This window comes from Synechococcus sp. H70.2, assembly GCF_047462275.1.
Classification (GTDB): domain Bacteria; phylum Cyanobacteriota; class Cyanobacteriia; order Thermostichales; family Thermostichaceae; genus Thermostichus.
The window spans coordinates 1-57,352 of sequence record NZ_JANSIU010000004.1 but is presented as its reverse complement, the minus strand read 5'-3'; the positions used below and the strand labels follow the sequence as shown (position 1 = coordinate 57,352).

The 57,352-nt window shown below is 59.2% G+C and carries 47 protein-coding genes, 1 tRNA gene and 3 pseudogenes (1 of these 51 cut by a window edge); 24 read left to right on the top strand and 27 right to left on the bottom strand.

Annotated features, from left to right (window positions below; all coding sequences use genetic code 11):
* The 3 genes from NW822_RS05280 to fbp all read right to left on the bottom strand — a co-directional run.
* On the bottom strand, positions 1-105 hold the 5' end (the start) of the coding sequence (locus tag NW822_RS05280) for a tetratricopeptide repeat protein (protein WP_414362704.1). 810 nt of this gene lie to the left of the window's left edge; the window shows 105 of its 915 coding nt (coding positions 1-105); the start codon lies at positions 103-105; its stop codon lies beyond the left edge, outside the window.
* Between the two features lie 160 nt (positions 106-265).
* The gene (gene zwf, locus NW822_RS05275) at positions 266-1,819 is read right to left on the bottom strand and encodes a glucose-6-phosphate dehydrogenase (protein ID WP_414362705.1); all 1,554 of its coding nucleotides are present in this window, start codon (positions 1,817-1,819) and stop codon (positions 266-268) included.
* Positions 1,820-1,848: 29 nt separating this feature from the next.
* Positions 1,849-2,832 carry a class 1 fructose-bisphosphatase gene (fbp, locus tag NW822_RS05270; RefSeq protein WP_414403857.1) on the bottom strand — a complete coding sequence of 328 codons (984 nt, stop codon included), beginning with the start codon at positions 2,830-2,832 and terminating at the stop codon, positions 1,849-1,851.
* 315 nt (positions 2,833-3,147) lie between these two features.
* Here fbp and ilvD point away from each other — a divergent pair, with 315 nt between their 5' ends.
* Positions 3,148-4,827, top strand: a complete 1,680-nt coding sequence (gene ilvD, locus NW822_RS05265) for a dihydroxy-acid dehydratase (protein WP_414403757.1) — start codon at positions 3,148-3,150, stop codon at positions 4,825-4,827.
* Positions 4,828-5,016: 189 nt separating this feature from the next.
* Here ilvD and NW822_RS05260 read toward each other — a convergent pair whose 3' ends face one another.
* Positions 5,017-6,399 carry a DUF2079 domain-containing protein gene (locus NW822_RS05260; RefSeq protein WP_414403756.1) on the bottom strand — a complete coding sequence of 461 codons (1,383 nt, stop codon included), beginning with the start codon at positions 6,397-6,399 and terminating at the stop codon, positions 5,017-5,019.
* 368 nt (positions 6,400-6,767) lie between these two features.
* Between NW822_RS05260 and NW822_RS05255 the strand changes: the two genes are divergently transcribed.
* From NW822_RS05255 to NW822_RS05240, 4 genes are all read left to right on the top strand, one after another.
* The gene (locus NW822_RS05255) at positions 6,768-8,492 is read left to right on the top strand and encodes an electron transfer flavoprotein (RefSeq protein ID WP_414403755.1); all 1,725 of its coding nucleotides are present in this window, start codon (positions 6,768-6,770) and stop codon (positions 8,490-8,492) included.
* A 169-nt stretch (positions 8,493-8,661) separates the two neighbouring features.
* On the top strand, positions 8,662-10,047 hold the full coding sequence (locus NW822_RS05250; RefSeq protein ID WP_414403754.1) for a sugar transferase: 1,386 nt from the start codon (positions 8,662-8,664) through the stop codon (positions 10,045-10,047).
* Between the two features lie 9 nt (positions 10,048-10,056).
* Entirely contained in the window at positions 10,057-10,833 is a 777-nt protein-coding gene (purC, locus tag NW822_RS05245) for a phosphoribosylaminoimidazolesuccinocarboxamide synthase (RefSeq protein ID WP_414403753.1), read from the top strand.
* Positions 10,834-10,840: 7 nt separating this feature from the next.
* A complete protein-coding gene (locus NW822_RS05240) occupies positions 10,841-12,265 on the top strand; it encodes a DUF2157 domain-containing protein (protein ID WP_414403752.1) in 1,425 nt (474 codons plus the stop codon).
* Between the two features lie 963 nt (positions 12,266-13,228).
* On the opposite strand, the gene hemC is transcribed toward NW822_RS05240, so the two are convergent.
* The gene (gene hemC / locus NW822_RS05235; protein ID WP_414403856.1) at positions 13,229-14,194 is read right to left on the bottom strand and encodes a hydroxymethylbilane synthase; all 966 of its coding nucleotides are present in this window, start codon (positions 14,192-14,194) and stop codon (positions 13,229-13,231) included.
* A gap of 262 nt (positions 14,195-14,456) precedes the next feature.
* Between hemC and NW822_RS05230 the strand changes: the two genes are divergently transcribed.
* The 6 genes from NW822_RS05230 (at position 14,457) to NW822_RS05205 (ending at position 20,274) form a co-directional block, all read left to right on the top strand.
* Positions 14,457-14,918, top strand: coding sequence for a YlqD family protein (locus tag NW822_RS05230; protein WP_414362750.1), 462 nt, complete (start codon positions 14,457-14,459; stop codon positions 14,916-14,918).
* Positions 14,919-15,033: 115 nt separating this feature from the next.
* The gene (locus NW822_RS05225) at positions 15,034-16,506 is read left to right on the top strand and encodes a glycosyltransferase (RefSeq protein WP_414403751.1); all 1,473 of its coding nucleotides are present in this window, start codon (positions 15,034-15,036) and stop codon (positions 16,504-16,506) included.
* 64 nt (positions 16,507-16,570) lie between these two features.
* Positions 16,571-17,563, top strand: a complete 993-nt coding sequence (ilvC, locus tag NW822_RS05220; protein ID WP_414362749.1) for a ketol-acid reductoisomerase — start codon at positions 16,571-16,573, stop codon at positions 17,561-17,563.
* 25 nt (positions 17,564-17,588) lie between these two features.
* Positions 17,589-18,890 (top strand): serine--tRNA ligase, encoded by a 1,302-nt coding sequence (serS, locus tag NW822_RS05215; protein WP_414403750.1) that lies wholly within the window; start codon positions 17,589-17,591, stop codon positions 18,888-18,890.
* Between the two features lie 80 nt (positions 18,891-18,970).
* Complete coding sequence (locus NW822_RS05210) at positions 18,971-19,405, top strand: BlaI/MecI/CopY family transcriptional regulator (protein WP_414362747.1); 435 nt, start codon at positions 18,971-18,973, stop codon at positions 19,403-19,405.
* Positions 19,402-20,274, top strand: a complete 873-nt coding sequence (locus NW822_RS05205) for a M56 family metallopeptidase (protein WP_414403749.1) — start codon at positions 19,402-19,404, stop codon at positions 20,272-20,274. The genes NW822_RS05210 and NW822_RS05205 overlap by 4 nt, the downstream gene beginning before the upstream one ends.
* Here the strand turns inward: NW822_RS05205 and NW822_RS05200 are convergent.
* Positions 20,255-22,426 carry a tetratricopeptide repeat protein gene (locus NW822_RS05200; RefSeq protein ID WP_414403748.1) on the bottom strand — a complete coding sequence of 724 codons (2,172 nt, stop codon included), beginning with the start codon at positions 22,424-22,426 and terminating at the stop codon, positions 20,255-20,257. The two genes, NW822_RS05205 and NW822_RS05200, sit on opposite strands and share 20 nt — an antisense overlap.
* Before the next feature lie 250 nt (positions 22,427-22,676).
* On the opposite strand from NW822_RS05200, the gene NW822_RS05195 reads away from it, so the two are divergent.
* A complete protein-coding gene (locus NW822_RS05195; protein ID WP_414403747.1) occupies positions 22,677-23,141 on the top strand; it encodes a thioesterase family protein in 465 nt (154 codons plus the stop codon).
* A gap of 276 nt (positions 23,142-23,417) precedes the next feature.
* The gene (ilvB, locus tag NW822_RS05190; protein WP_414362743.1) at positions 23,418-25,214 is read left to right on the top strand and encodes a biosynthetic-type acetolactate synthase large subunit; all 1,797 of its coding nucleotides are present in this window, start codon (positions 23,418-23,420) and stop codon (positions 25,212-25,214) included.
* 386 nt (positions 25,215-25,600) lie between these two features.
* On the opposite strand, the gene NW822_RS05185 is transcribed toward ilvB, so the two are convergent.
* The 6 genes and pseudogenes from NW822_RS05185 to tatA all read right to left on the bottom strand — a co-directional run bounded on the left by NW822_RS05185 (position 25,601) and on the right by tatA (position 31,391).
* Positions 25,601-27,208 (bottom strand): glycoside hydrolase family 57 protein, encoded by a 1,608-nt coding sequence (locus tag NW822_RS05185; RefSeq protein WP_414403746.1) that lies wholly within the window; start codon positions 27,206-27,208, stop codon positions 25,601-25,603.
* Positions 27,209-27,351: 143 nt separating this feature from the next.
* Positions 27,352-28,827: a glycogen synthase GlgA gene (glgA, locus tag NW822_RS05180; RefSeq protein WP_414403745.1), complete on the bottom strand. Its 1,476-nt coding sequence runs from the start codon at positions 28,825-28,827 to the stop codon at positions 27,352-27,354.
* Positions 28,828-28,972: 145 nt separating this feature from the next.
* Complete coding sequence (locus NW822_RS05175; protein ID WP_414362740.1) at positions 28,973-29,362, bottom strand: DUF2996 domain-containing protein; 390 nt, start codon at positions 29,360-29,362, stop codon at positions 28,973-28,975.
* Positions 29,363-29,403: 41 nt separating this feature from the next.
* Complete coding sequence (locus NW822_RS05170) at positions 29,404-29,769, bottom strand: NAD(P)H-quinone oxidoreductase subunit M (protein WP_414362739.1); 366 nt, start codon at positions 29,767-29,769, stop codon at positions 29,404-29,406.
* 163 nt (positions 29,770-29,932) lie between these two features.
* A pseudogene (locus NW822_RS05165) lies at positions 29,933-30,823 on the bottom strand (bestrophin family protein).
* 313 nt (positions 30,824-31,136) lie between these two features.
* The gene (gene tatA / locus NW822_RS05160; protein WP_414362738.1) at positions 31,137-31,391 is read right to left on the bottom strand and encodes a twin-arginine translocase TatA/TatE family subunit; all 255 of its coding nucleotides are present in this window, start codon (positions 31,389-31,391) and stop codon (positions 31,137-31,139) included.
* Positions 31,392-31,592: 201 nt separating this feature from the next.
* Here tatA and glgB point away from each other — a divergent pair, with 201 nt between their 5' ends.
* Positions 31,593-33,884: a 1,4-alpha-glucan branching protein GlgB gene (gene glgB / locus NW822_RS05155; protein WP_414403744.1), complete on the top strand. Its 2,292-nt coding sequence runs from the start codon at positions 31,593-31,595 to the stop codon at positions 33,882-33,884.
* A gap of 39 nt (positions 33,885-33,923) precedes the next feature.
* On the opposite strand, the gene NW822_RS05150 is transcribed toward glgB, so the two are convergent.
* Entirely contained in the window at positions 33,924-34,211 is a 288-nt protein-coding gene (locus tag NW822_RS05150; protein WP_414362753.1) for a zinc ribbon domain-containing protein, read from the bottom strand.
* A 30-nt stretch (positions 34,212-34,241) separates the two neighbouring features.
* Positions 34,242-34,672, bottom strand: a pseudogene (locus NW822_RS05145) (transposase); the annotation flags it as partial.
* A 278-nt stretch (positions 34,673-34,950) separates the two neighbouring features.
* Between NW822_RS05145 and NW822_RS05140 the strand changes: the two are divergent.
* The 3 genes from NW822_RS05140 (at position 34,951) to NW822_RS05130 (ending at position 38,342) form a co-directional block, all read left to right on the top strand.
* Positions 34,951-36,429 (top strand): NADH-quinone oxidoreductase subunit M, encoded by a 1,479-nt coding sequence (locus NW822_RS05140; protein WP_414403743.1) that lies wholly within the window; start codon positions 34,951-34,953, stop codon positions 36,427-36,429.
* A gap of 56 nt (positions 36,430-36,485) precedes the next feature.
* Entirely contained in the window at positions 36,486-37,796 is a 1,311-nt protein-coding gene (locus NW822_RS05135) for a CO2 hydration protein (RefSeq protein ID WP_414362735.1), read from the top strand.
* 69 nt (positions 37,797-37,865) lie between these two features.
* Positions 37,866-38,342: a fasciclin domain-containing protein gene (locus NW822_RS05130; protein WP_414403742.1), complete on the top strand. Its 477-nt coding sequence runs from the start codon at positions 37,866-37,868 to the stop codon at positions 38,340-38,342.
* Here NW822_RS05130 and NW822_RS05125 read toward each other — a convergent pair.
* The 5 genes from NW822_RS05125 to NW822_RS05105 all read right to left on the bottom strand — a co-directional run bounded on the left by NW822_RS05125 (position 38,329) and on the right by NW822_RS05105 (position 42,111).
* Positions 38,329-39,462 carry a histidine kinase gene (locus NW822_RS05125; protein ID WP_414403741.1) on the bottom strand — a complete coding sequence of 378 codons (1,134 nt, stop codon included), beginning with the start codon at positions 39,460-39,462 and terminating at the stop codon, positions 38,329-38,331. The genes NW822_RS05130 and NW822_RS05125 overlap by 14 nt on opposite strands.
* A 93-nt stretch (positions 39,463-39,555) precedes the next feature.
* Positions 39,556-39,711, bottom strand: coding sequence for a DUF3285 domain-containing protein (locus tag NW822_RS05120; RefSeq protein ID WP_414403740.1), 156 nt, complete (start codon positions 39,709-39,711; stop codon positions 39,556-39,558).
* Positions 39,712-39,792: 81 nt separating this feature from the next.
* Positions 39,793-40,365: a leucyl/phenylalanyl-tRNA--protein transferase gene (gene aat / locus NW822_RS05115; RefSeq protein WP_414403739.1), complete on the bottom strand. Its 573-nt coding sequence runs from the start codon at positions 40,363-40,365 to the stop codon at positions 39,793-39,795.
* A gap of 9 nt (positions 40,366-40,374) precedes the next feature.
* Positions 40,375-40,851, bottom strand: coding sequence for a hypothetical protein (locus NW822_RS05110; RefSeq protein WP_414403738.1), 477 nt, complete (start codon positions 40,849-40,851; stop codon positions 40,375-40,377).
* Positions 40,852-40,929: 78 nt separating this feature from the next.
* Entirely contained in the window at positions 40,930-42,111 is a 1,182-nt protein-coding gene (locus tag NW822_RS05105) for a metallophosphoesterase family protein (protein WP_414403737.1), read from the bottom strand.
* Between the two features lie 104 nt (positions 42,112-42,215).
* Here NW822_RS05105 and NW822_RS05100 point away from each other — a divergent pair, with 104 nt between their 5' ends.
* Positions 42,216-42,656 carry a Fur family transcriptional regulator gene (locus tag NW822_RS05100; protein WP_414362728.1) on the top strand — a complete coding sequence of 147 codons (441 nt, stop codon included), beginning with the start codon at positions 42,216-42,218 and terminating at the stop codon, positions 42,654-42,656.
* A gap of 7 nt (positions 42,657-42,663) precedes the next feature.
* Here NW822_RS05100 and NW822_RS05095 read toward each other — a convergent pair whose 3' ends face one another.
* The 3 genes from NW822_RS05095 to NW822_RS05085 form a co-directional block, all read right to left on the bottom strand.
* Positions 42,664-44,769: a thioredoxin domain-containing protein gene (locus NW822_RS05095; protein WP_414403736.1), complete on the bottom strand. Its 2,106-nt coding sequence runs from the start codon at positions 44,767-44,769 to the stop codon at positions 42,664-42,666.
* Positions 44,770-44,876: 107 nt separating this feature from the next.
* Positions 44,877-45,380: a GNAT family N-acetyltransferase gene (locus NW822_RS05090; protein WP_414362726.1), complete on the bottom strand. Its 504-nt coding sequence runs from the start codon at positions 45,378-45,380 to the stop codon at positions 44,877-44,879.
* Between the two features lie 67 nt (positions 45,381-45,447).
* Positions 45,448-45,915 carry an SRPBCC family protein gene (locus tag NW822_RS05085; protein ID WP_414362725.1) on the bottom strand — a complete coding sequence of 156 codons (468 nt, stop codon included), beginning with the start codon at positions 45,913-45,915 and terminating at the stop codon, positions 45,448-45,450.
* Positions 45,916-46,183: 268 nt separating this feature from the next.
* On the opposite strand from NW822_RS05085, the gene NW822_RS05080 reads away from it, so the two are divergent.
* On the top strand, positions 46,184-46,957 hold the full coding sequence (locus NW822_RS05080) for a DUF502 domain-containing protein (RefSeq protein WP_414403735.1): 774 nt from the start codon (positions 46,184-46,186) through the stop codon (positions 46,955-46,957).
* Here NW822_RS05080 and NW822_RS05075 read toward each other — a convergent pair whose 3' ends face one another.
* Both NW822_RS05075 and aroA read right to left on the bottom strand, forming a co-directional pair.
* Positions 46,958-47,272, bottom strand: a complete 315-nt coding sequence (locus NW822_RS05075; RefSeq protein WP_414362723.1) for a TIGR03792 family protein — start codon at positions 47,270-47,272, stop codon at positions 46,958-46,960.
* A 16-nt stretch (positions 47,273-47,288) separates the two neighbouring features.
* The gene (gene aroA, locus NW822_RS05070) at positions 47,289-48,632 is read right to left on the bottom strand and encodes a 3-phosphoshikimate 1-carboxyvinyltransferase (protein ID WP_414403855.1); all 1,344 of its coding nucleotides are present in this window, start codon (positions 48,630-48,632) and stop codon (positions 47,289-47,291) included.
* A gap of 315 nt (positions 48,633-48,947) precedes the next feature.
* On the opposite strand from aroA, the gene rsmH reads away from it, so the two are divergent.
* The gene (gene rsmH / locus NW822_RS05065) at positions 48,948-49,877 is read left to right on the top strand and encodes a 16S rRNA (cytosine(1402)-N(4))-methyltransferase RsmH (protein WP_414403734.1); all 930 of its coding nucleotides are present in this window, start codon (positions 48,948-48,950) and stop codon (positions 49,875-49,877) included.
* Between the two features lie 231 nt (positions 49,878-50,108).
* Positions 50,109-50,483 carry a hypothetical protein gene (locus tag NW822_RS05060; protein ID WP_414403733.1) on the top strand — a complete coding sequence of 125 codons (375 nt, stop codon included), beginning with the start codon at positions 50,109-50,111 and terminating at the stop codon, positions 50,481-50,483.
* Between the two features lie 31 nt (positions 50,484-50,514).
* Here the strand turns inward: NW822_RS05060 and NW822_RS05055 are convergent, their stop codons facing one another.
* Positions 50,515-51,375 carry a prephenate/arogenate dehydrogenase gene (locus NW822_RS05055; protein ID WP_414403732.1) on the bottom strand — a complete coding sequence of 287 codons (861 nt, stop codon included), beginning with the start codon at positions 51,373-51,375 and terminating at the stop codon, positions 50,515-50,517.
* 186 nt (positions 51,376-51,561) lie between these two features.
* Here NW822_RS05055 and NW822_RS05050 point away from each other — a divergent pair.
* A pseudogene (locus NW822_RS05050) lies at positions 51,562-51,852 on the top strand (DUF6679 family protein); the annotation flags it as partial.
* 463 nt (positions 51,853-52,315) lie between these two features.
* Positions 52,316-52,387, top strand: a tRNA-Val gene (locus NW822_RS05045).
* 654 nt (positions 52,388-53,041) lie between these two features.
* Here the strand turns inward: NW822_RS05045 and NW822_RS05040 are convergent.
* Positions 53,042-54,301 (bottom strand): PQQ-dependent sugar dehydrogenase, encoded by a 1,260-nt coding sequence (locus NW822_RS05040; protein ID WP_414403731.1) that lies wholly within the window; start codon positions 54,299-54,301, stop codon positions 53,042-53,044.
* 52 nt (positions 54,302-54,353) lie between these two features.
* On the opposite strand from NW822_RS05040, the gene NW822_RS05035 reads away from it, so the two are divergent.
* Positions 54,354-56,759 (top strand): glycoside hydrolase family 31 protein, encoded by a 2,406-nt coding sequence (locus NW822_RS05035; protein WP_414403730.1) that lies wholly within the window; start codon positions 54,354-54,356, stop codon positions 56,757-56,759.
* Here NW822_RS05035 and NW822_RS05030 read toward each other — a convergent pair.
* Positions 56,756-57,223: a peroxiredoxin family protein gene (locus NW822_RS05030; protein ID WP_414362717.1), complete on the bottom strand. Its 468-nt coding sequence runs from the start codon at positions 57,221-57,223 to the stop codon at positions 56,756-56,758. The two genes, NW822_RS05035 and NW822_RS05030, sit on opposite strands and share 4 nt — an antisense overlap.
* Positions 57,224-57,352 lie beyond the last annotated feature (129 nt).

Here is a 57,352-nt window from a genome sequence, read left to right as displayed (position 1 = left end):
TTGGGCTCGAGCAGGATCCCCTCTCCCTACCCCCAACCCCAGGGCAAAGCCCAGCGGCAAGGTTAGCAAAAACCGGACAGGTAGCCGGAATACCAGTGGCGGCATGACACCCACGCAAAAACAGGCCATGCCCATGTTAGCTGCAGCAACCGGGGATCCTTCCTGCCAGGGCTAGTTCCAACCAGATTCACGTTTGCGCCGGCGGCGCGGAGCACCATCTCTAACTCGTTGGGAGAGGGGTTAGGGGTGAGGGCAGCGATTCAAACTAGAGGCGTCGCCACCGCCGCCCGGACTGGGCTAGCAGGTCTTCGGCAGCCTTGGGCCCCCAGGTACCCGCCTCATAGGTGTACAGCGGCGGTGCGGCATTGCCGCCCTTGTCATGGCCAGGCGGCGCCTCCCAGGCCGATAACACCGGTGTCACCACCCGCCAGGCGGCTTCCACCTCGTCGGCGCGGGTAAATAGGGTGGGATCCCCCAGCAGGCAGTCCAACAGCAGGCGCTCGTAGGCATCTGGCGTGGTCGACCCAAAGGTTGTTCCGTAGCGAAAATCCATTTCCACTGAGCGGGTGCGGATCTCTGGCCCTGGCATCTTGGCCTCAAAGCGCAGGGAGATGCCCTCGTTGGGCTGGATGCGCAGCACCAGGATGTTGGGGCTCACCTCCCGCGCTGCCGATGGAAAGAGAGAGAGCGGCACCTGCTTAAAGTAAATGGCCACCTCGGAAACCTTCTTGGCCAGGCGCTTACCGGTGCGCAGGTAGAAGGGCACCCCTTTCCACCGCCAGGTGTCGCATTCCAATTTCAGGGCCACGTAAGTGGGGGTTTGCGAGTTGGGGTTGACATTGGGCTCTTGGCGATAGCCTGGCACCGGCTTGCCGGCAATCCAGCCGGGGCCGTACTGGGCTCGCACTGCTGCTGCAGCTACATTGCGAGTGTCCGCCAGGCGGGTGGCCTGCAGCACCTTAGTCTTTTCGCTACGCACCCCGTCGCCGCGTAATGAGACGGGTGGCTCCATAGCAGTGAGGCAGTAGATCTGCATCAGGTGGTTCTGCACCATGTCCCGCAGAGCACCGGCAGCGTCGTAGTAGCCAGCCCGATCCTCCACCCCCACCGTTTCCGCTACAGTAATCTGCACATGGTCAATGTAGTTGCGGTTCCAGAGGGGCTCAAAGATGGCGTTGGCAAAGCGAAAGACCAGCAGGTTTTGCACCGTCTCTTTGCCCAGGTAGTGGTCGATGCGGTAGACCTGCTCTTCCTGGCAGATCCGCTGCACAAGGCGGTTCAGCTCCTGGGCCGAGGTGAGGTCGTGGCCAAAGGGCTTTTCAATCACCACCCGCGTTTTGGCCGGGTCAGCCAACATCCCGGCTGCCCCCAACTGTTGAATGGCCTGGGCATAAAAGTCCGGCGCCACCGCTAGGTAAAATACCCGGTTGCCGCGGGTGCCCCGCTCTTCGTCTAGTTGGTTGAGGAAGTGCTTGAGACGCAGGTAGCCCTCGGCATCACCAAGATCAAGGCGGCAGTAGAACAGGCGGCGGGCAAAGTCCTGCCAGAGGGCTTCTGGCCCCAGATCTTGGGGGGCAAATGCTTCTAGGGCCGCCCGCATCTTGTCGCGATAGATCTCGTGGCTCCAGTCGCGCCGGGCCACTCCCACCAAGGTAAACTCCGGCGGCAGCCGTCGCTGCACAAACAGCCGGTAGTAGGCCGGGATCAGTTTGCGGGTCGCCAGATCCCCGGAAGCGCCAAACTGCACCAGGATACAGGGATCCGGGATGCGCTCTTGGTTGAGGCCAACGCGCAAGGGGTTTTCAGCCAGGGTCACCATAGAGTCAGCTCGGCTTGCGTGGGCGGGGTTCAGCGAAGGCAGCGCAACACTTCCTCCACATTCTCGCGGCTGCCAATAATCAAGGGCACCCGTTGGTGCAGGGATTGGGGCACGATGTCTAGGATGGCCTCGCTGCCGGTGGTAGCCACGCCTCCTGCCTGCTCAGCCAAAAACGCCAGAGGGTTGGCCTCGTACATCAGCCGCAGCTTGCCCTCTGGTTTTTTCTGGGTGCCGGGATAGAGATACACCCCGCCCTGGAGAAGAATGCGGTGAAAATCCGCCACCAGAGCGCCGCTGTAGCGGGAGGTGTAGCTACCTTGGCGATGGGCATAGCGAATGAAGTTTTGGATCCCTTCGCTCCACTGGCAGAAGTAGCCCTCGTTAAGGCTGTAGACGGAGCCGCGTTCGGGAATGCGAATATCGCTCTTGGAGAGGATGAACTCCCCCAAGCTGGGATCTAGCGTAAAGCTGTGCACCCCTTTGCCAATGGAATAGACCAGTTGGGTGCTGGGGCCATAGAGGATATAGCCAGCAGCCAGTTGCCGGCGGCCCGGCTGGAGAAGGTCTTGGTTATCGACTTCCGGACGATCCTCGAGAGGGTGAAGGACAGAGAAAATCGAGCCAACGCTCAGGTTGGCCTCGATATTGGAGGAGCCATCTAGGGGATCGACAAGCAGCGCCAAGCGGCTAAGGGAGCAGTTTTCCGGCAGGCGAACCGGGGTCTTCAGCTCTTCCGACACCAGCCGACACACCAGGCCCGTCTGCTCCAAGGCGCGGATGAAGGCCCGGTTGGCGTAGTCGTCCATCTGTTGCTGTTCCTCCCCTTGGACGTTGAGGCTGCCGGTTACCCCCAGCACCCCCTCGATTAGCCCTGCCTGGCTGAGGCGACGGGCAATCATCTTGCCGGCTAGGGCAATGCGGTTCATCAGGGCGCTAAAGTCCTGCGCCTCAGCGGTAAAGCTGCCAAACTGCTGCAAGACATGGCGGGAGAGGGTGAGCACATCCCGCGCCATCTCGCGTTCGGCGCTGCTGGGCACGGCGGCTGGGGAGGGAGGAGAGCTAAGAACCATAGGCGGCTTCACCAACACCTGAGGGGGAGGAAGCTTCTGGATCTCGAACTGGAGGGCAAGGACTGGGTTCTGTTGACGCAATTGGACTCTGGGATCCCCTTTACTAGGTAGGCTGGCCGATTCTCGGCGCAGGTGCCGAGAACTTACAGAGTTGCTTCAGATTCGGTCGGATCCCTCTTGCCAGGAGGGTTAAAGCGGTAGGATGAGTTCTACCCATTCTTTTCCCGGCTCACTTTTCTCGGTTTCTTCTTGCCAATGATGATGCGCAGCCAAGTGGTCACCCAGGGAGTGCAGCGCTCCCCCAACCGTGCCATGCTTAGAGCGGTGGGCTTTCGCGATGAGGACTTCGGCAAGCCCATCGTCGGCATCGCCAATACCTACAGCACCATTACTCCCTGCAACATCGGCATCCAAGCCCTGGCCGAGCGAGCCGAAGCCGCCCTGCGGGAGGCCGGCTGCATGCCTCAGATCTTCGGCACCATTACCATCAGCGACGGCATTTCCATGGGCACTGAGGGCATGAAGTACTCCCTCGTGTCGCGGGAGGTGATTGCTGATTCCATCGAGACGGTGGTCAACGGCCAGAGTATGGATGGTCTCTTGGCCATTGGCGGCTGCGACAAAAACATGCCAGGGGCGATGATCGCCATGGCCCGCCTCAACGTGCCCTCCATCTTTGTCTATGGCGGCACCATCAAGCCGGGGCACTACAACGGCCGCGACCTCACCATCGTCAGTGTCTTTGAAGCGGTAGGGGAGTACAGCGCCGGGCGCATCTCCGAGGAAGAGCTGCTGGCGGTGGAGCGCCACGCCTGCCCCGGCGCCGGATCCTGTGGCGGCATGTACACTGCCAACACCATGTCCAGCGCCTTTGAGGCCATGGGCATGAGCCTGCCCTACTCCTCCACGATGGCGGCGGAGGACGAAGAGAAAGCCGAAAGCGCTGCCCAATCGGCCAAGGTCTTGGCCGAGGCCATTAAAGCCAACATTCGGCCCCGCGACATCATCACCCGCCAGAGCATTGAGAACGCCATCTCGGTCATCATGGCGGTAGGGGGATCCACCAACGCCGTGCTCCACTTTCTGGCCATTGCCCACGCTGCGGAGGTGCCCCTGACGCTGGATGACTTTGAGACCATCCGCGCCCGCGTGCCTGTTCTCTGTGACCTCAAGCCTTCGGGCCGCTTTGTTGCCACCGATCTGCACCGGGCTGGCGGGATCCCGCAAGTAATGAAGATCCTGCTCAACCACGGCTTGCTGCACGGGGACTGCCTCACCATCTCCGGCCAGACAATTGCCGAAGTCCTGCGGGACGTGCCAGACGAGCCCAGCCCTGACCAAGAGGTGATTCGCCCCTGGCACAGCCCCCTTTACCCCCAAGGGCACATAGCCATCCTCAAAGGTAACCTTGCTCCCGAAGGGGCAGTGGCCAAGATTAGCGGCGTCAAGACACCCAAGATCACGGGGCCGGCGCGGGTCTTTGACTCGGAGGAGTCCTGTCTGCAGGCTATCCTTGCTGGCCAAATTCGACCAGGGGACGTCGTGGTGATCCGCTACGAAGGCCCCAAGGGCGGCCCTGGCATGCGGGAGATGCTCTCCCCCACTTCGGCCATCATCGGCGCCGGCTTGGGAGATAGCGTGGGGCTAATTACCGATGGCCGCTTCTCTGGCGGCACCTACGGCATGGTGGTGGGCCATGTGGCGCCTGAGGCCTACGTAGGCGGCCCCATTGCCCTGGTGGAGGAAGGGGATCTCATTACCATCGATGCCCCCGCTCGCCTGTTGCACCTGCATGTTAGTGAGGAAGAACTGGCCCGCCGCCGCGCCTGCTGGGTTCCCCCCGAGCCTCGCTACAAACGGGGCACCTTGGCCAAGTACGCCAAGCTCGTCTCCAGCAGCAGCCTGGGGGCAGTGACCGATTTGAACTTGTGGGAGTAGGCCCTTCTCCCTCAGGGAGAGGGGAGTAACTCTTGCAGGAAAAAGCGGCAGGGATCCCTGCCGCCCGTTTTGCTACAGTGACAGCTTTAGCACCAATTACGTACCGATAATCCCGCCGTCATAATCACCGCCACCGCCGAGCGGGGGTAGAGGTTGTTGTTGTAGTCAATTGCCAGCAGCCCTGTTGGACTAGGGGGGATTTGGAGGTTCTTGTCGTATCCTAGAGAACAAATACACCCCATCGCAATGGTAGAGAAGCTGAAACGAGGTTTCTTTTTGTAAAGCGGCAAGCAGGGTCTGGGAGAACTCTGGGCTGCTACGCCACCCCGGATGGCGGCTGTTAAGCAAAACGTAGTCAAAGGGATCCCATTGTTGGGGGGGAGATCCCTTGAAGCGGCTCTCGTCGGTAAAGTAAATAACCCGTCGATGGGTGAGGTGGGGGCTAATCTCGTGGGTGGTAAGGACACCCCCTTGGGTGGTGATGTGGGCAAGGGCCTCGCGAGTGGCCTGCCAAGTGTCAAGAGACTGAAGATAGATGGAGCCGAAAAAGGGGTATTTTGCCAGGGCTAAAAAAGCCAGCAAAGACCAGGCTAGCGCTGCTTTTCTGCTTTTGACAGGCCAGACCCAGGATGGGCCTGGTTTCACGTTTTCGATGACAGCTAGAAAGAGAAAAGGAACAACAGGTAATGCATACTGATGCACCAGATCCCGATAAGCAGGATTGCTAGAAAGTATATTCAGCCCCAGGGTTGGCAGAGCAGGGATCCAGGGATCCCAGTGGCGCCAAGAGAGGCCCCAAGCCACAGGGATGACTAACAAAAATCCATAGAATAGGGTGTCGAGAGAGAAGACCTTGCCCAGGACTAATGTTGGCTTGAGAACCAAGTTTTGGATAATTTCAGGAACAGAACTGCCCAAATAGCTATAGTGAGAAACGGCTGCCGGCTCGCTGCCACTGAAGTGAGGAATAATCCAAAAAGTAGCCATGCCAAACCAGGCCGACCCTGCCGCTATGGCAAGCCAGCTGGCCACTTGGCAGCGCCGTTGCCAGCGCTTTTCAACTCGTCTGCTTTCAAAGAGCAACAGCCAAGCTCCTAGGGCAACGACATTGAGAGACAACACCGCCTTGCAGCCGAGGATACCGCCTAGGCACAGCAAAAACCCCCCCAACTTGCCAGAGCGAATACAGAGTATAGCGGCCAAAAAAAGGGGAACAGCCAACACTTCTGGATGAAAATCAAAAAGGTTGGCGTTGAAGATGGCTGGGTAGAGAAGATAGGCAGCGGCAATTGTTCTTGCTCTGTCAGAATCAATCTCGGCTTGGAGCGCCAGATGGTAAACGGCCAGCGCTCCCAGCGTTAGTGCCAGAGCTTGGATGCCAAACAGCCAATATACAGAGGGAACAATGCGATACAAGAGACTGAGAGGATACAAGATAAAAGCTGCGTGATCCCCAAGAATGTGGATCCCGCGAATAGTAGAAAAAGGAACCTCGCCACGGCTGATTAAATAAACAGCTTGGTCGAAAATACCGAGATCATACCCTCCCGACTGAAACAAGTGGTGCCGCACAACGCTGCAGCCTAAAAGAACAAAGAAGGCTCCAACCAGCGTTGCCAAGAAAGACTTGGACAGAGGATGTTCCTTCATTGCCAACTACAACTTGTTTAGCGTAGAATCCAAGCTCTGCCAGCTAGCAGCAAGACCGCAAGCCAGCTCAAAGACAGCCCCTTTTTCTCTGGCAAGAGAGGCTCGAACCCGGCTAGCTGGAAAAATTGCAGCAAGGAGGGATCCCTGCCCAAGCCAGGCAAGAGGCTGGGGTTGGCCATCGCAGGGAGAACGCCCAAAGCCTTGAGAAGGTCTAAAGTTTTGGGATCTTTCCACTTTTCCTTTCTAGGATACGGGCAGACTCTCCAGAGCTGCTGCGTGGGGAATTCTGCATGAGTGACGCCATCCGCTATGACCTGCTTTTGGTGGGAGGAAGCTCCTCCAACCTGATCCTGGCCCATCGCCTTTTGGATCTGGCCAAGCTCTCGGGGCTCAAGATCTCCATCGCCATCTTGGAAAAAGCCCGGCAATTTGGCGGGCACATCATCAGTGGTGCCATCTGCAATCCTCAGGTAATCGCCAGGCTTTTCCCGGATTTTGAGAGCCAAGGATTTCCCCACGAGGGGCGGGTGGAAGTGAGCCACCTGAGCGTACTGGGATCCCAAGAGCGCTGGGATCTGCCGGAAGCGGCGATCCCAAAGGGGTTGCGCAAACAGGGGCAGTTCCTCCTCACCCTTAGCCATGTCATCCGCTGGCTGGCCGAAACCCTGCAGGAAAAGGCCAAAGGGATCCCCAACGTTACCTTGGATGTATTCCCCGGCTTTGCCGCCCACGAGATCCTCTATGAGGGGGAGCGAGTCATTGGGGTGCGGGTGAGCGACTCCGGCCAAGTTTGCGAAGATTGCGTCTTTGCCGAGCTCACCTGCTTTGGCGACAAGGGATTTATCTCCAAAGACCTGGTCGAGAAGTTTCACCTGCGCCCTCGGCCGCAACTGTGGTCGGTGGGGGTCAAAGAGCTGTGGCAGATCCCTCGCTCGCTGCAAGGGCAGGTGTGGCACACCCTGGGCTACCCGGTTTTGGATGGCAGCTTCAGCGGCGGCTTTGTCTATGGCCTCAAAGATAACCGCCTGGCCCTGGGCCTCATCATCGGCCTCGACAGCAAAAATCCCAACCTCAACCCGCAGCAGCGCCTGCAGGAGTTCAAAGCCCACCCCTGGATCCAATCCCTGATTGCCGGTGGCAAGTTGCTCAAGTACGGGGCCGCCGTCATTCCTGAGGGGGGCTACTACAGCCTGCCCACCCGCTTTGGCGTTGAAGGGGCCTTGCTTTTGGGGGATGCCCTGGGGGTGCTGGATGTGGGCAGCCTGGCCGGGATCAACAACGCCATGGAGACCGGCTACCTGGCAGCGGGCCTCATTCACGACGGCTTTTTAAAAGGGGATCTGCGCATTCAAGAGGCCTACCAAAAAGCCGTGATGGAGAGCTCGGTGGGGCAAGATCTCTACCGCAGCCGCTATTTTCGGGAAGCCTTTTTGGAAAACTCCCGCCTGCTGGAAGAATACCTGCCCCAGATCTGCCGCAGCGTCGATGCCGGCCACCCTTGGCTGGGATCCCTGCGCTGGGGCCTGCAGGATCCCGTGCGTCGCGGCGGGGAACTCCTGCGCGCCTACACGCTGCTGACGGGACGGGTCAGCGCCGGCGAGCCGCCCCCACGGGGGTATGTTGCTCCCCATGCCGCCATCCAAGCGGACTTTGTGGCCCCCCTAGGTCTGGATCCTGAAGCATTGACCACGCGATGGGGCTATTTCTCGCGCTCAGATGCCGTCTTTTTTGCCGATCCCCGCTACCCGGAAGGCAACCGCCACATCCTTGAGTTCAGCGCTGACACCTGCCGGCAGTGCATTGCCACCTACGACAAGCTCAACCGCCCTACCCCCTGCGTGGCCGATTGCCCGGCAGAAGTCCACCACATCCGCGAACGCAATGGAATCCGCTCCCACGCCATGTCGCTGGAAAACTGCATCCAATGCCGCACCTGCGAGATTGTCTGCCCCCACCTCAACCTGCGGGTTAACCCCAGCTACGAGGGATCCGGCCCTGATTTCTACGGGCTGTAGCGTCCCAAAGAACCCTAGGCCAGCTCCCTGGCCAGTTGGGATGGCCGACCACTAGAATCCCAGTCTAGGTGGCTAGAGGAGAGAGTTCTTGGCCAATCCCTGTAGCCAGAAGAGGTCCTCTTGCAGGAGGGAGAGGGAGGGGGGGCCCTTTTTTAGCTACACCCTGAGCTTGGATCCACACCGCCTATGGGTGCCCTTGGCCTGTTTTGGGGATGGGCTCTGTATCTGGCTGGCCTTCGGGGCGGCTTATTGGCTGCGCAGCTTGCGCCCCCACCAGCTTTTACCGTGGGATGTCTACGCTGGCCTGGGGTTGTTGACAGTCCTTAGCTATTGGGGCGTTCAGGCCGGCTTGGGAGGATACGGCGAATCGAAGCGCTTATCTCGCTTTGAGGAATGGGTCAGTTTGCTGCTAGGGCTGGGGGTAACCTTTGGCCTGGTGCTGGCGGGGGCCTTTTTCGTGCGCTCCGTCTCGCTGTCGCGCTTGGTGGTGGGCTATGCCGGCCTGCTGGCCCTGCTCAGCTTGACGGGGATGCGGGCAGTGCTGCGGCTGGGCATGGGCTGGCTGTATGCCCACGGCCAGGGGCGGCGACGGGTGATCTGGGTGGGATCCGGCCTGCTCTTGGCTGAGGTGCTGGAGCGACTGGAGCGCTGCCCAGCCTTGGGGTTTGAGATCAGGGCTTGGGCCGTGGCCGGGGATCCCTCGGCACCGGAACCAGAGCCTTTGCAGAAGCTGGAGCGGCTGGAGCCCAGCCACCTGGTGGCCTATGTGCAGGCTCACCCCGAGATCCAAGAGGTGTGGTTTGGGCAGCCGGAGCTGGCCAACGCACCCCTGCTCCTCACGCTGCAGGCCCTGTCGGTGCAGGTACGGCTGGTGCCGGACATTCTCAGCTTCTTAACCGTTAACCTGCAGTTGCACTCTCTGGACGGGATCCCGCTGCTGACGCTGCGCCAGCCCCCTCTGCGCTACGCCCACAACCGTTTCCTCAAGCGAGCGGTAGACATCCTGGGGGCCTCCCTGGGCCTGGTGTTGCTCAGCCCCCTGTTTCTGATCATCGCTGTGCTAGTGGCCTGCAGCAGCCCCGGCCCCATCTTGTATTGGCAGGAGCGGGTGAGCTTGGATGGGCGCCGCTTTTGGATTGCCAAGTTCCGCACTATGCGGGTGGATGCCGAGGCACCCGGCCAGCCGGGCTGGACGCGCCCTGGGGATCCGCGCCGAACCAAGATAGGAGCCTTTTTGCGCCGCACCAACCTGGACGAGCTGCCCCAGCTTTGGAACGTCTTGAAGGGGGAAATGAGCCTAGTGGGCCCCCGCCCGGAGCGGCCCTACTTCGTGGAGCAATTTAGCCAGGAGATCCCCAAGTATCTGGATCGGCATTTGGTGAAAAGTGGCCTCACCGGCTGGGCTCAGATCCACGGCCTGCGGGGAGACACCAGCATTGCCCGCCGCACCCAGTATGATCTCTACTATGTGCAAAACTGGTCTCTGTGGCTGGATCTGCGCATCCTCGCCATTACCCTTTGGCAAGGGATCCGCGGACGGCTGACCGGCTATTAGGGGTTGCCTATGTCCTCCTCGCCCACGCCCCCAGAGCTCCTCTACGAGGGTAAAGCCAAGCGGGTCTACCGCACCGCCGATCCCCAGGTTTACCTTTGCCACTACAAAGACGACGCCACCGCTTTTAATGCCCAAAAGCGGGGATCCATCGCCGGCAAGGGGGAGGTCAACTGCACCGTCTCCAGCCGGGTGTTTGCCTACCTGGCGCAGCAGGGCATCCGCAACCACTTTTTGGCCCAGACCGGCCCTCGAGAGATGCAGGTGCGCGCCCTGCGGATCCTGCCCTTGGAAGTGGTGGTGCGCAACCGCACGGCCGGCAGCCTCTGCCGGCGCCTAGGCCTGGAGCAGGGCCTGCCCATCGAGCCGCCACTGGTGGAGTTTTACTACAAAAACGACGCCTTGGGGGATCCCTTGGTAACCCCCGACCACATCCGCCTGTTGCACCTGGCCACGCCAGAGCAAGTGGAGAAGCTGGGATCCCTGGCCTTGGCGGTCAACACTCACCTTCGCCACTTCTGGCGGCGCTGCCGGCTGGAGCTGGTGGACTTTAAGCTGGAGTTTGGCCTGGACGAGGAAGGGGAGATCTGGCTGGCGGACGAGATCAGCCCCGACACCTGCCGCCTGTGGGATCTAGAAGGGACTGAGCCGCGGGTGCTGGATAAAGACCTCTTTCGCTTTGATCTCGGCGATCCAGCAGCCGGCTACCAAGAGGTGCTGCAGCGAGTGCTCCAGGCTACTGATCCCAATCTCCCCTCTCCTGCAGCGCGGGAGAGGGGCAGGGGGTGAGGGTGCCATGACTTCCCCCCGCTCCTCTGGCCCCGACGACCGCTTCCGCCGCCAACTGGCCGACCTGTTGGACACCTGGGTGCAGCAGGGGCTGATTCAGCCGGCGCAGCGGGATCGCCTGCGGGAGTACTACCAACTCGATAGCTTGCCGCGAACAGCTGCTAGCCGCTTTACCCTGGTGCTGCTGCTGTTGGGCGCCGTGCTGGTGGGCTTGGGGGTGATCTCCTTCGTGGCTGCCAACTGGGAGGCCATTCCCCGCTCGGTCAGAGCCCTGGGATCCCTGGCCCTCACGGTGGGACTGCAGGTGGCCGGCTTGCGACTTTGGCAGCAGGGATCCCCGCGCTTGGGCAGCGCCCTGTTGATTGCCGGGGAGCTGGCCCTGGGAGCCGCCATTATTCTGATGGCCCAGTGGTTTCAAATGGGGGGATCCCCCGCGGGCTTGTTCTTGGGCTGGGGGCTGGGCAGCTTGGCCGTGGCCTACAGCTTGTTCCACACCCCCAGTGGCGTCTTGGCCTGTCTCTTATTCGCCCTGGCCGGGATGACTGACCTGTGGCAGAGGGGGATCCGCTCGGCTCTGGATCCCCTCTACCCCTGGCTGGCCCTGGCCCTACTGCTGCCCCTTGCCTATGGGTGCCGCTCCCGCTGGATCTTTGCCCTGGCTTTGGTGGACTTCGGCCTGGCGCTACAAAGGTCGGCAGGGGGCTGGGACAGCTCTGGAGAAGGCTTGACCCTCTGGCTGCTGCTGGGTCTTGCCGTTGTCTGGGGCCTGGGCTTTTGGCACCAACGCCATGGTTACCGGCTAAGCCGGATTTTGACTGGAGAAAATGGCCAGGATGGCGATCAGGAGCAAGTCTTGGATCTGATCCCGACGGCGGAGGGCTTGGCTTTGCTGGGGCTGGGTTTCTTGCTCTACGTCTGGAGCTTCCGTGACCCCTGGGACTGGGATCCCGACCCCTCACCTCTGTTCCAAGCTGTGGATCCCTGGGCAAGCTTGTCGGCGGCAGGGTTGCTGCTGCTGGCCGGCTGGGGCTGGTGGCAGGGGTGGCAGGCCAAGAGATCCCAGCCTGTCTCCGCCTGGCTTAAGGATGCCGTCGTTTTCCTCTCCCTGATTACCCTGGCCCTTTTGCTGGTGATCAGCAATGCTGTTTCTGGGGACTTGACCTCAAGAGTGGCCCTGGCCTTTGTTGCCCCCTGGATCCTAACCCTGCTGCTGGTGGGGTTGTCGGCGATCCTCTGCTGGGAAGGGTTGCAGCAGGGGCTGCGGGGGCGCTTCTGGCAGGGGCTATTGGGGCTAACCCTGGTGGTGCTGACCCGCTTTTTCGAGTATGAGACTGGCCTCTTGGCCAAGTCGGCGGTGTTGGTGGCCTGCGGGATCGGCGTGATCTGGGTGGGGCTGAAGGTTGAAAGACGTATCTTTAGGAATAATGACTAGAAATCCTCCCTTTGGTCTTCAGGAACTTAAGAGTCAATAGAAGTTTACAGAAAATCCCCCTATCTAGGGAACTTGCTTTTCCCTGAAAAGTCTTTGTTATTAGAAAGTTTCCTGGAGAACGTCAATGAAAAAAACAGGCCTGGGCCTAGGTATACTGGCTCTAGTCTCTTTTTCTAGTTTTTGGAGTTATAGCTCTGCTTCAATTGCTGCGGGCAGAGATCGGTTTTGGGAGCATTTCCCCGTTGCGCAAGCTCCAAGGCCGGCTGTAAGGCCTAGGCCTTTAGAACCAACGCCCTCCCCCGTTCCCCCAATTGGGGAGCTCGATGAGCTGTTCCGCCAGATCCCTATTCTCCCCTCCCCAAGACCGTTGCCCACGCTCCCCTGTTCTCAGCCCATGCGGTTGCAGTCAGTAAGGCTGCAGGCTCCACCACCCAGCCCCGCTGTCCCTTTGCAGTCAGAGATACCGGCCACCATTTGGAGCAGTCTCCAGGGTCCTTACGGAACTACCAACTGGGCAGAACCAAGCCCCAATAAAGTCTTTGCCCATACTTTTCAATGGGATCCTCCTTGTAAAATAGGCTGCCGGCTAGGAGGTACTCTGACATTTGCCTACCGCAACAATCTGCCGGCTAGCAGCAACAGTTCTCCAGATGCGGGCAACGACAAGTACTACGTGTATAACGGCGGCACTCTAACTCAGTCGGGGTTCTTGTACGCTTCACCCGTTAGTTCGACGGGCCAGACTTTTACCAAAACCCTAACGCTCTCTCCCGCTGAAGTTGCCAACAACAAGGTTACGTTGGTGGTTCAAGACGACACGGCTGTCTTGGAAGCTAAGGTAGAGCTCAACTACTGTTGCTGTGAATGCGAGTTCCCTATCTAACGCAGGTCCTTGAAGCAGGAACGGCAGGGGAGAGGAGTTAAAACTCTCCCTGCCGGCTTTCCAGAGCTAGCTCAAAGGATTTAGCGGCGAGCCTGGGCAAAAATGGCCTGCAGGATTTCGTCGGCCCCCTGTTGCTTCAGCTTTTCCGCCAGGGAGATTCCCACCGCTTCCGGGTCGGCAGTGGATCCCGTTTGGGTATCGCGGATCAGCCGTCGTCCCTCTAGGTCGGCCACCATGCCGGTTAGGTGCAGCTCTTCCCCCTGCACTTGGCTGTGGACCCCGATGGGCACCTGACAGCCCCCCTCCAAAGCCCGCAAGAAAGCTCGCTCGGCCAAACAGCGGGCTGTGGCCTCCCCATCGGCCAAGGGTCGAATGAGCTCCAAAATCCGCTCGTCCCCCTGCCGGCACTCGATGCCGAGGGATCCCTGGCCAACGGCGTACAAGAACACACTGGGATCTAGCACCTCGTGGATCCGCTGTGCTTGGCCCAGGCGCTTCAGGCCGGCGACTGCCAAGATCAGGCCGTCGTACTCCCCCCGATCCAGCTTGGCCAGGCGGGTGTTGAGGTTGCCCCGCACGTCCTTAAACTGCAGGTGGGGAAAGGCGTGGCGCAGTTGAGCCAGCCGCCGCAGAGAGGAAGTGCCAATCACCGTCCCTGGTGGGAGGGTGGCCAGGTGGTAGCCGCGCAGCTCCTGCCGCAGCACCAGCGCGTCCAGAGGATCCTCCCTCTGCGTAATCGCCCCCAAGACCAAGCCTTCCGGCAAACGGGTGGGCAAGTCCTTGAGGCTGTGTACCGCCAGATCGCTAGTGCCGTTGAGCAGGCTGACCTCCAGCTCCTTGGTAAACAGGCCCTTATCCCCGATTTTGGCCAGCGCCACATCCAGGATGATGTCTCCCTGGGTGGAAAGGGTGTGCAGCTCTAGGGGCAACCCTGGATGGTGGGCCTGCAACTGCCCCATCACCCAGCGGGTCTGGGCTAGAGCCAGCTCGCTTTTGCGGGAGGCGATCCGCACCGGCTGGACAGCTTGCCAGGGAGTTGAGGCCAGTTCGCTCATGGCTGCTGCAAAATCCGAGAACACCGTCTTTCACGCTAGCTGAATCTGCGCCGCCGCAGGGCAGCGACCTTCAAGATCCTTAACCAGAGCCGCCCTTTCCCCCCAGCTCAGACTTTACTACCGGGATCCGAGCCGGTAGGATAAGTAGGTGGGTCTCCGGCTCGGCGGGAAAGAATTTTCCTTAAACCCAGAGCTTTTGAGGGGAGAGTTCTGAAACCTTGCTTTGCTTGGTCGTCTGCCTGGTATAGGTCTTATGGAAGAAAACAACGTTGGCAACGGCACTCAGTTACTGCTCAAGCGCACCATCCCTGTCAAGGTGGTGGTCACCCCCCTTTGGAAGAAAGAAATGCGGGAGCAACTGGAGCGGCAGATTGAAGCTACTGATGCTCAGATCCAGCAACTGGAGTTTCAGGGTAAGCGGGCCATTGCCGAAATTGAAAAACAAAGCCCTAACCCCAATAGCCCCCAGGTGCTGCAGCAGGTGGAAGCGGTGAAAAGCCGCGTGAACGAGCAGAAGATTAGGCTCTTGGATCAAAAAAACCAGTTGCTCCAGCAGATTAACCAACTGAGCAACTTGGAACTGAACCAAGAGGTCCTGCAAGGCAGCATAGAGAGCTTCTTCCGCGTGCAGAAGGGAGACAACCTAATTCAGAAAATGCAGGTGGAGATCCTGCTTGAAGATGGGGTGATCAAGGAAATTCGCGGCAACCCGTAAGAGGGATCCCCTGCGGTAGGGGTGGCAGCCCAAAAGCCTAGGTCTTTAGCCCAAGTCGGTGACAACACAGTGGTGGCAATGATGAACGACCTCTGAACAGCCGCCAGCTTCAAGCGTGGGCGGGTCGGTTGATTTGGGCAAAGCTGTTACCGACGAGATGCTTCCCATGTCTGAGTTTGTCTGGTCAGAGGCGGTTCCCCTGGAGGATCTTCACCTTCCCGATTGGCTGCTTACCTCAGCCCAGCGTCGCCGGCTTAAGGCTCTGCTGGTTTTGGCGATGGTTTGGGGGCTAGTTAGCCTGATGCACCAGGTAGCAGTGGCTCGCTGGCTTACAGTTGGCCTAGCTACCTTCATGGTTATCCACGTCAACCGCCTGTTTCGTCTGCAGCCGGCAGACCCGCCACCTCCCTTGCGGCTTTACCCTCTAGAGACAACAGCTGGCGATGAGGTTGACCAGGGATCTCTCCAGCTCCCGTCAGCGGCCTTGCCAAAGCCCCCTTTGCCGCGGGTAGCAGTGCTGATCCCGGCCAAAAACGAAAGTGCTGTGCTGCCGCGGCTACTGCAGAGCCTTAGTCAGTTGGACTACCCCCGCAGCCATCTAGAGCTGTGGGCCATCGATGACGCCAGCAGCGATGCCACCCCAGAGATCCTGCAAGAGGCCCAAAGGTGGCTGCCGCACCTACGCGTTTACCGACGGCCGCCGGGGCGAGGGGGCGGTAAGTCTGGCGCCCTCAACGAGGTTCTCCCCCTAACCCAGGGAGAGATCATCCTTGTCTGCGATGCCGATGCCATTGTGCCCCCGGATCTCCTGGCTCGCACCCTGCCCCTGTTTAGTCAGCCTTCCTCTCCCGGTCGGCGGGCAGTGGGCGCTGTCCAGGTGCGCAAAGCCCTAAGCAACCCCAACGTCAATTTCTGGACGCTGGGCCAGGTGGCGGAGATGGCCTCTGATGCCTACTTGCAGCAGCAGCGGGTGCTCATCGGTGGTATTGGCGAGCTGCGGGGCAACGGCCAATTGGTACGGCGGGATGTTCTGGAAAAGTGCGGCGGCTGGAACGAAAGCACCCTTACCGACGACCTGGATCTCACCTTGAAGCTCCACCTGGCGGGGGTAGACATTGCCTTCCTCATCGAGCCGGCTATTGTCGAAGAAGGGGTTACCTCCTGGAAAAGCCTTTGGCACCAGCGCTGTCGTTGGGCAGAAGGCGGTTACCAGCGTTACCTTGACTACTGGCCAGGGATCCTCAGTGGCCGCCTGGGCATGGCCAAGACCGTGGATCTCTGGGCTTTCTTTATCTGCCAGTATCTGCTGCCCATGGCTTTGGTTCCCGATACTCTCTGGGTACTGTTGACAGGGCATTCCTCGGTGCTGCTCCCCCTGAACGCTCTAGTCATGGGATCCCTAACGCTGGCCTTCTACCGCAGCTTGCGTCAAGTGGAGGGGCTGCGCGGAGGGAAGCTCTGGTGGCGCACTGCCCTGGGTCTGGTGTACATGCTCCACTGGCTGCCGGTTATGATTGTTACCACGGCCCGCATGTGTGTGCAGCCCAAACGGCTGAGGTGGGTGAAGACCGTGCACTACGGCAACTGATCCCAACCCTGTTTTTCCCTGCTATCCTAATTCAAACGCCGCTCACCACCTACCCAGCCTGACTATGGCTCGCCTCTACTACGATAGCGACGCTAACCTCGATCTCCTGAACGGCCAGACGGTGGCCATCATCGGCTACGGCAGCCAGGGCCACGCTCACGCTCTCAACCTGCGCGACAGCGGTGTCAACGTCCTTGTCGGCCTCTACCCCGGCAGCCCCTCTTGGCCCAAGGCCGAGCAGGACGGGTTGGTCGTCAAGACAGTAGCCGAGGCCGCTGCCACCGCTGACTGGGTGATGATCCTGCTGCCCGACGAAGTGCAGAAGGCCGTCTTCCAAAGCGAGATCCGGCCCCACCTTAAGCCGGGGAAGGTGCTCCTATTTGCCCACGGCTTCAACATCCACTTTGGCCAGATCCAGCCCCCGGCAGACATCGATGTCGTCATGGTAGCCCCCAAAGGCCCTGGTCACCTGGTGCGGCGCACTTACCAGGAGGGCCAAGGGGTACCTTGTCTGTTTGCTGTCTACCAGGATGCCTCGGGGATGGCGCGGGAGCGGGCCATGGCTTATGCCAAGGGGATTGGCGGCACGCGAGCTGGCATCCTGGAGACCACCTTTCGGGAGGAGACCGAGACCGACCTCTTTGGCGAGCAGGTGGTGCTCTGCGGTGGCCTAACGGCCCTGATCAAGGCTGGGTTTGAGACGCTCGTGGAAGCGGGCTACCAGCCGGAGCTGGCTTACTTCGAGTGCCTGCACGAAGTCAAGCTCATTGTCGATCTTATCGTTGAGGGGGGGCTGGAAAAAATGCGCCATAGCATCTCCAACACAGCAGAATACGGCGACTATACCCGCGGCCCCCGCATCATCACAGAGCAAGTTCGTGCCGAGATGAAGCGCATCCTTGCTGAGATCCAAAGCGGCCAGTTTGCCCGCGAGTTTGTCCTAGAAAACCAAGCGGGTAGGCCAGTGCTCACTGCCATGCGTCGCTGCGAGGCTGAGCATCCCATCGAAAAAGTGGGTAAGGAGCTGCGGGCCATGTTTAGCTGGCTGAAAAAGTAAGAAGTCCTTACCAGAGGCAGGTCTTGTGCTGGATCTAAAGCTGCTACGGGATCGCCCGGAAGAGGTACGCCAAGCCCTGGACAAGCGCGGGGCCAGTGCTGACTTGGACAGGATCCTGCAGTTGGATCGAGAGCGGCGCCAGTTGGAGACCCGGCGCGGATCTCTGCAGGCGGAAAGCAACAGCCTTGGCAAAAAAGTTGGCGAGCTTCTCCAGCGGGGAGCGGATCCCCACGGAGCGGAAGTGGCGGCTCTGCGGCAGCGGGGGGCAGAGCTCAAAGCAGAAATTGCCCAACTGGAGCAGCAAGAACGGGAGCTGGAGGAGGAGATGCGCGCCCGGCTGCTTACCCTGCCCAACCTGCCGCTGCCCAGCGTACCAGTTGGCCGAGATGAGACCGACAACGTGGAGGTGCGCCGCTGGGGCGACGACCTCAAGCCTGCCCATCCCGTCCTTCCCCACGACGAGATTGCGGAGAAGCTGGGCCTCTTGGAGGTTGGCCGCGCCGTCAAGGTGGCCCAGAGCCGCTTTGTGGCTATGGTAGGGGCAGGGGCAGCTCTGGAGCGGGCCTTGATTGCCATGATGCTGGAGCGCCATCTTGCCGCTGGCTACACCGAGGTCATCCCTCCTTTTTTGGTTAACAGCGCCGCTCTAGAAGGGACAGGGCAGTTGCCCAAGTTTGCCTCAGAGAGCTTTCGCTGTGCGGAGGACGACCTCTGGCTAATCCCGACGGCAGAAGTGCCCCTCACCAACCTGTACCGGGATGAGGTGATCCCAGCCGAGCGCCTCCCCCTCAATTTCTGTGCCTATACGCCCTGCTTTCGCCGCGAAGCCGGCAGCTATGGCCGCGACACCAAGGGCCTAATCCGGCTGCACCAGTTTCAAAAGGTGGAGCTGGTCAAGATTACCCTTCCCCAGCAATCGGAGGCCGAGCACGAAAAACTCGTGCAGGATGCGGAGGCCATTTTACAGATGCTGGAGCTGCCCTACCGGGTGGTGGAGCTGTGCACCGGCGATCTGGGCTTTGCGGCGGCCCGCTGCTTTGATCTGGAGGTGTGGTTTCCCTCCCAAAACCGCTACCGGGAGATCTCCAGTTGCTCCAACTGCTGGGATTTCCAGGCCCGCCGCGCCAACCTGCGCTACAAAGAAGCGGGGCAAAAGGGTACCCACTTCGTCCACACCCTCAATGGCTCTGGCTTGGCGGTGGGACGTACTCTGGCTGCTCTGTTGGAAAATCACCAGCAGCCAGACGGCTCGATCCGCATTCCCCAGGCGCTGCGTCCTTTTCTGAGCTCCCGCTTTCTGGCTGAAGACGGCACTCTTCGACCCTGATTAAGCCCCAACTCAGGAAGGGAAGGCCCTGGAGGCGCTTAAGCTAGCCTGGAGAGGTATTCCTACTTTGGCAAGGGGTCATGTTGCCTAGGCATCGTCCCAAAAAACTGTCGCTGGGCCCTCTGGAAGCAGAGATCCTTGAGATCCTCTGGGATCTGGGCAGCGCTAGCACTCGCCAAATCCACGAGCGCATTCTGGCCGATCCCAACCGCGAGTTGGCCTATGCCTCAGTAACCACCGTCTTGCAGCGCTTGAGCCAAAAAGGCTGGGTAAGCTGTGAACGGCGCACAGATGCCGAGGGGCGGCCTCTGCCAATGCTGTGGCGGCCCTGTCTCTCTCGCCAGGAAGCTGCCAGCCTGAGGGCCTTTGACCACTTGCAGCAGTTTTTGGCCGTCGGGGATCCCGACACAGTGGCAGCCTTTGCCGACAGTCTGGATCAGGCCAGCGTGTCCCAGTTGCAGGCGATTGCCGAGCGGCTGCGGGCTGCGCGGGAAGCCAGGAGGGATCCCCAATGAGCCACTTGGGCATGTTGCTGTTGGGTTTGGGCTTAAGTTGGCTGTGGCGAGCCCAGGTGCGGCTGGATAGAGGGGGTTCCTGGGCCCAGCGCTGGCAGTGGGCCTGGATCCACTTCTTGCTGCCGCCGCTGTTTTTGCTGACCACTGCTTTTGCTCTAGCTTGGATGGGGCCATGGGGACAAATGGCCGGGTCAGGAGGCTGGTTCTGCTATGGCTGTGCGCTGCTGGTGCTGGCCGTGGCTGGGGGCGTAGCCTTGCACTGGGCTTGGGAGTTCTGGCGCTCCTGCCGACGTGCTCACCTCCAGGCTCTGGCCCAAGTTGATCTGTACGGCTCTCCGGCCTACGTCCTGGATTTGGAGATCCCTTTTGCCGCCCAGGTGGGGGTGTGGAAGCCGCAATTGGTGGTTAGCCGCGGCTTGCTGGAGCAGTTGGATGAAGAGCACCTGCAGGCAGTGCTGGCCCACGAAGAGGCCCATCGCCACTACCGCGATACCTTGTGGATGTTTGCAGCTGGTTGGCTGCGGCGCCTCAGCAGCTGGCTGCCGAATACGGAGGTTCTCTGGCAAGAACTGCTGACGCTGCGGGAGCTGCGGGCAGATCGCTGGGCGGCCCAGCGGGTGGATCCCTTGGTGCTGGGAGAGGCGTTGCTCCAGGTAGTGGGCTATGGGGTAAGAGGGCAGCCGTCCAACGCTTGGGTCGGCTTTGCCCTGGAAATGGGCTCCACTGTTGGAGGACGCCTGCAGGAGCGCATTGAGGCTCTGCTGCAGGCAGAGGGGTCTGAAGTCTCTGGGCCCTCGCCATTCCCGGGGAGTTGGGCTTGGCTGGGGTTGGCGCTGTTGCCTTTGCTTACTATTCCCTTTCACACCTAAGGCCAGGCTTGCCGATTGGCTGCTGCGTAGGGGTAGACAGCTCTTCTTGAGGGTTGAGGGTTTCTAGCGATGGCAAGGCTGTAGCTGGCATTGCCGCAGGGGCAGGGTTCGGGGCAAGACCAAGGGGCAAATGGGAACTGGCAAGAGCCAACTCCTGCAGGGCCGCTTGGGCTGGCTGGAACTGGGGATCCAGCTCTAGGCAGCGCTGCAAACTAGCTTGGGCGGCCTCCCGCTGACCAGCCCGCAGTTGGATTAGCCCCAAGGTATGCCAAAAGGCAGGCCGCTGCGGCTGCAACTCTGTGGCCCGTTGGGCGTCGGCTAAGGCCAGCTCCAGCTTCCCCAGCTTCAGGACTTCCCAAGCGCGGTTGTTGAGGGCCACCGCGTCTTCTGGGGTGAGCTCTAGGACGCGCGAGTAGGCTTGCGCCGCTTTCTCTGCCTCCCCAAGGTCGCCATAGACCAGCCCTAGGGCAAACCAGCCCCAGGGATCTTGCTCATTGAGGCTAATCAGCCGCTGACTGGCAGCAAGGGCCTCCTCCAGCCGGCCCAAGCGCCGCAGGCTGGTGATCTGGCCAAACCAGCAGGCTACGCTGCCAGGGCGCTGCTGCACAAGGCGTTGGAACTCCTCCAAGCTGGCCTCGTATTGCCCCAACTCCTGTAGAGCTGCCGCCAAGGCATAGCGAGCCGGAAAGTCCTCTGGCCGGATCTTCAGGGCCTCCTCGAAGTGGATGCAGGCCTCTTTGAGATAGCCCAGTTTCTGGAAAGCCACGCCGCGGGCATACCAGCCTTTGGGGTTGTCAGCGTCATAGCGCAGGGCGCGCTCCAAGGCCTTGCTGGCTAACCGGTACTGCCCAAGGCACAACAGGGCCACACCCAAGTTGTAGAGCGTAACGGGATCCCGGCGGCGCAGCCGCAGCGAGCGCTTGTAACACTCGATAGCGGAGCGCAGCCGCTGGCAGTGGAACAGGGCATTGCCTTGGTAGCGCCAGACCCGTGCGCTTCTGGGGTTGAGCTTTAAGACCCGGGCAAAACTGGCCGCCGCTGCACTAGGCCGCCGCAGCCGTCGCAGGGCAATCCCCCGCCCCAACCAGCTGCGGGCTTGCTTAGGGTTATACCGCAACGCCTTGTTCAAGCTGTTGAGGGCCAGCTTTGGCCGCTTGAGTTGCAGCAGACGAATGCCGCGATTGTGCCAGGCTAAGGCATCTTCGGGGTTGCTCTCCAGCACCTTGTCGTAGTTAACCACCGCCGCTTTGTACTGGCCCAGGCGCCCCAGAATTAGCGCCAAGCGCAGCCGGGTCTCCTCATCGTAGGGGTTAATGCTCAGGGATCCGTGGTAGCTGTCTATTGCCTCACGGTAGCGGCCTAACTGCACCAGCACATCGCCGCGGCGACTCCAGGCCAGGGCAAAGTTGGGATCCATGTTCAAGGCGCGGTCGTAGGCAGCCAGGGCTTCAGTTAGGTTGCCTCGCTTGCGCCATTCTTCTGCGCGCTCAAACTGGATATCGGCGCTGTTCCACTGAAACAGGCGCTGAAGAAATTGCAAAATGGCAATCTTGCGCGCCCCTTCCTCCGGAGTGGCGGAGGGGATTTCGCCGGTAGCAATGCGCAGGATAGCTAGCTGAATGGCTCGCAGAAAAGCTTGGAACCCCCGCACCTCCTCATCTTCAGGAAGTTCCTCGCGGCGGCGGTATTGCAGCCGAAATCGCTGCAGATCACCAGGGGCGGGAAAGCTGGGATCCAAGAAGTGCATCAGCTCGCGGGCCCGGTACTCAAACAGCACCGGATCCTCCTCAGAGCCACTAAAATCCAGCAGGGGCGCTTCTGCTAGGGGCTGAGGCAGCTCGGTGGGCGTGTGGAGCAGCGTCAGCAAACGCTGGTTTTGTCGGGGTGGGGCGTGGGAGAAACCGCTGTAGAGTTCATCTCGGGGCCAGGGATTGGCAACGAATTCCGGCGAGGCCACCACCCCAATCCAGCGGCACTGTTCGATGGCCAGTTGCTGTTCCAGCTTACGGTCATCCCCCGGTTGCAGCCTCCAGCGGTCAAACCAGACCTTGAACCCTTCTCGGTCCAGCCGCTCGGCCAGTTGCTGTACCCAGCGGGCCTGGGCGCGGTGGTAGCGCAGAAAGAGATCAAATTTGTAGTGTTCTGAAGACATGAACGCCCACTTGCTGATTTCTTCCAGCTTATCCTTGCCACCGCCTGGGCGGCTGGGGGGCCATCGGGGAGGGCAGCGGCTCTTCTTGGACAGGGCCAGCAGGGCACCCTCCTCTTGTCAATCGCCCTCTCATGAGGCAACGTCCGCAAAGCGGTAGCCAGGGGCTTTAAGGGCTTCCTCCTGCAGCTGAAGCAGGCGGCTGCTGCTAGCACCCGTAGCAGTTGCAGACTAGGTCAGGGGTTGTTGCATAGTGGTAGTAGGGTCGTTCTTGGCTGGCGGGCAGCGCTTCGTCGGGAAGGCTTTTGCGCCGCGTTTTTCAGTGAAACCCGTTCCCCTCGGTACCTACGGCACTTGGCAAGGGATCCCTGGCCCCCAACAGACAGCTGAGGCGCTGGGCAACCCTGGGGTGAAGGTCATTGGATCCCCGGCGCTGCTAGCCCTGATTGAGGGGTGCAGCAACACCACTCTGCAGCCTTTTTACGAGGCGGAGGAAGCAGCCGTTGGGATCCGCTTTGCTTTGGACCACTGCTCAGCAGCAGTGGTGGGGGAGCCTTTACAGGTTCAGGTTAAGGTGGTGGAGGTAACGGGAAGGCGCGTTCAGTTTAAGGTGGAGATCCTGCAGCAGGGACGGCTCGTGATGCACGGCTCCTACACCTGTCAGGTAGTTGATTTGCCCCGTTTCCTGGCCCGCTATGGATTGAAGGCAGGGGATTAAAGCCGGGCTTGCGCTCCTTGGGGGACTGCTGCTGGCTATCTCTAGGGGGTGGTGGCTCTGCCGCCAGTCTCCCCTAGGGGCTGGCCTTAACCCTGGCGTGGCTTGACCTCCTCGCCGCCCTAACTGGGCCAGGTGCCTGCCTAGGTGTGACTTTTACCCAGGGGGTGCAGGAGCTTTTGGCAATTTCAACCTGGCAGAGCAAACCCTTGCTAAACTGCTGAGTTAAATAGCCGCTCCAGATCGAGTGCTCAGTCGTCTTAGCGAGGGGAAGACATCGTGGCAACGGGTGCCTATGCATTGGTGGATAGCCTGCATCGCCATGGGGTGCGGCACATTTTCGGCTATCCAGGAGGAGCCATCCTGCCCATCTACGATGAGCTGTACAAGGCCGAATCGCAAGGGCTACTTAAACATTTCCTAGTCCGCCACGAACAGGCTGCTGCCCACGCTGCTGATGGTTACGCCCGCGCTACGGGCAAGGTGGGGGTGTGCTTTGCCACCTCGGGGCCAGGGGCAACCAACCTGGTGACAGGCATTGCCAACGCCATGATGGACTCTGTGCCTCTGGTAGCGATTACTGGCCAGGTGCCCCGTCATCTAATCGGTACCGACGGCTTTCAGGAGACTGACATTTTTGGCATCACCCTGCCCATTGTCAAGCACTCCTACGTGGTGCGCGATCCGCGGCAGATGGCCCGGATTGTGGCCGAGGCCTTCCACATTGCCAGCACCGGGCGACCAGGTCCAGTGCTGATTGACATCCCTAAAGATGTGGGCTTGGAAGAGTTCGACTACCAGCCCGTCACTGAGGTCAATATTCCTGGCTACCGACCCACGGTGCGGGGCAACCCTCGCCAGATCCACGCGGCAGCCAAGCTGATTCTGCAGGCCAAGCGGCCCTTGCTCTACGTGGGCGGCGGGGCCATCATCTCCGGGGCCCACGCCGAGATTGCCGAGCTAGCCCACACCTACCAGATCCCGGTAACCACCACTCTCATGGGCAAAGGGGCCTTTGATGAGAATGATCCCCTCTCGGTGGGGATGCTGGGCATGCACGGCACGGCCTACGCCAACTTTGCTGTTACCGAGTGCGACCTGCTCATTGCCCTCGGAGCCCGCTTCGACGACCGCGTAACCGGCAAGCTGGACGAATTTGCCAAGCATGCCAAAGTTATCCACGTCGACATCGATCCGGCAGAGGTGGGCAAAAACCGGATCCCTGACGTGCCGATTGTGGGGGATGTACGCACCGTTTTGGTGGAGCTGTTGGCGCAGCTAAGCAAAATGCCCTACACTCCTGGCCAGACGCAAGCTTGGCTTGCACGCATCGAGCGCTGGAAACGGGACTACCCCTTGCAGGTGCCCTCCTATGAGGGTGTGATTGCCCCGCAACAGGTTATTGACGCCTTTCGACGCCATGCTCCCCACGCCTACTACACCACCGATGTAGGTCAGCACCAAATGTGGGCGGCGCAGTTTCTGCGCACCGGACCACGCCGTTGGATCTCTAGCTCTGGCCTGGGGACCATGGGCTACGGCTTCCCAGCGGCTATGGGGGTCAAGGTGGCCCTGCCCCATGAGGAAGTCATCTGCATCAGTGGCGATGCCAGCTTCCAGATGAATATGCAAGAATTGGGCACGGTGGCCCAGTACGGCATTGCCACCAAAGTGGCCATTATCAACAACGGCTGGCAAGGCATGGTGCGGCAGTGGCAACAGGCCTTTCACGGCGAGCGCTATTCCCACTCCGACATGGCTGCGGGCATGCCAGATTTTGTCAAGCTGGCCGAAGCCTTTGGTGTCAAGGGCATGCGCGTCGATCACCCCGATCAAGTAGACGATGCCATCCAGGAGATGCTGCGCCACGAAGGCCCAGTAGTGGTTGACTTTGTGGTCAAGCGGGACGAGAACTGCTACCCAATGGTGCCCGCTGGCAAAGCCAATTACCAGATGATTGGGCTGCCAGAAAAGCGGCAACTGGAGCAAGCTGCCGAGCTCATCTACTGCCCCAACTGCGGCACCAAAAACCCCAGCCTGCACAAGTTTTGTGCCGAGTGCGGCACCAAGCTCTAGAAGCGGCAGGGCTGGCCATCAAGGTAAGGAAGCGGGGATCCCAAGTTCTCTGAGAAGTTTGCAACAAGGCCCGAGCTCGGCAGCGGAAAGTCCGCAGGGATGTCGATTTATTTCAAACTGCACTCGTTTCAAAACAGCGGGGCAGCTTGGTAACCCTCCGTCCAGATTGCGTTAGCGGGACGTAGTCCTTGAGTGACTTGAGTCGCTCGCCAATGCTATCACCCACCCCGGTGAAGAAGCCGGACAGTGCTGTAAGTCAACGTGGACTGCGTAAGAATCCCCCAACTTTCCCGAGGGCACCGCTGCCGCGACTGCAAGAGAGGCGAGTGAGGCCCAAGTAGTCGGATCTTTTTCCACACAGTGCGGCTGGAGACTGCCCCCAGGTTTCAGAGGGGCCGGTAAACCCGGTAGTTGAGGTTGGGGAAGATGTTGTCCATGTATTCCACCTTGGCCAGCCACTGCTCGTCTTCGGGGGTGGCTGTTTCCCGCCGAAACTGACCCGCTTGAATCTTCTCGTAGAGGTGGTTGAAGCGCAGCAGGTGAGACTTGGTGCGGCGTACCGCATAGGGAACCATCGTCCCCGTGCGCATGATAAAGGCCCAGTCAGAAGATTGAGCCAGCATCAGCTCCCGTGCCGCCTGGTTTAGGGCCCGCCACTCCAGGTCATCAGCAGGCTCACGGCGGCTCAGCTCAATCATGCGCTCGGTAGCCTTGTGCAGGTGGGGATAGATCCAGGCATTGGTGGGGTTGAGCCAGTACTCGTGGAAGCCGCGCGCCCCCCAGCTGGACTGAGCAGGTTTGCACACCTGGTGGGTGGGGTTCTCCCGCAGGTACTCCGCCAAGTGAGTCATGCGATAGGTGTTTTGGTCAAAGTAGCTCTTGCGGATGAGGAAATCCAAAAACCAGGGTCCCTCGTACCACCAGTGGCCAAAGAGCTCGGCATCGTAGGGAGCCACCACCAGCGGCGGGCGCCCCATGACGCTGTACAAGTACTCGATTTGCCGCTGGCGGTTGAACATAAAGTTGCCCGCATGTTCGGCCGCTTTTTCTCGCGCCCAGTAGGGATCGTAGAGTTCCTTCTGCCCTAGATCTAGGTTCCGCCCCGTGATGCGGTGGTACTTGATGCCGGTGTTTTTCCGCTGGCCATTGGGCATGATGTAAGGCTTGATGTACTCGTAGTCGGCCTCATACCCCAGGTCTTTGTAAAACTCCCGATAGACGGGATCCCCGGGATAGCCCACCTCTGCCGACCACACTTGCTGCGAGGACTCGTGATCCCGCCCAAAGACGGCAACGCCGGTCTCGGTAAAAATGGGAGCGTACATGCCGTAGCGCGGCCGCGGCTTGGCATAGAGCAGGCCGTGGGCGTCGGTGATCATGTAGCGCAGGCCAGCATCAGCAACCAGCCGCTCCAACCCTTGGTAGTAGGCACATTCCGGCAGCCAGATCCCCCGCGGCCATTGGCCAAAGTGCTCGTTGTAGTGCTCGCAGGCCACAATCAGCTGCGCCCAAACCGCCTGGGGGTACATCTGCATCAGGGGCAGGTAAGCATGGGTAGCGGCGCAGGTGATGATCTCCAGGTTGCCGCTGTCTTGAAACTGCTTGAAGGCCCGCACCAGATCCCGGTCGTAGCGCTCCCAGAGATCCCGCACCATGGCAAATTGCTTGATGTAGTGCTCCGCTAGGTAGCGAATATGGCCGTTGTGGGCATTCTTGTCGTACTCCAGCTGGGCCAGCTCCTCCAACTTGGTTAGGTAGTGGTCGTAGCGCTCCTGCAGCAAGGGATCCCGCAGCATCGACACCAGAGGCGGCGTCAGGGACATGGTGAGGCGAAAGTCAATGCCATCTCGCTGCAGCCCCTCGAACATGTGCAGCAGCGGGACATAGGTCTCGGTGATGGCTTCGTAGAGCCATTCTTCTTCCAGCACAAAGTCCTGCTCAGGGTGGCGCACAAAGGGCAGGTGCGCGTGGAGTACCAAGGCAAGATAACCCATAGCAGCCAGGGATCCTCAGGGAAGATAACGGAGTCAGCTCAGCTTCCTCAGCAATAAATCTGTGGGGAAGTTAAGAGCAGGATTGCTACCTATCCTCCAGCATTTCCCCCCTGTGGTCAAGGCCTGGGATCACTGGGGATCACTCAGCGGTGACGAATGAACTCGTAGATCTCTAGATATTCTTTGCCAGGGTAGTTCCAGGAGTAGTCGTAGCTCATGCCCTGGATTTGCAGTTGGCGGAACTGGTCGGGAGCGGTATACCACAGGTCGATGGCCCGATCCAGCGCTGACTCTAGGGCTGCGTGATCCGTGTGGTAGAACACGTAGCCATTGCGTTGCTCAGGCAATTTGCGACTGTCGTAGTCGCGGTCAAAAACCGTGTCCGCTAGGCCGCCCACTCCTCTCACCACCGGAACTGTGCCGTACTTGAGGCCGATCATCTGAGTGAGGCCGCAGGGCTCGTAGTGGCTGGGTACCACGAGGATATCTGCCCCTGCATAGATAAGGTGGGAGAGTTCTTCGTTGAAGCCCAACTCAATGTGAACGTCGGGGTTGTCGTTGAGGTAGCCTTTCTCGTGGGCAAACCAGGCGCCAATTCCCGGCTCCGTTGCTGATCCCAGTAGGACAAACTGAGCATTTTTAAACAAGGAGCGGTAGATGGCATGATGCACCAAATGCACACCTTTTTGTTCATCTAGCCGCCCAATATAGGCCACAATCGGTTTCTCGGCATCTTGCAACAACAGCCGATCCCGCAGCGCCTTCTTGTTTTTGGCCTTGTTTTCCAAAGTTTGCGCTGTGTAGCGAAAAGGAATAAAGCGATCAATCTCAGGGTTCCAGATGTCATAGTCAACGCCATTCAAAATGCCCCGGAACTTGTGCTGGTGCAAGTAGAGCGTGTGTCCCAGACCGTAGCCGTAATCACCAAACCGTGCCTCCAGAGCGTGTGTGGGCGAGACTGTTGTTACAAAGTTAGAAAAAACAATTCCCCCTTTCATAAAGTTGATGGCAAAGGGGTTGAAGTTGTCACGCAAGCGATCGTAGTGGAAGTAATAAGACTCGCGGTTGAGTCCCGTGGCCCAAAGAATTTCCGGCCCGCCAAGACCCTGGTGCTTAAAGTTGTGAATGGTGTAGCATACCCGCTGGTTTTCCATGCCGTGGTACTTGTAGATCTCAAACAGTAGCACTGGCACCAGGCCCGTCTGCCAGTCATGGCAATGGATGATGTCGGGACGCTTGTTGCTCTTGAGGAGAAACTCTAGGGCAGCTTTGCTGAAAAAGGCAAAGCGCATGTTGTCATCTGGGCAGCCGTAATAACACCCCCGATTGAAAAAGTTATCGCTGGAGTGGGGCTCAATGAAAAAGCACAGGCGGCCATGCACCCAGCCGCAGTACACCGAGCAGTGAATAGCCCCGCCATACCAAGGCACCCAGAGGTCGCGGTAGGCGTCGTGCAGGCCCCAGATTTGGTCATAACGCATGGTGTCGTACTTAGGCAGAATCAGCTCGACGCAGTGCCCCCGCACTTCCAGCTCCCGGCTGAGGCCGTACACCACATCCCCTAGCCCCCCCGCCTTGATGACTGGGGCACATTCAGAGGCAATCTGCACAATGTACATTTCGAGATCTCCCGTAGCAGTGCCTTACCTTTCCTCACAAAAGATAATCCCTCCTGCCTTGGGAGCACATCTCCCGCAAGGCCAAAAAAGGATCCCCCTGGCGGGATCCTCAGCTAATTCCTTCCAGGGCTGGCTGGGGGATCTCTCAATACCACTGCTGGGCGTAGAGGCGCTGCAGCAAGTAGAACACAAACAGGGGCACGTCGACGCGGCGCTCGTCGATCATGAAAGACTCGAGAGTGCTGGGTAGGGATCCGGCAGTAGTACAGCAGAAGAACTTACGGCCATTTAGGGAGCCGTCGGCAAAGAGGACGCTAAACTGCTTCTGGCCGCCAGCAAACGAGCCAATCAGCGTCTTGCCTTCCAGGCGCAGTTGCAAATCGTGGACGCCGCGTTTTTGAAAGGCAGCAATGGCCGCTGGGATCACTTCTTCTGTAATCAGTTGCTCGAAGGGTTTTTCTTCTTTGACTTCTCTGGCGGTTTTTTTCGCAGCAGCCTTGGGAGAGTCCTGGGTGGGGGTGGTTTCTTCAGACATGGGGTAATGCTCCAACGGGGGTGCAGGAAGGGGGAAGAGAGCTAGCTTTTGGGAATGTACTGGTCCACTACTTTTTCTGCAGGGATCTGCGGGAAGCCCATGCTGTAGTTGGGGGTGCGCCCTTGCAGGTTGTAGGCAATCTCCCCTTGCTTAAGGAGAGAGCGGATGAAGTGCTCCAAGTCAGAGCCAATGCGGCGGAGGTTGTACTCGGTCAAATCCCGGCCTCTGTACTCTTCTACCAATTCCTCGAAACGGGCATAGACCTTCTGCAGGGCTGCCTCGTTCCAGACCAGCTCGTTATCGGGATCCACGTCAAGGGTCAGCACATCGTCGCGGGGCACCAGGCGGTTGTCGGGGGTAACCTCGCCAGCAAAGATGTGAACGTGGCGGGTAGTGCACTTTAGCATGGCAATCGCTCCGATCCTTCTCTTCTTCTCACAGTATCACTCCCAAGGCTGAGGTGGGATCCCTTGCCACTCCAATCCTCCTTGCCAAGGGAAGGGGAGAAGCGGGATCCCTCTGGCTTTGGGTAGGGGTTTGGACTTCAGCTTGAGGAGTGGCAGAGCAATTTTAGGTAGATTGAATTAAGTCAACAATGTTTCGCTTCATCTTACTACAAATTCTATCAAGAGGCAAGTCGTTGGGATCGTGGCCAAAGGGGTTCTCGATTTCAAGACCAATCTGCTCAACGCCAAAGAGCATAAAGGCCAACAATCCCACAATAGGACCAGTCATCCAACCCAGTTCTTCCACCATCTGAAAGGGCAAAGACAAACAGTAAAGCAGCAACAACTGCTGTAGATGCAAGGCGTAAGCCGTAGGTATGGGGGTCATCAAGATGCGCTCGCAGGCACCCAGAGCTTCCACCCTACCGTTAAGCCGTTCCACCATGATCGTTAGCTGATAGACTTCCACACGACTCTTCTCGTACTGGCGCTAGAGATAATCCCCTATCCAAAAGGCAATTTGTAAGGGGGGATAATTGAGGTTTTGAAGGCGTTGCAACTGCTCTAAGCTAAGGAGGGGCTGTAGCTCAGCGGGTAAAAATTCTTGGTGCAGGTGTTGCTTTACAGCTATGGCGAAAGCGGGCAGCAGATACAGGATTTTGATTTTCTCTTCCCGATCGCTTGGCTGCTTTTCCGCAATAGCTACCCAAATGAGACGGGCCAAGTTGCGCACCTCATTCACTAGGCTTCCCCAGGCTTTCCGCCCCTCCCAAAACCGCTCATAGGCAGTATTGGTGCGAAAGACCAGCATCAAGCTCAAAACAAGGTTGGGCACAAACGCCACCGAAGAGGGCAGCACCAGGGGCAGTCCCAACTCATGGAGCCCAGAAACCAGGATCCCTAGCAGGGCACAAAAAAGGGTGCGGGGAAGCACCGCGGGCACAACGGACCCATACAACTGCACAGCCAGGCCCAACCAGCGCAGCCCTTCCCCGGAAAGGTATTGGCGAACCATGGGATAGCGCTGGCAAGCTTGCTCTCTATCCTACCGTCTGCCCTTGCCTCAAGCAGGCTAGGATCACGGCCTTGGTCTCTAGTCGCATTTTCGCTGGCAACTCCTAGACCTTCCCGGCTCCAGGTCAGGGGTCGAGCCCGTACTTCTGGGCTTCAAAAGGCAGAAAGGCTTGGCAGTTGAGCTGGGCATACCTATAGCTAGGGCCTGGCCATCTGCAAAGAGAAGTGACCTACAACCCAAACGCCTTGTTGCTGTTTGCAGGAAGGAAGCTTTGCCGTTGGCGGAAGTTTGCAACGTTGTCTAAGTTTTTTACCTAGGCAGCATCCTTTTCGAGCACCTTCTCCGCCTTTGGCTTCTCGGCGCTGGCCAGAGGCTCGTCATCACTAGTGGGGTTATTCATCTCTTGCTTAAAGCTGCGCAATGCTTTGCCAAAGGCGCTGCCCAACTCCGGCAGCTTCTTGGGGCCGAACACAACCACTGCAATGATCCCAATCACGGCCAGCTCTGGCAGGCCCATGCCAAAGATGCTCACAGCCAGGATAGGTTCGCTCGACAGCAGGATAGCCATAAGTCCCCAAAACCCCAACAACAAAACAAGCCAACCAACCTCGCTGGCAAGGAGGAGAATTACCCTCTCCCAACTCTAGCAGGTTTTCCCGGGGGCAGAAAGGTTTGGCTGCTACCGCTATGGCTCTGGCAATCCCTGCGCTACCAAAAGCAGCAGCCGAGCACCGCTAGACTGAGATTGTTGCTTTGTTGAAGCTTGCCGATGGGCTTTCTCCTGTCTGCCGAACAAGTGCTTCAGTTCGTCACCAACCAGTGGCAGGATCCCTATGCTGTTTTGGGGCCGCAGCAGATAGAGCAGGGGGAAACGTCCTTCTGGCTGGTGCGGGCCCTGGTGCCCAATGCCAAACAGGTTTGGTTGGTAGAACGCGCCACTGGGCAGGCCTACCCCATGCAGCCGCTGTATCCAGAAACGTTGTTTGAGCTGTGCTTTGCGCCTGGCACGCCGGTTCCAGACTACTTTCTGCGGGCGCAGCGGGTCTGGGATCCGGAGGGCCAGCACTTGGAAGAGTGGGAGGATCCCTATCGCTTTCCCCTGGAGAAGGTCAACCACATCGGTGAGCTGGATCGCTACCTCTTCAACGAGGGCAACCACCACCGCATCTACGAGAAGTTGGGCGCTCATCCCATCAGCGTAGATGGGGTTCAGGGAGTCCACTTTGCCGTCTGGGCTCCCAACGCCCGCAATGTCAGTGTCATTGGCGACTTCAACCACTGGGATGGCCGCCAACACCAGATGAAGCGGCTGGGCGAAAGCGGCATCTGGGCGGTGTTCATCCCTGGTGTTGGGCCAGGAGCCGTCTACAAGTACGAGGTGAAAACTGCCTGGGGGGATATCTACGAAAAGTCAGATCCCTATGGCTTTCAGCAGGAGGTGCGACCCAAAACCGGCTCAATTGTAGCCGACCTCCACACCTATACCTGGCACGACCAGGAGTGGCTGGAAAAGCGGGCTGCCACCGACCCCCTGCGCTCGCCCATCTCGGTGTACGAGGTGCATTTGGGATCCTGGATGCACGCTTCAACGGAAGACCCCCCCGCTGATGGGCACCTGGTGCCGGTGGAGCAAAAGCCCAACACCCGCTTTCTTACCTACCGGGAGCTGGCGGACAAATTGATCCCCTATGTCAAGGAGCTGGGCTTTACCCACATCGAGCTCTTACCCGTGGCCGAGCACCCCTTCGACGGCTCCTGGGGCTACCAGGTTATTGGCTACTACGCGGTAACCTCCCGCTACGGATCGCCCCAAGACTTCATGTACTTTGTCGATCGCGCCCACCAGGAAGGGATCGGCGTCATTGTCGATTGGGTGCCGGGGCATTTCCCCAAAGATGGGCATGGGCTGGCCTTTTTTGACGGTACCCACCTCTACGAGTATGCCGACCCCCGCAAGGGCGAGCACAAGGGCTGGGGCACTTTGGTTTTCAACTACGGCCGCAACGAGGTGCGCAACTATCTAATAGCCAATGCCCTCTTTTGGTTTGACAAATACCACATCGACGGCATTCGGGTGGATGCGGTGGCCTCAATGCTCTATCTGGATTACGACCGCAAAGACTGGATCCCCAACTGCTACGGTGGGCGAGAGCATTTGGAGGCGATTGACTTCCTTCGCCAGCTCAACACCCTCATCTTCAAGTACTACCCTGGCGTTCTTTCCATTGCCGAGGAATCCACTGCCTGGCCAATGGTAACCTGGCCAACCCATGTGGGTGGTCTGGGCTTTAACCTCAAGTGGAACATGGGCTGGATGCACGACATGCTGAATTATTTTCGCATGGATCCCTGGTTCCGCCAGTTCCATCACAACCTAGTGACTTTCAGCCTCATGTATGCCTTTAGCGAAAATTACATGCTGGCTTTTTCCCACGATGAGGTGGTGCACGGCAAAAGCCACATGTTGGGCAAAATGCCAGGGGATATGTGGCACAAGTTTGCCAGTTTGCGGGCCCTCTACGGCTACATGTTCACCCACCCCGGCAAGAAAACTTTGTTTATGAGCATGGAGTTTGGCCAGTGGAACGAGTGGAATGTTTGGGCAGATCTAGACTGGGAGCTGCTGCAGTATGAGCCCCACGCTAAACTGCGCCACTACGTAGCCACCCTCAACCATCTATTGCGCTCGCAGCCAGCTCTCTACACTCAAGACACCAAGCCAGAAGGGTTCCGCTGGATTGACTGCAGCGACCATCGGGGCATTATCTCCTTTATCCGCTATGGGGAGGATCCCAGGGAGTGGCTAGTGGTAGTCTGTAACTTTACGCCGGTGGTTTGGCCGAATTACCGCATTGGCGTGCCGCAGCGAGGGTTTTACCAGGAACTGCTCAACAGCGACGCGGTAGAGTTCTGGGGCAGCGGGGTTGGCAACCTAGGGGGCAAGTGGACGGATGACTGGCCCTACCACAACCTGCCCTACTCGCTTGAGCTCTGCCTGCCTCCTCTTTCGACCTTGGTGCTGAAGTGGCAGCCGCCCCAGCCGGCTGAGAGCTCAACGTGACCTACTCCCCCACTCATGCCGACGCATAGAGTGCGGGCTTCAAGGACTACGTCCCGCTTCGCAAACAGTGACTCCCGCTACTGCGTCGGACATTTCCCGGGCTTTAGCGCTCCGCGCCGCTGGCGCGAAAAGAACGGGACGCCCCACCGCTCTGTATTTGATAACTCTCGCCGAGTTGAACCCACAGTGCGGACAGTGGTGCCAACGCTCATCCAGCTTTTTAGGCACTTCTCGACCGCACCCGGAGCACTCTTGACTGCTACCGCGGGGATTCACTGCAATCGTTAACAGCCCAGCTCTTACAGCCTTGACTGCCAGAATTTGCAGGAATTGTCCCCACCGCCATCGAGAATAGACTTACAGCCTGTTAAACCAACTTCGGAAGCAGGATGGATTGATCAGGAGTAAAGAAGTCTGCACTCTCTGCTCCATGCTCTAGTTCCCAACTCTGGAAAACTGCCGAGCAAAGTGCTTCAACACCGACCCCATCATCTCAATAGGATTTACTTCCGGTGCATACACAGGCAGGTGTAGGGTTCGCGCTCCTGTTCCCCTAATCAGTTCCTCAACTTCTCGACTCCTATGAAGCTGTCCATAATCCCAACCTTCCTCGCATCTAGCTTCGGACATAACTCACTTCTCAAAAACTGCAAAAAATTCCCCTTCTTCATCTCACCCTTGATGACATGGCAGCCAACTACTCCTCTCAGAGAAATAGCTCCAGTAACAGGATGCTTCTTCCCTTTGTGTCTCTGATGATAATGATAAGCTCTTTGACCGCGTAGATGCTGTTTCCACAAACGGGGGAGCTCCTCAAGTGTCTAGGTGCGCCTCACCAGCGGGTGTTTCGTTGCAAGAGATGTGTTTTCAAGGTAAACTGCTGTCCTAGAAGCCCAGGAGCGAGTATTGAGCTACTTGCCCTAGCCTCAGCAAGGCCACTGGCCCGTTCTATAAGGAGTTGTCGCAACTAGAAAAAGCGGCAGCAAGGGCATACTTTTGTCCATTGCTGTAGAGCTCCTTCGGGGTGGCAGTAGGCGGGCGGAGTCTTTGGGAAAGGGAAAAGACTATGCTGAATGCCTTGATCATCTTGCCAATCTTGGGATCCCTGCTCCTGTTCTTGGGGTTGGGGGGGCGAAGGCTGGCGGCGATTTTGGCCGGGATCTCGCTATCCATCTCCCTGTTTTTATTTACCCGCTTCGACTTACAGGCAACTGGCTTTCAGTGGGAGCAGCGGTGGGATTGGCTGCCGCAAATTGGACTGAGCTATTCCCTGGGCCTGGACGGACTGTCGTTGTTGATAGTGGCCCTGAACGGTCTGCTTACCCTCATTGCCATTCTGGCGGCTGAGCCAGAGGTGAAGCGGCCCAACCTCTTTTACGGCTGCATTCTGCTGATGAGTGGGTCGGTCAACGGGGCTTTTGCCGCTCAGAACCTACTTTTGTTTTTCCTCTTTTACGAACTGGTGCTGATCCCGATTTACCTGCTTATTTCCATCTGGGGCAGCCCCAAGCGGGATTACGCTGCCATCAAGTTTTTGATTTACACCGCTGTCTCTGCCATCTTCCTGTTGGGGGCGTTTTTGGCCATCTACTGGCTAGGGGATCCCCATACCTTTGAGCTGGCCGAGATTCGCATTAGCTCTCTGGGCTCTGCTGCCCAAACCCTGACACTCTTGGCGTTGATTGTGGCTTTTGGCATCAAGATGCCGCTGGTGCCTCTGCACACCTGGCTGCCCGACGCCTACGGCGAGTCTTCGCCGCCGGTGGCGATCCTGCTGGGTGGGGTGCTCTCCAAGTTGGGCACCTATGGTCTGTTTCGCTTTGGGCTGCAGTTGTTTCCCCAGGCGTGGGCAGATCTAGATGAACTCCTAGCTTGGTGGGGGGCCATTGCCGTGGTGTTGGGGGCGTTGGCAGCCATTGCCCAGAAAGACATCAAGCGCATGGTGGCCTACAGCTCCATTGGCCATATGGGCTACATCTTGCTGGGGATGGCAGCGGCCACGCCCATTAGCCTGACGGGGGCGATAGTGCAAATGATCTCCCATGGGCTAATTTTGGCGCTGCTGTTTGATCTAGTGGGCCTGGTGGAGCGCAAGGTGGGAACGCGGGATCTAAACGTGCTCAACGGCCTGCTCAATCCCCTGCGCGGCCTGCCCACGGTGAGTGCCCTGCTGATTTTGGGCGGCATGGCCAGCGCCGGGATCCCGGGCCTACTGGGCTTTGTGGCCGAGTTTTTAATCTTCCAAGGCAGCTACTCTGATTTTCCACTGCCCACTTTGCTGAGCATCTGCGGCACCGGCTTGACGGCGGTGTATTTTGTGATTTTGCTCAATCGCACCTGCTTTGGCAGATTGGACAACCGCACCGCCTACTACCCGCGTGTGCAAGGTTGGGAACGGATCCCGGCCTTTGTGTTAACCGCCTTGATCCTTTGGTTTGGCATCCAGCCTATGAACTTGGTGAAATGGCCACAACCGCTGGCCTTCACCCTATCTGCCCAGGTGGCTCAGGCCCAAACGCATACCCTGGCTTCCTATTCTCCCTGAGGACAGCTCAAAAAACCGGAAAAGATCCCACGTAGACTGAGTTGGAGACTTCTTCCATGACAACGACCCTGGTTGCTCCCAAGCTGCCCCCTTCTACTCACCCCTTTGCCGAAATAGTCCATCGCCTTGAGGCAGGGGGATCGATGCTGCCGGATACGCCGGAAAACCTGATGCAAATTATCGGCATCTACAAGGCCTATGCCGTGCCGATGGACTTCTACTGGCGGGATCTACTCTACATTGCCGAGCAGGTGTTTGTGGATCCCTTGCCCATTTTTAAGTACATCATTCCCGAAGAGTATCTGAAGCTAGCCAACCACTACGCAGGAGAAAACGCGGATTTGCGCATTTGGCGTGGCCCGGCTACTGCTCACCCGGAACTTCTGGAGTTTATGGAAAAAGGGGAGCTGAAGCGCAAGCTGCCGCGGATTCTACATCACCTTTGGCATGACCGCATCAACATGGAATTTGCTGAAGAATGTATGCGGGCCATGCTCTGGCACCGGGATATGGGGGGCCTATTGGATCCCTACATGGATTCGGAAGAGTACAAGCAAAATGCCGACCGCGCCATCCGCGCCTACTGCCAGGGCAACCCCTTGTTGATGGGGCTGTACAAGCTCTTTCCGGACATGTTTCTGGAACTTTGCCGCCAGGCCACCATGTACTCCGTGTTGGGCCTGTTTTGGGAGGTGATGGCCCCCGTCTTTTTTGAGATGAGCGATCTCTACGACGAGGGCAAAATCACCAGCGTGCCGGAGGCGATGAACTTTTTGGTTAACGCGATCTTTTCTATTGCTGGGCGGCCCATCTACCACCGGGTGCGCATTCGCGGGGAATGGTACGACATTGTGCCCAAATCCAAGGGATTTACCTGGCTATACGAGGCGGCTTTCCCCTATGTAGAAGCCGTGTTTTATCGCACCTCTCCCTTCCGCGGCACCAAGTCCTATAACGCTCAGGCCAACCAAGTACCCGTTAACCAGCTAGACTTCCACTATGGGATCCTCTACGCTGACAAGTTTCCAGTGGCCAGTGCTGGGATCCCGCCGACCCTTTTGCACCAGGATATGTACCACTTTTTGCCTCCGTATTTGGTGGAGTACTACCGCAAGCACTGCCGCGGTGAGGATGACATGCTCATCCAACTAGGAATCAGCTTCCAGCGCTCCATGTACAACGTTACTTCAGCTGTAATCCAGGCAGGGAGAGCAGCCTTTCTGTACCCTCTCGATGATCCTAATCCGCGGCATTTGATGATGAATCGCCTCTATTTTGAAGGACAGCTCAACCGCTTTACTCGACCGGAATACGGGATCCGAGAAGCAGCTCGCCTCTCCTACATTCAGGATCAAAACTATCGCTAGTCAATAACTATTGTGCCAATTGGCCACTTGAGTTAAAGTCCAACTTCTAGCAAAACAAGGATCTGGACCATGCCTGATATTATCGATATTGCAGTCTCTACTGAAGGTTTTTCCACCTTGGTTACAGCTGTGAAAGCGGCAAATTTGGTAGAGACCCTGAAAGGCCCTGGCCCTTTTACCGTTTTTGCTCCCACCGATGCAGCTTTTGCCAAGTTGCCCCCTGCCACCATTACCACTCTGGTGCAAAATATTCCCCAATTGACTCGGATCCTGTGTTACCACGTGGTGCCCGGTCGCTTGAAGAAGGCAGATTTGGCCAACTACCAAAGTGTAGGATCTGTAGAGGGATCCCCCATCGACGTGTTTATCGAAGGGGACGTGTTTGAAGTGAACAATGCCACCGTTATCCAGGCAGACATCGAAGCCGACAACGGCATTATTCACGTCATTGACACAGTCATCCTCATGCGGCCCCACTGGTTCTGGCCGCTTCTAGCCAGTGCCGATCCCCAGATTAGGCAGAGGCGGTCAGTTAGTGCCCGCTGAGGCGGTAGACCGGCAAGGTGAAGTGAAAACTGCTGCCCTTGCCGGGGATAGATTCCACCCAGATTTGACCATAGTGGGCACGCACAATGCGGCGGCAGAGGGAAAGGCCAATGCCATAGCCTTCCTGCTGCTGATCTCGCTCTAGACGCACGGCGTCAGAGAAGATCTTCTCCTGGTCGGCTTCTGGGATCCCGGGTCCGGTGTCGCTGACGGTTACCTGGATCTTGTGACTGGTGCGGTGGAGGATGGTAAGGCGAATGGATCCCTCGGCAGGGGTGTACTTGATGGCGTTGTCCAGAAGGTTGAAAATCACCTGGCGGATTTTGTCGGGATCCACGTGAACCGTGGGCAGATCTAGGGGAATATCGGCTTGAAACTGCAACTGCTTGGCTTGGATGCGGGGCAGGAGCTCCTCAATCACTGGCTGGCACAAGCTGGCCAGCTGAGTTTCCACGGCTCGAATCCGCAGCTGCGAGGCACTGCCGCGGGCCGATTCAAGGATATCGGTAATCATGCTGTCCATCTTGCGCAATTGCTGGCGGGCATGCTCGAACAGCTGCCGCTCCACTGCCTTGTCCAGGGATCCCTCCCGTCCCTGCTGTAGGGTTTCCACCGCCAGGGCTGTAGCCGTCAGAGGACTGCGCAAATCGTGGACCAGCATTGCCAGAACGCGGTCTTTAAAATCCAGCTGTTCCCGCAACTGGGCCCGCTCCTGCCGCAGCAGGAAGACCTCCTCTGACATCTGGAGCAGAGCCTCCGTGGTGGGGGGAGGGGCGGGATCCTGACCTGAGTTTTGCTGGTGGGAGGCAAGAGCCGCCTGACCCTGCCAGCGAGGCCACCACACTTCCAGTTGGGTTGCCAAGTCTTCCCCTGCCAAAACCTGGGCTGGCAAGGGCTCTGCCTTCACCAAAGCAGGGGTCACCACCAGCTTGTAGTGCTCTGCCAGGTAGGGGTGCTCTTCCAGCGGCACCACTTTTAGATGGGCAGGATATTGGCCAGGTAAGCTCTGGATGTGCCGACGCAGTTGCTCTGCCAGTTCTTCGACGTTGGCTCGGCCCTGGGCAAACAGCAGCAGCCGAATGGTGGAATGGGTGGAAGTGCGATCCAGCGAGGTTTGCATAGGCCAAAATCCAAGGGGTGGGGGCTTCAGCAGCAATGGCAGCGGACAAGACTTACCGAAGCCTAAAGCAACTCACTGTCCACGTCGTCGAACTTAGCGAAATAGGTAGGCCAGCCCCACTAGCACGGCCAACAGCCCCACCGTTGTCAAGCTAAAGTGCAGGAGGGAAGTTCTGCCTTTGCGCACCATGTGGCGCATGGCCAGGCGAACGTAGCTGGGCGGGGGGCTGACTGGCGAAGGCTGCAACATTAGGAGGTCGGGAACGCAAGCTCGACACTACCTTTACCCTAGCTCAAGCTGACCCTGTTCATACAGCGGTGGGTTGCCAGCTCAATCAAACCGGCAAGGGATCCCCAGGCACTGCCGCAGCAGCTGGCGGTACTCCTGGCCATCCATAAGAAAAGCCCCAAAGCGGGCCAGGTGCGGGTTCATCAACTGGGCGTCAAAGAGGCGAAAGCCCCGCTCCCGCAGGTGTTCCACCAACTTCACCAGTGCCACCTTCGAGGCGTTGGGAATGCGGTAAAACATCGATTCGCCGATAAAGGCCGCCCCCAAAGCAATGCCCAGGATCCCGCCTGCTAAGGTGTCTCCCTGCCAGGTTTCAAAGCTGTGGGCAAACCCCGCCCGGTGCAGGGCAAGGTAGATCTGCTTTAACTGCGGGCTAATCCAGGTTTTCGGACGAGCAGCGCAGCCCTCCACCACCTGCTCAAAAGCACGGTTGATGCGCACCTGAAAGCGACCGCCGCGCACCAAAGGCCGCAGGGAACGGGGACAGTGGAACCGCTCGTCCAGCGGGATCAGGGCGTGCTGCTCGGTGCCATACCACCCTAGGGAACCCGTTTCTTCGTCCGCCATTAGGAAGTAGCCCTGGGCATATCCCGCCAAAATAGCGCCTATGTCCATGGGCCTCTCTCAAGATTGCCATTCCGGCGAGACGCTGGCGAAATCCCCCGCCTCGACCTTGGGGTGACACTCCACGCAGCTGCTTACTCGCACCGGCGTAGGAAAGTCCACTTGCAGGTGCAAAGCCCGGAAGTAGCGAGACTCAGCAAGGCGATAAGGCACTGACTCCCCCTGCCGCAGGGGACGAGAGTTGGGCTGCAAATAGCCCCAAGCCAGTTGGAAAGCCACACCCGTCAAAGGCTGGATCTGCTGGCCGTAGTGGTCGGGATCCTGCAGCAGCTGCTGCCAGCTTTCAGTGGGCAACACTTGAGCAGGCAGCGCCACATGGCAGGTGCCGCAGCTGCGCACATACTGGGCCTGCTGCAGCTGGGTCGGGGTGAGATCCTGCTGCGCTTGTACTCCAGTTAGCAGGGATCCCATCAACCCTGCCAGAAGGGCCATCCAGCTAATAAGCCAAAATTGCCGCCGTCGTTTGAGGGGAGCCATTCACGGTTTTTCCAGGATGAGCCGCTCCTGCAACTAGTTTAGAGGAGCCCCTGAGAGGCTAGGGGCTGTTTGGCGGGCCTAATTGCGGCAGAGGGGTCCAAGACGAGCTCGGCAGGTGGCGATTTCCGCGGGGGTGAGGCTGTCCCAACTGACGTCGCGGCGCAGCACCAAGCCATTGTGACCGGTGAGAAAGCGAGGTAGCTCGGCCTGGTTGATTACGCTGAGATCCCGCATGTCGTAGGTGGTGTAGTGGGTAATCTCTGGGGAGGCGAAGTCAATATCGATGAGGGTCAGGGTTTTGCGGGGTGGCAGGGAGCTGCCCAGCAGAGGGCGGGGTCCAGAGCCGAGAAGGCCACAGTGAAGCAGCTGCAATTGCCCTTTGTGGCCAGGATAGTAGGCGTGGTGGTGGCCACTGATGTAAGTGTGGACACGGTACTTTTCCAGCAGAGCTCGTTTGGCCTCAGCCTCTAGCAGCACCTCTCCCGGATTGTCGCGCCCGACGGCAACGGCATAGAGGGGCAGGTGGCCAATTACGATGCGTAGTTTGGCCTGCTGAGCCCGCTCGCTGGCTAGCGCTGCTTCCACCCAAGCCATCTGTTCGGGGGGAATGGAGTTGCAGGTAGCGTCCCAAACGAGGTAGAAAACCCCCCCTTGTTCAAAGGTGTAGTAGAAGGGGAAATCGCCCCGATCCACAAAATTCAAGCCGGGATCATGGGCTGGATCGTTCCAGAACTCGCGGGCCAGATCCCGTTCCTTCTGAAAGAGAAGATCGCCGCGGCTGCCCCGGGCACAGGAGGCATCGTGGTTGCCCAAGGTAAAGCCGTAGGGCAGCTTGGCAGCGCGCAGCGGGCCGGCCACATGTCGGTCAAAGGCTGCCCACATGGCGCGGATGCGCTCTTCGGAAAGGCGGGGATCCTGCCCGGCCACCATGTCTCCCCCCCCCAAGACCATATCTGGCTGGAAGTAGGGGATGAGGCGGATAGCCCGATCCACCTCCGGGTCGTAATCCAGCGAGCCGTAGATGCCGTTTAGGTCGCTAATCACCAGCAGGCGTAGGTCCCGGCGGGGAGGAAGGTAGAGGCCTCGAGGCGCTTCAGGATGGGGGACAAGAGTAGGGGTGGGTTGAGGGGGTGGAGGCGGTGCACCCCTTCCTGAACTTGGCTGGGAAGCCAGGGGCTGCCGGCTGGCCCAGTAGGCCCCTGCCAAGCCAGCGCTGCTAGCCAACCCCAGCAAGCCCAGGAGTATCTTGCGCCGCCGCATCCTGCTTTTCCTCCCCCTCCAGCGGTAGTGTACTCGTAAAGTGTGTTACCTTGGGCGGAGTGGGCAATGTCCCCCCTCGGACTCAGCATGAGTTGCAACTTCCCATGCCTCGTCCTGTGGATTCTTTGGAAGCAGCCTTTGAGCGCTGCCGTGAGTGCAATCTCCGCCTAAGCCGGCAGCGCCGCTACATCTTGGAACTTTTGTGGCAATGTGGCGAGCACCTCTCTGCGCGAGAAATCTACGACCGTCTTAATCGGCAGGGTAAGCCCATTGGCCACACCTCCGTCTATCAAAACCTGGAGGCTCTGGCCAGCCACAACATCATTGAGTGCCTGGAGCGGGCCGATGGGCGCCGCTATGGCAATCGTACCCATCCCCACAGCCATGTCAATTGCCTAGATAGCAACCGCATTCTCGACGTCGAGGTGGAGTTGCCACCGGAGCTGCTGGCGGAAGTGGAGCAAAAGACCGGCACCCGCATCCACAGCTATCGCATTGAGTTTTTTGGGGTGGAAAATCCGGGGAAGAGCCACGCAGAAGGCTAAACCCAGGTCAGTAGGAGCGGTTTTGGCCCTTGCTAATCTGGGAGTGGATTTGTTCCAGCGAGCTGGCCGGAGCCAGGCACTTGCTGCCCCAACACACTAGGCCTTCCGCCCCTGGGGGCAGGGGTTCTGCTTCTGTGGGCAAAGCAAAGACGGTAGTGGGCCAGGGGCGCTGCTGGAAGGTGGGGATGTGCTCAGCTCTTAGGGTCGCCTTCACCCAGTTGCTGTACCAGTCCAGCCCAACGAATAGAGTGGGACAGACGCGTGGCTGGGTACTCATGAGCTGGGCAAAGGTTTTCAGGGCTTGCTCTGCTTGCTCCAGATAGTCCAGATTGCCCGTGAGGGCGGCCAGACGCACCAGGTTGGCGATGGCCACGCCGTTGGCTGAGGGCATGGCGTTGTCCTGAAAGTCCTTCTCCCGCACCAACAGTTCAGCGGCGCTCTGGGCATCACTGACAAAGTAGCCCCCTTTGGTTTTATCCCACAGTTGCGTGTCCATCTCCTGCTGCAGCCGGATGGCAGCCTCCAGCCACTGCTGGGAACTGGGATCCCCTGCTCTACCCAGGCAGGCCTGGTGCAGATCCAACAGGGCCTTGATGAACAGGGCGTAGTCTTCCGATTTGGCGGGCACCTGAGGTGTGCCGTCGTAGTTTAACCGCTGCAGGGATCCCGTCTCGGGGTGGCGCTGGTGGTTGAGGATAAATTGCGCAGCCCCCACAGCCAGTTGGCGATAGTCCTCGTTGCCAAACACCTGGTAGGCCCGCGCCAGTCCAGAGATCATCAGGCCGTTCCAGGAGACAATCATCTTGGTGTCCGTAACAGGTGGGATCCGCCCCGGCCAAGAGCGTTGGCGGGCCGAGCGGGCATCTACCGCGGGCGGGAAGGGGGTTCTCCGCTCTGGGGAGCCGTAGCGGGCTCGAAACAAGTGGGTCGTCAAAGCCGTTTCCACGTCCGGCGGCAGTTCTCCTCCCTGTTGGCGCTGCAGGACAATGCAGCCAGGCCGGTCGGGAAAATTGCCCCCTGGAGACAGGAAGAAAGCCTGCTGCAGGGCGCGGAAGGTTTCTTCCTCGAGCAGCTCCTGTAGCTCCTGCCAGCGCCAGACGTAGAACTCGCCCTCCTCCGGCTCCTCGTCTTCTGCTCGGGCAAAGCTGTCGGCATCCTGGGCGGCATAGAAATACCCAGCAGGGGCAGTCATCTCCCGCGCCACCCATTCCACCGTCAGGCGCACCGCCCGCTCGATGGCGGCATCTTGGATCCCGTAGGCCCACAGCTCGGAGAGAAACTCCAGGATCTGTCCGTTGTCGTAGAGCATCTTTTCAAAGTGGGGCACCGTCCAGGTGGGATCCACGGTGTAGCGGTGAAAGCCACCAGCCACATGGTCGAAGATCCCTCCCAACACCAGCGCCATTGCCCGCTCTTTGGCCCGTTCCAGGGCGGTCGGCGAGCCAGGGATCCCTTCCGGCAAGTCAAAGCGAGCCGAGCGCAGCACCAACTGGGCATAGGGCATCATGGGGAACTGCTGCACCGCCCCAGCATTGGTTAGCAAGGGCTGGATCTTGGCGATCCCAGAGCGCAGCAAGTCTGGGGGAAGGTGGTCTTGCGGCACCAGATCGCTGAGGGTGGTCAGGGCCGTCAAAATCTGGCCCTTCATCTCCTCGAGCTTGTCTTTTTCCTGGCGGTAGAACTGCAGGACGCGCTGCAGCACCGTTAGAAACCCCGGACGGCCAAAGCGGGGCTCCACCGGAAAATAGGTGCCTGCGTAGAACGGCACCAGGTCGTTGGGGGTGAGAAAGACATTGAGGGGCCACCCTCCCTGCCCGCTCATGAGTTGCAGCGCCTGCATGTAGATGCTGTCCAGATCGGGCCGCTCCTCGCGATCCACCTTGATGGGCAAAAAGTGGGCATTCAAGAAGGCGGCAATCTCCGGGTCGGAAAAGGCTTCCCCCTCCATGACCGTGCACCAGTGGCAACTGGAATAGCCAATGGACAGGAAAATGGGCTTATCCTCAGCGCGGGCCCTCTCCAGCGCCTCCGGGATCCAAGGCCACCAATCTACTGGGTTATTGGCGTGCTTGCGCAGGTAGAGGCTGGAACAGGTAGCAAGGCGATTGGCCATAGATACCCCCCTTTTGGTTTTAGGCTAGCGCGTCCTCCTCCGGAGGCTGGGCCGACCGACTCGACCGACTGTTGTTCAGGATACACTCTTGCCTAAGGGATCCCCCCTCAGGCCTGCGCCTGTTCGGCAGTCGGCAGCAGCAACTCCAGGGATCGCCCATACAGAACCAAAGTGGTGCTGGGGTTTTCCACAAAGCCAATGCGCTCGTAAAAGCCGCGCTGATGGGTAGTAAATAGGTAGATGCGTTCCACAGCCCGTAGGTGGGGATGGCTGATCAGGGTTTCCACCAGCTTGCGCCCAATGCCTTGGCGTTGGTAGTCAGAATCCACCACGATATCCCAAAGAACGGCCCGGTAAACCCCATCCGAGGTGGCGCGGCCAAAGCCAATCAGGCGCTCCCTGTCCCAGGCGCTGACCACTGGATAGCTGTGGGCAAGGGCCCGCTCCATCTCTTCCCGACGGCGATTTTGCGCCCAAAAGGCATTGCGGTTCAACAGCAGCAGGAGCTGATCCAAATCCAGATCGCCCCGCTCTAGGGAGAAGCGAATGTTGCGGTTGTCCACAGGTCGAGGAGGAGGAGCAACCAGAGGCTCAGGAGGGGGATCAGACATGGATCAAGGCCTTTGCAGCCGCAAAAGTCGACAAGGAGTCCAGGAGTTGTCCAGCAGAAGACCGGAGCTAGCTGACCGAGGCGCCGTCGGCTCTTAATCTTGCCTGCTCCAAGGCATAGACCTTGAAGCGCTCCAAGTCGGCCTGGAGGGTGTTCTCCACTACTTTACCCACAAACAAGCCGTCTAGAATCTTGCCAAGAATGCCGGGGATCTTGTAGGCCACTGACAACTTCACAATGGTGCTGCCCTTGCGATCATAAAACCGCAGTGCCCCCCGATTGGGCAGCCCTTCCACCGATTGCCAGGCAATGTGTTGGTGTTTCACCACCGTCTGGGTGCGGGAGATCCAACTGAAGGTGAGGCCGCGCGTATCTAGCGTCCACCGCGATAGGTCGTGATCCAGCACTTCCACCGAGCGGATCCACCGCATCCAACGCGGCATCAGGGCCAGGTTGGACCACAGATCCCAAACCTGTTCAATGGGAAGCGGCACCTCTACCTGACAGGTGTGCTCTAGCCAATCTAACTCTGCCATGGGGCCTCCCAAACAAGTAGAAAGGAGAACCCCCCCCTTTGCCCTGGCCACCCAGCCGCTGGGGGGATCCCTGCCTTTACAAAATTTTATACCGGCCTAAGATAACATTATCAGCCCACCTTGGGTCTATGCGCCTTTGACCAGGCAGAGTGGGGCTGATGCCCATAAGGTGAGGCAGAAGGGGGGTATCATGGTTGCCATCTGCAAGCTTCACTTGCATCAGCCCGGTGCACCCAACTCTTATTTACCTTGACGGGACGACCTTGCCATGGTTTCTCAATGGAAACAGCATCTTAAAAACTACTTTGTGGCAGGGCTGCTGGTGGTGATCCCTCTGGCCACCACCATTTGGCTGATGGTGGAAGTGGCCACCTGGAGCATTGGCTTTCTAACCAGCATTCCTAAGCCGTTTAACCCCATCCAAGGGCTGCACCCCATTCTGATTAACCTCATCAACCTAGCAGTGGGCTTGGTGACGCCAATCCTGCTCATTTTGTTGATTGGCTTTATGGCCCGCAACATTGTCGGTCAGTGGCTGCTCAACCTAAGCGAGCAGTTGCTCCATGCCATCCCGGTGGCGGGGCTGGTCTACAAGACCCTCAAGCAATTGCTCAGCGTCTTATTTGCCCCCAACAACCAGGGTTTTCGACGGGTGGTGCTGGTGGAATACCCCCGGCCAGGGATCTGGGCTTTGGCTTTTGTAACGGGCATCATTCAAACTCCCCTTCGACCGGACGGGCCGCCGCGTTCCCTTAGCGTGTTTATCCCCACCACCCCCAACCCAACCACTGGCTGGTATGCGATTGTGCCGGAGGATCAGGTGGTGGAGGTGCTCATGCCAGTGGAAGATGCCTTCAAGATGCTGATTTCCGGCGGGATTGTAACCCCCGAAACTTTTGAAGCAGGGCTCAAACGGCGGGAAGCTCTGGCAGTAGCCATGCCCAGTTTGCGGGAGCTGGTGGAACAGGAGCGGGCGGCAGAATTGGGGCGGCTCGACTCGGCAGCTAGGGAGTCGGGCCTAGAGGCGCAAGGGCTCCCGTGATCAAGGGTGTTCCTGGCTAGAGGGGTCGGCCTGCCAGAGGTGGTACTCCTTAGCCTGCTCCAGGCGTACATAGAAAGGCTGCATCTGCCGATCCAACGCCTCCACTTGGTCAGGAGGAAAGGCCTTCCAGTCGGCGCGGCTGGCCCAGCGGATAATTAGGTGAATAAGGTGAGGATCTTCTGCATCCAGCCAGACTTCCTTGCCCAAAAAACCTGGCTGTTGGCGCAGGGCAGGTCCCCAAACCCGCTCGTCCTGGAGGATAAAGGCCTGCTGCCCCCCAGGAGGAACCCGGAAGCAGAGGTGCTCGATGGTCACAGGCGAGAGGGACATCCTAGGAGGTTGAGGCGGTGAGGCGTTGCAGGGTAGGGAGGAAGTCAGGGTAGGAAATGCGGGCACAGTCAGCCCCTCGGAGAGTAGTAGATCCCTGGGCAGCTAGGGCAGCCACCATGAGACTCATAGCGATGCGGTGGTCGGCGTGGCTGTCCACCTCGGTCCCCTGCAGAGGGATCCCCCCTCGAATTTCCAGGCCGTCGGGATACTCAGTAACCTGAGCGCCCATCCGGCTCAGCTCCTGGGCCATAGCTGCCAAGCGGTCGCTCTCTTTGACCCGCAGCTCTGCCGCATCGCGAATGACCGTGATCCCCTCGGCAAAGGCCGCCGCCACGGCCAAAACCGGGATCTCGTCGATTAGCGTGGGAATGAGATCGCCACCAATGCTGCAGCCCCGCAAGCGAGCCGAGCGCACCCGCAGATCCCCCAGGGGTTCACCTGCAACTTCCCGGCGGTTTTCAATGGAAATATCGGCCCCCATCTCCTGCAACACCTGCAGCACGCCGGTGCGGGTGGGATTGAGGCCCACGTCCCGCAGCAGCAATTCGCTCTCCGGCACAATCGAGGCGGCCACCAGCCAAAAGGCTGCCGAGCTGATGTCCCCTGGCACCTGAACTGTCTGGCCCACCAGGCGGGATCCTCCCACCACAGCCACGGTTTTCGCCGCCGTATCCACGTGGATCTCGGCACCAAAGGCCCGTAGCATCCGCTCCGAGTGGTCGCGGGAAAGGGCCGGCTCTGTAACTTGCGTGGTGCCTTCTGCCAAAAGGCCTGCTAGCAGCAGGCAGGATTTTACCTGGGCCGAGGCCACCGGCGAGTGGTAATGGATCCCCTTTAGGGATCCCCCCTGCACCGCCAAGGGCGCCAAGGTGCCCCCCGCCCGCCCCCAAATGCTAGCCCCCATCTGCCGCAGCGGCTCCACCACCCGTCCCATGGGCCGCGAGCGCAGGGAGCGATCCCCAGTAACAGCAAAAAAGCGGCCCCTCTGGCCGGCTAGGATCCCCAGCATTAGGCGCAAGGTGGTGCCAGAATTGCCGGCATCCAACACCTCTGCTGGCTCTTGCAGGCCGTCCAAGCCCACCCCCCGGATGCGCACACATTCGCTGTTAAGCTCGGGGATCTCGACTCCCAAAGCCCGAAAGCAAGCTGCTGTACTGCGGGGATCCTCCCCCAGCAGCAGCCCGCGAATGACGGTTTCCCCTTCCGCTATGGATCCCAGCATTAGGGCGCGGTGGGAAATGGACTTATCGCCGGGGATGTTTACTTGACCGCGCAGGCCGCGGGCGGGCGAGAGCGTCAGGAGGTCGGCAGAAGAAGCAGTGGTCAGCACAGCAGCCGTGACAATAGACAAAGACAAAAGCCGTCTTAATCATACGTTAGGCTGAAACCCGCCCTGCTCTTGCCGGCGGTCGGCCTTGCCCGCAGAGGATGGATCCTGAACTCCTGGAAGACAGCCCGTCTTTTGACGGCAGCCGAGCCTATCCCCGAGGATGGGCTTAACAACATGGATTCCTCGGTCGGGGCCTGGCCTCGGCCTTTTTTTGCAAGCCCTTATGTTGTGAATGCTAGCGTTTGATGGTACTAGAGTTCCCTACCGATCCTGCAAGGGGTAAAGCTAGCCCGTTGAGCGGGGAAAGAAGCAAAGCCACCCCCTGCACCTATGGACTTGGCAAGAGCTCAGCTTGAGGAAATGCCGCTGTACCACCACGAGTCCGTTTTGACGGAGGCAGTGGTGGCCTACCTGCACCCTCAGCAGGGTGGCACCTTTTTGGACGTGACGTTAGGTGGCGGTGGACATAGTTTGGCGCTGCTGCAGAAGGGAGCAGAGCGCGTGGTGGGGCTGGATTGGGATCCGATGGCTCTGGAGGCGGCTCGGGCGCGCTTGGCTGCAGCAGGGATCCCCCAGGAGCGCATTCAGCTTTGGCACCTCAACTTCGCTGATTTTGATCTGCAGCGGCACGGCTTCCGGGATGAACAAGGGCAGGGGATCCCTTTCGATGGCATCGTGGCCGACCTGGGGGTGAGCTCGCCCCAACTGGACTGCCCCGAGCGGGGCTTTAGCTTTCGCACCGAGGGGCCGCTGGATATGCGCATGGATCCCACCGCCAGTCAGGAAACGGCCGCCGATTGGGTCAATTGCCGGCCAGTCGAAGACTTGATTGACATCTTTATCCGCTATGGCGAGGAGCGCTTTGCCCGCCGCATTGCCCACCACATCGAACGCTCCCGCCCCCTTTTTACCACCACCCAACTGGCTCAGGTGGTCTGGCAGGCGGTGCCGCCGGCAGCGCGGCGAGGTCGCATCCATCCAGCCACGCGAGTCTTCCAGGCCCTGCGCATTGCCGTCAACCGAGAGCTGGAGGCCCTAGAAACCCTGCTGGCCCAGGCTCCCAATTGGCTAAAACCCGGCGGCAGATTGGCTGTAATCAGCTTCCACAGCCTGGAAGATCGCCTAGTGAAATGGGCCTTCCGCACGGATCCCCGCTGGCAGGTGCTCACCCCTAAACCCTTGTGCCCTTCGCAGGAGGAAAAGCTCCACAATCCCCGGGCCCGTTCTGCCAAGCTGCGCGTGGCCGCCCGCAGCAGTTAGGTAGGTGCCCTGCACCCTTGGGGGCACTCGGCGCAGGGATCGGATAGAGTAGGGCCGAGGGATCAGTAAGTGCTTGGTAGGTGAGGGGTAGACCCTATGCTCAGCCAACCTTTGAACCCAAACCGTGGTCTCAGCTCTCTCTGGCAGGCCCAAGCTGCGACTTTGGTTCCCTACCCTCCCTCCCAGAGAGCTCTGTCCCCTGCTGCTTACCAAGACAGCTCCCCTCAGCCCTTGAAACCAGCCCATCCCCGCCGCTGGGAGCTCACCTGGAAAGAGCATCTCCTATGGTGGCACCGGACCTCTACTGGCCTTGCCATTGCCTCAGGGCTAGCGGTGCTGAGTGTCTATAGTTGGACAGTGCATACCCAAAGCCAATGGAGCCAGCGCTACCAGGTTTGGCAGCGGCTACAACGCCATGAGCAGCAGTTTCTCCTCACTCAAGAATCCATCGCCAATTCTCTGCGAGAGATTGCCGAGCGCTCCGAGATGGTTCCTCTGGTGCCGGAGCGGATGATCGAGGTTCCCATCGCTCCCCCTAGCCCAGCTTCTGGGCAGCGTCAGAATACCTCTCAACCAGCTAGGCCCTTTTATCCAGTTGGGTATTGAGCAATCGGTTGCAACAGCTGCAGCTAGACCTTTAGGGCGCCGCTTGATTCACGGGAAACTGCTGCCATTCCTGGCGGATTCGCTGCAGCCTCTGTAGCAGCTCTTCCCACTGTTCGTCCTCAATGAGCTGCTTCATGGTCTCCAACTCAGCCTGGTAGCTGCCTAGAGCAGCCAGCAGGGCCTGCCGGTTGTAACGGGCCATCTCCAGGCCTAACTGTGGCACCCCACCGCCAACCCGACTGGTATCGCGAAAGCCACTGCTGGCCAAGGTGCGGGCTAGGGCTAGAACCTCCTGGTCCTCCTCTTGGCTGACGGCAGCAATTAGGCCAGCCCCTACCATAACCGGCAGATGGCTAATCCAGGCCACTGCCTGATCGTGACGGACAGGATCAGCAAGGACAACTTTGGCACCTACTGCTGCCACTAGCTCCTGCATCACAGTAAGAGCTTGGGGCTGCGTCTGGGGAATAGGAGTAAGCACATAGGGTCGCCCCAGAAACAAGTTAGCCTCCGCCGCCTGGATCCCTTGCAACGTCTTGCCCGCCATGGGGTGCCCCCCCACGAATAGGGGCCATAGCGCCGTTGCCGGCCCAACAATTGGCTGCTTGACTGAGCCGACATCGCTCACCACTGTCTGGGGTGATAGATGGGGCACCAGGGCCTCCAGGGTGGCCAACACGTGCTCCAGGGGGGTACAGATCACCACCACCTGAGGATTGAAAAGCGTCAGCTGCGCCACCTCGGTTCCGCAGCCCTGAACGGCTCCTCGTTCCAGCGCCCTTTGGCAGGTAACCGGGTTGCGGCTGATCCCCCAAACGGAGTACCCCTCCTCGGTAAGCTTGAGGGCTAGAGATCCGCCGATCAGTCCCAACCCGACGATGGCAATGCGCATGCGGTCTCCAGGAGGTCAAGGCTTTGCAGCAGGGGGAGACTACCTTTTGGGATTTCTTCACCTCAAAAAATCAATTCTGCCCCATGAAGGACCTACAGGGGAGGGATCCAGCCGCTAAGATGGAAGGGTGAACTGGGTAACCCCCATAAAACAGTTCGCCCGCATCTTTCGTCTCAGGAGGGGACCGTGCTTCATCGTAGGATCTATCAACTCAGCCGCGAAGGCAAGGAGGTGTGGATCTACCTGCGCGATCAGGGACGCTGGCTGGAGCGAGCCAAGATCCTCGATATCGAGGGGGACACTATCCTGGTTCGCTACGAAACAGAGGATGAAGAGGAGATTTGCTCCTGGGAGGAGATGATTCGTTTGGAGAGCATTGGGGCTGTTGCTCAGCGCCTTTCCACCATCCCAAAAGGAGTGCATAGCACTTCTGATTTACCCACAGCCGAAGAGTGCCCTCCTGCTGAGCTCCTCCATTTGCCAGCCCCCCCTCGCGTCACAGAGCCCCTCGACGAAGAGCGTGCTAGCGGCGAGCGCCTTGGGGAAGAGCCGGATCGGGAAGCCTCTGCCCTTCGCGAGAGCGAAATGGAGTCTCTGCTGCCGCTTCGCTTGAACGGAGAAGACCTCAAACGGGTAGACCGTTGCCGCAATGACCCAGAGGGTCAGCGGGAGAGTAACCACGACTAAGCTGAAGTCTTCCCAACGCAGAAGCCCTTCTGCCAGAGGGCATGCTCGGCAGGGATCAACGGCGAGGGGGCTGTAGAGCTCCTCTAGGCGCAGCTCTAGTCGAACTTGCCCACTGTGCAGGCTAATCTTCCCCTGGCAAGTCAACTGGCCAAGCAACTGCCTCTTGACCCGGTGGCCTTTGTTCCCCCGCTGTGAGTTCTTGGGGCAGCGGTGGTATAATGAAGGCTAGCCTTGGTAAGGCCTGGAAAAGCAAGGGCGGTTAGCGCAGAGGTAGCGCACTTCCTTCACACGGAAGGGGCCACAAGTTCGAATCTTGTACCGCCCATTTCAGTTCCTCCACCGCCTAGCTCCCTACCCTTCAAGCAGAGTCTCTAGCCGGTTGGCAGCAGGCAGCTTCCTTGGGCAAGTGCTTTGGCCTAGGTAAGGCAGCTAAAGGGCTCCCCTACCTGTAGCCAAAAGCCAGGAGATGCTTCATGAGTCCTTTCACCAACCCTCCCCAAGCATTGGCTGCCGGCGAGTTTTTTACTTAGAGGAGACAACGGGAGCCTACAAAGTTAAGACATCGATTATCACCTTTTACAGCAGAATTTGAAGTCAAGCATTTGATCTCAAATTTTCCAAGGGTAAGTGGATCTTTGGATACAGCCCCTACCAGAGAGCGCTTCTAAAAGCTAAGCTCCAAAACAGCAAATCCTATCCGACATCCTGCGTTGTCAGGACCTTCACCGGCGAAAAACACAAGCGCAAGGCCCCCAATGGCAAAATTGTTTTGATCCCGACTAAGGAGCTAAGAACGGCCCCAGGCAGGTTATTAGGCTAACTCCAGAGGAATGCTTTGCCTGCCACAATACAGATGCCCGAGCAGGAGAGCCACTCCCCATCGAGCAAGAGGTCAAGTTCTTGTAGTAGCAGCAGTGGGAGTTAGGAAACGCTGCTAGGGCTAATCCCACAGGACTAAGGCCATGTAGGTTAACCCCAATCAAGAGCTTGGCTCCAAGCGCAACAGGGATCCGTTAGGGGCATCGGTCAATAAGTAGAGCAAGCCATCCGGGCCCTGGCGCACATCCCGGATGCGACCCACCGCCCCCTCCAGCAGGCGCTCTTCTGCCACCACGCGATTCCCCTCCAAAACCAGGCGTGCCAAATGCTGACCGGCCAGCGCTCCCACAAAGAGATTGCCCCGCCACTCAGGAAAGACATCTCCCGTGTAAAAGGCCATGCCAGAAGGGGCAATGGAGGGCGTCCAGTGCAGCAGCGGCGAGGCCAATCCAGGAGCTGCTGCTAGTCCCTTGCCCACTGGTTCGCCGCTGTACTCGCGGCCGTGGCTAATCAAAGGCCAGCCGTAGTTAACGCCAGGGGCCAAGATGTTGATTTCGTCCCCACCCTGCGGCCCATGTTCGTGTGTCCAAATCGCCCCTGTCTTGGGGTGGCGAACCATTCCCTGAATGTTGCGGTGGCCATAGGTAAAAATTTGCGGCAAAGCCCCTGCTTTTCCAACAAAGGGGTTGTCTGGCGGGATCCCGCCTGTATCCGTAACGCGCAACACCTTGCCGGCAGCATCCCCCAGATCCTGGGCCCGATCCCGCTCGCCGCGGTCGCCGGTGCTGATGTAGAGAAATCCTTCTTCGTCAAAGGCCAGGCGGGAGCCGAAGTGCTGTTGGGCAGGGGTTTTGCGCTCCATGTCAAAAATCACTTCCAGATCCTGGAGTTCTCTTTCTCTCAGACGGGCCCGCGCCACCCGCGTCCCCCCGCCGCCTGGCCCAGGGGCCGCATAGGACAAGTAGATCCAGCCATTCTTCTCGTAGTTGGGGTGTAAGGCAATATCCAGTAGCCCTCCCTGGCCGCGGGCAAACACCTCTGGCACCCCAGCGATGGGCTGGGGATCCAACCCCTGGTCGGTAACTCGGCGCAGGCGGCCTGGACGTTCGGTCACCAGGATTGTCCCGTCTGGCAGAAAGGCCATCCCCCAGGGATGCTCTAACCCGGTTGCCAACGTCACCACCCGAAAGCGCTGCTTCGTTTTGGCTCTGGGCAACGCTTGGGCGTGATCCCCCTGTTGCAGAGACATGACCGTTTCCGGGCTGACCGGGTAGGCCCCCACGGCAGCGGGGAGGGGCAACCCTCCCAAAAGCAACAGCAAGGAGAGGAGTTTTATCGCCGGGATCCTCAGAGCCATTGCCACCTTGTTTTCGCGATGGATTTTGAGGTATTGCTGCTGCTTTTCTAACTCTTCTAGCAAAGATGTACCGATAGGAGCAGAGTTGGCTGCCCACAAGAGTGGGGAGTTTCCTATGCCCTTGCGGCCTTGGGTTAGCCTTGAGAGCAGCATCTGCCCCCAAATCATGCTGGAAGCTAGCGAGATCTTCGGCCAGCCCCAGAGGCAAACCTGTGGATCCCTGCAGGAACTCCAGATCCACCCCAGGGGGATCCGTCTCCTCTGTACTCAGGGCTGCTGGTCTGTGCAGGTGCTCACCCCTCGTCTACTGCGGCTGCGCTTTAGCCCCAGCGGCGAGTTCTTGCCCCGTCGTTCTTGGGATGTGGCTTTGGCGGATGAAGAGTGGCCGCCGGCTCCTTTTGAGCTGCAGGAAAGCCCCACCCAAATCCACCTCAGCACTTCTCTGGTGCAACTGCAGATCGACCGGGATCCCCTCCGCTTCAGCTTTCGGGATCCCCAAGGGCAAATCTTCTGCGCCGATATCTCTGGGGGCCTCAGTTGGGGATCCGAGAGCATCCGCCTGGTTAAATCCCTCCACCCCGCCGAGCACATCTACGGCCTGGGAGAACGGGCCGGGCTGCTTAACAAACGGGGCCGGCGCTACAGCCACTGGACCCGCGACTCCTGGGGCTACGACGCCCACAGTGACAACCTCTATCTGGCCATTCCCTTTGTCTTGCTCCTCCGCCCTGGCCTCTGCTACGGCCTCTTCCTCCACTGCACCCACTGGAGCCAGTTTGACCTAGGCCAGGCGGATCCTGAACAGTGGGCCATCGAAGTGCGCGCCCCCGAGCTGGACTACTACCTTATTTACGGCCCTACCCCCCCTTTGGTCCTCCAGACCTACACCCAGCTCACTGGGCGCATGCCCCTGCCTCCGCTCTGGGCTCTCGGCTACCAGCAGTGCCGCTGGAGCTACGCCAGTGCTGCTCAGGTACAGAACATTGCCGAGCAATTTCGCCGGCGCCAGATCCCCTGCGATGTCATCTACCTGGATATCGACTACATGCGCGGCTACCGCGTCTTCACCTGGGATCCCCGCCGCTTCCCCGATCCCGTCCGCCTCACGGCCCAGCTGCATGAAGCTGGCTTTCGAGTGGTGGCCATTGTGGATCCCGGCGTCAAGTTTGATCCCGAAGCCGACTACGCCGTTTTTGACGAGGGCCTAGCCCAAGACTTCTTCATTCGCCGCGCCGACGGCCACCTCTTCCACGGCTATGTTTGGCCGGGCAAAGTCCTCTTTCCCGATTTTTTACGCCCCGAAGTGCGGCAGTGGTGGGGATCCTGGCAGCGGGTTCTTACCGAAGCCGGTGTGGATGGCATCTGGAACGACATGAACGAGCCAGCCCTCTACGACCGCCCCTTAGAAGATGGGGGTCAAATTGTGGACATCCCCCTCGATGCTCCCCAAGGCCCCCCTGAAGAGCGCACCACCCACGCCGAGGTGCACAACCTCTATGGCCTCCTGATGGCCCGCGCCTCCCGCGAGGGTCTAGAACAGCTCTGCCCCAACCAGCGCCCCTTTGTCCTTACCCGCTCCGGCTTTGCCGGGATCCAGCGCTGGGCTGCCGTCTGGACAGGAGACAACCAGTCCTCCTGGGAACACCTGGAGATGTCCCTGCCCATGCTCCTCAACCTGGGCCTGTCAGGGGTTGGCTTTGTCGGCGCCGACATCGGTGGCTTCGGGGGCAACGCTACTCCTGAACTGTTTGCCCGCTGGATGCAAATGGGGCTCCTCTACCCCCTCATGCGCGGCCACAGTGCTCGGGGGACTCGCCCCCACGAGCCCTGGGGCTTTGGCCCCGAAGTGGAAGCCATTGCTCGGCAGACCATCCAGCTGCGTTATCAACTGTTGCCCTACCTCTACAGCCTCTTCTGGGAGTCCAGTCAAACCGGCTCCCCCATCCTGCGCCCCCTGTTCTACGAATTCCCCGACGATCCCCAGACCTACGAGATCTCAGACCAAGCCCTGCTGGGACCCGCCCTCCTAGCCGCCCCCGTCGTCCGCCCCGGCGTCCGCTGCCGCGCTGTCTATCTCCCGGCAGGCACCTGGTTTGACTGGTGGACAGGCCAAGCCCACAGCGGCCCTGGCTATGTGCTGGCCCCCGCCCCCCTTGAGCAACTGCCTCTCTTTGTGCGCAGCGGCTCTATTCTGCCCTTAGCTCCCCCCTGCCAGTCCACCGCTGACCTGCGCCGTGACCAACTGCGCCTTAAACTCTACCCCGGTGACGGCAGCTTTACCCTCTACGAAGACGACGGCCAAACCCTCGCCTACTCAGGCGGCCACTGGGCCACCACCACCTTTCGCCTGCACCAGCAGGCCAGCCAGCTCCTCCTGGAAATTGAATCCCGCCAGGGCACCTGGATCCCTCCCGAGCGCACCTGGATTCTAGAACCCCTTGGCCAGGCCCCCCTCCTCTTGCCCGACAGCGGCCAGGCCCAGCAGATCTGCCTGCCCAGTTCGGAAAGATCTCGCCCTTAGTTAACCGCCCTCACTGCCTCCAGGAGCTCGCGGTTGTCCCGCTTGAAGATAGGCAGCCACTCCACATGCTGGTAGCGCAGGATCCCTTGGCTGTCCACCACAAAGTAGGCTCGCCGCGTCCCCAAAAAACTGTCCACTCCATAGAGCTGGCTTACCTTCCTATCCACATCGCTTAGCAGAGGAAACTCTAGCTTCAGCTGCTCTGCAAAAGCTTCGTGCTTGGAGACAGGATCACTGCTGATCCCCAAGATCTCGCACCCTGCTGCTCGAAAAGCTCCCCAGTCCTCCCGGAAACAGCGCATCTCGCTTGTGCACACTGGCGAAAAGTCCGCTGGGTAAAAAGCCAGCAGCACTTTGCTCTTGCCCCGATAGGCCCCCAGCGAGATCTGGGCTCCCTTGGGAATTCCTTTTCCAACCGCAGGCAGGCTAAAGTCAGGGGCTGGCATTCCAATCTCGATCTTCATAAAGCTGTCCGATCCCCTCTGAGCTCACTTCCCCAGTCTAACGGTGGCCTGCTCTAAAAAACCCGCTTTGGGGTACTTGACGTTGAGGGGTGGTGTGGGATAGGGTAGTGAAGCGCTGACAAGGCCACC

What these genes read in the sequence shown, in the direction of transcription:
- NW822_RS05035 (WP_414403730.1), top strand. Translation starts at nt 54,354, where the DNA reads ATGCCCTTGCGGCCTTGGGTTAGCCTTGAGAGCAGCATCTGCCCCCAA.
- rsmH (WP_414403734.1), top strand. Translation starts at nt 48,948, where the DNA reads ATGGACTTGGCAAGAGCTCAGCTTGAGGAAATGCCGCTGTACCACCAC.
- aat (WP_414403739.1), bottom strand. Translation starts at nt 40,365, where the DNA reads ATGGACATAGGCGCTATTTTGGCGGGATATGCCCAGGGCTACTTCCTA.
- tatA (WP_414362738.1), bottom strand. Translation starts at nt 31,391, where the DNA reads ATGGCTATCCTGCTGTCGAGCGAACCTATCCTGGCTGTGAGCATCTTT.
- NW822_RS05170 (WP_414362739.1), bottom strand. Translation starts at nt 29,769, where the DNA reads ATGCTAAAGTGCACTACCCGCCACGTTCACATCTTTGCTGGCGAGGTT.
- NW822_RS05105 (WP_414403737.1), bottom strand. Translation starts at nt 42,111, where the DNA reads ATGCGGCGGCGCAAGATACTCCTGGGCTTGCTGGGGTTGGCTAGCAGC.
- NW822_RS05130 (WP_414403742.1), top strand. Translation starts at nt 37,866, where the DNA reads ATGCCTGATATTATCGATATTGCAGTCTCTACTGAAGGTTTTTCCACC.
- NW822_RS05135 (WP_414362735.1), top strand. Translation starts at nt 36,486, where the DNA reads ATGACAACGACCCTGGTTGCTCCCAAGCTGCCCCCTTCTACTCACCCC.
- NW822_RS05230 (WP_414362750.1), top strand. Translation starts at nt 14,457, where the DNA reads ATGGAAGAAAACAACGTTGGCAACGGCACTCAGTTACTGCTCAAGCGC.
- glgB (WP_414403744.1), top strand. Translation starts at nt 31,593, where the DNA reads ATGGGCTTTCTCCTGTCTGCCGAACAAGTGCTTCAGTTCGTCACCAAC.
- NW822_RS05110 (WP_414403738.1), bottom strand. Translation starts at nt 40,851, where the DNA reads ATGGCTCCCCTCAAACGACGGCGGCAATTTTGGCTTATTAGCTGGATG.
- NW822_RS05085 (WP_414362725.1), bottom strand. Translation starts at nt 45,915, where the DNA reads ATGGCAGAGTTAGATTGGCTAGAGCACACCTGTCAGGTAGAGGTGCCG.
- NW822_RS05100 (WP_414362728.1), top strand. Translation starts at nt 42,216, where the DNA reads ATGCCTCGTCCTGTGGATTCTTTGGAAGCAGCCTTTGAGCGCTGCCGT.
- NW822_RS05095 (WP_414403736.1), bottom strand. Translation starts at nt 44,769, where the DNA reads ATGGCCAATCGCCTTGCTACCTGTTCCAGCCTCTACCTGCGCAAGCAC.
- NW822_RS05205 (WP_414403749.1), top strand. Translation starts at nt 19,402, where the DNA reads ATGAGCCACTTGGGCATGTTGCTGTTGGGTTTGGGCTTAAGTTGGCTG.
- NW822_RS05240 (WP_414403752.1), top strand. Translation starts at nt 10,841, where the DNA reads ATGACTTCCCCCCGCTCCTCTGGCCCCGACGACCGCTTCCGCCGCCAA.
- NW822_RS05125 (WP_414403741.1), bottom strand. Translation starts at nt 39,462, where the DNA reads ATGCAAACCTCGCTGGATCGCACTTCCACCCATTCCACCATTCGGCTG.
- fbp (WP_414403857.1), bottom strand. Translation starts at nt 2,832, where the DNA reads ATGGCGCGGGATGTGCTCACCCTCTCCCGCCATGTCTTGCAGCAGTTT.
- NW822_RS05175 (WP_414362740.1), bottom strand. Translation starts at nt 29,362, where the DNA reads ATGTCTGAAGAAACCACCCCCACCCAGGACTCTCCCAAGGCTGCTGCG.
- NW822_RS05255 (WP_414403755.1), top strand. Translation starts at nt 6,768, where the DNA reads ATGAGTGACGCCATCCGCTATGACCTGCTTTTGGTGGGAGGAAGCTCC.
- zwf (WP_414362705.1), bottom strand. Translation starts at nt 1,819, where the DNA reads ATGGTGACCCTGGCTGAAAACCCCTTGCGCGTTGGCCTCAACCAAGAG.
- NW822_RS05120 (WP_414403740.1), bottom strand. Translation starts at nt 39,711, where the DNA reads ATGTTGCAGCCTTCGCCAGTCAGCCCCCCGCCCAGCTACGTTCGCCTG.
- purC (WP_414403753.1), top strand. Translation starts at nt 10,057, where the DNA reads ATGTCCTCCTCGCCCACGCCCCCAGAGCTCCTCTACGAGGGTAAAGCC.
- NW822_RS05140 (WP_414403743.1), top strand. Translation starts at nt 34,951, where the DNA reads ATGCTGAATGCCTTGATCATCTTGCCAATCTTGGGATCCCTGCTCCTG.
- NW822_RS05055 (WP_414403732.1), bottom strand. Translation starts at nt 51,375, where the DNA reads ATGCGCATTGCCATCGTCGGGTTGGGACTGATCGGCGGATCTCTAGCC.
- ilvC (WP_414362749.1), top strand. Translation starts at nt 16,571, where the DNA reads ATGGCTCGCCTCTACTACGATAGCGACGCTAACCTCGATCTCCTGAAC.
- ilvD (WP_414403757.1), top strand. Translation starts at nt 3,148, where the DNA reads ATGATGCGCAGCCAAGTGGTCACCCAGGGAGTGCAGCGCTCCCCCAAC.
- NW822_RS05210 (WP_414362747.1), top strand. Translation starts at nt 18,971, where the DNA reads ATGTTGCCTAGGCATCGTCCCAAAAAACTGTCGCTGGGCCCTCTGGAA.
- NW822_RS05185 (WP_414403746.1), bottom strand. Translation starts at nt 27,208, where the DNA reads ATGGGTTATCTTGCCTTGGTACTCCACGCGCACCTGCCCTTTGTGCGC.
- NW822_RS05090 (WP_414362726.1), bottom strand. Translation starts at nt 45,380, where the DNA reads ATGTCTGATCCCCCTCCTGAGCCTCTGGTTGCTCCTCCTCCTCGACCT.
- NW822_RS05080 (WP_414403735.1), top strand. Translation starts at nt 46,184, where the DNA reads ATGGTTTCTCAATGGAAACAGCATCTTAAAAACTACTTTGTGGCAGGG.
- NW822_RS05030 (WP_414362717.1), bottom strand. Translation starts at nt 57,223, where the DNA reads ATGAAGATCGAGATTGGAATGCCAGCCCCTGACTTTAGCCTGCCTGCG.
- glgA (WP_414403745.1), bottom strand. Translation starts at nt 28,827, where the DNA reads ATGTACATTGTGCAGATTGCCTCTGAATGTGCCCCAGTCATCAAGGCG.
- NW822_RS05200 (WP_414403748.1), bottom strand. Translation starts at nt 22,426, where the DNA reads ATGTCTTCAGAACACTACAAATTTGATCTCTTTCTGCGCTACCACCGC.